General features: G+C 44.9%; 38 protein-coding genes and 1 pseudogene. 13 read left to right on the top strand and 26 right to left on the bottom strand.

The features are described from left to right. Positions 1-40 precede the first annotated feature (40 nt). The 7 genes from sstT to malT form a co-directional block, all read right to left on the bottom strand. Positions 41-1,255: a serine/threonine transporter SstT gene (gene sstT / locus AB4517_RS05765; protein WP_017068938.1), complete on the bottom strand. Its 1,215-nt coding sequence runs from the start codon at positions 1,253-1,255 to the stop codon at positions 41-43. Between the two features lie 391 nt (positions 1,256-1,646). Next, positions 1,647-2,711: a ribosome small subunit-dependent GTPase A gene (gene rsgA, locus AB4517_RS05760; RefSeq protein WP_372148039.1), complete on the bottom strand. Its 1,065-nt coding sequence runs from the start codon at positions 2,709-2,711 to the stop codon at positions 1,647-1,649. A gap of 488 nt (positions 2,712-3,199) precedes the next feature. Continuing rightward, positions 3,200-3,658 carry a copper chaperone PCu(A)C gene (locus AB4517_RS05755; protein WP_372148038.1) on the bottom strand — a complete coding sequence of 153 codons (459 nt, stop codon included), beginning with the start codon at positions 3,656-3,658 and terminating at the stop codon, positions 3,200-3,202. A gap of 85 nt (positions 3,659-3,743) precedes the next feature. After that, entirely contained in the window at positions 3,744-4,340 is a 597-nt protein-coding gene (locus AB4517_RS05750; protein WP_004732104.1) for an SCO family protein, read from the bottom strand. Further along, on the bottom strand, positions 4,337-4,777 hold the full coding sequence (locus AB4517_RS05745; protein WP_372148037.1) for a hypothetical protein: 441 nt from the start codon (positions 4,775-4,777) through the stop codon (positions 4,337-4,339). The genes AB4517_RS05750 and AB4517_RS05745 overlap by 4 nt, the downstream gene beginning before the upstream one ends. A 203-nt stretch (positions 4,778-4,980) precedes the next feature. Next, positions 4,981-5,901, bottom strand: a complete 921-nt coding sequence (locus AB4517_RS05740; RefSeq protein ID WP_017064236.1) for a DUF368 domain-containing protein — start codon at positions 5,899-5,901, stop codon at positions 4,981-4,983. A gap of 581 nt (positions 5,902-6,482) precedes the next feature. Next, complete coding sequence (gene malT, locus AB4517_RS05735) at positions 6,483-9,191, bottom strand: HTH-type transcriptional regulator MalT (RefSeq protein ID WP_017061867.1); 2,709 nt, start codon at positions 9,189-9,191, stop codon at positions 6,483-6,485. Positions 9,192-9,758: 567 nt separating this feature from the next. On the opposite strand from malT, the gene AB4517_RS05730 reads away from it, so the two are divergent. The 3 genes from AB4517_RS05730 (at position 9,759) to glgB (ending at position 16,934) form a co-directional block, all read left to right on the top strand. Beyond that, positions 9,759-12,212, top strand: coding sequence for a glycogen/starch/alpha-glucan phosphorylase (locus tag AB4517_RS05730; protein ID WP_136973658.1), 2,454 nt, complete (start codon positions 9,759-9,761; stop codon positions 12,210-12,212). 185 nt (positions 12,213-12,397) lie between these two features. Next, positions 12,398-14,578, top strand: coding sequence for a 4-alpha-glucanotransferase (gene malQ / locus AB4517_RS05725; protein WP_017067441.1), 2,181 nt, complete (start codon positions 12,398-12,400; stop codon positions 14,576-14,578). 175 nt (positions 14,579-14,753) lie between these two features. After that, a complete protein-coding gene (gene glgB, locus AB4517_RS05720; RefSeq protein WP_372148036.1) occupies positions 14,754-16,934 on the top strand; it encodes a 1,4-alpha-glucan branching protein GlgB in 2,181 nt (726 codons plus the stop codon). An 80-nt stretch (positions 16,935-17,014) separates the two neighbouring features. On the opposite strand, the gene AB4517_RS05715 is transcribed toward glgB, so the two are convergent. The 6 genes from AB4517_RS05715 to AB4517_RS05690 all read right to left on the bottom strand — a co-directional run bounded on the left by AB4517_RS05715 (position 17,015) and on the right by AB4517_RS05690 (position 22,622). After that, positions 17,015-17,485 carry a TetR/AcrR family transcriptional regulator gene (locus AB4517_RS05715; protein WP_017072409.1) on the bottom strand — a complete coding sequence of 157 codons (471 nt, stop codon included), beginning with the start codon at positions 17,483-17,485 and terminating at the stop codon, positions 17,015-17,017. Between the two features lie 223 nt (positions 17,486-17,708). Further along, positions 17,709-18,548, bottom strand: coding sequence for an energy-coupling factor transporter transmembrane protein EcfT (locus AB4517_RS05710; protein WP_372098644.1), 840 nt, complete (start codon positions 18,546-18,548; stop codon positions 17,709-17,711). Beyond that, positions 18,545-20,239: an ABC transporter ATP-binding protein gene (locus AB4517_RS05705; RefSeq protein ID WP_372148035.1), complete on the bottom strand. Its 1,695-nt coding sequence runs from the start codon at positions 20,237-20,239 to the stop codon at positions 18,545-18,547. The genes AB4517_RS05710 and AB4517_RS05705 overlap by 4 nt, the downstream gene beginning before the upstream one ends. A 6-nt stretch (positions 20,240-20,245) precedes the next feature. Continuing rightward, on the bottom strand, positions 20,246-20,794 hold the full coding sequence (locus AB4517_RS05700) for an ECF-type riboflavin transporter substrate-binding protein (RefSeq protein ID WP_017066579.1): 549 nt from the start codon (positions 20,792-20,794) through the stop codon (positions 20,246-20,248). A gap of 302 nt (positions 20,795-21,096) precedes the next feature. Beyond that, positions 21,097-22,227, bottom strand: coding sequence for an HlyD family secretion protein (locus AB4517_RS05695; RefSeq protein ID WP_017061874.1), 1,131 nt, complete (start codon positions 22,225-22,227; stop codon positions 21,097-21,099). Next, positions 22,227-22,622, bottom strand: coding sequence for a DUF3302 domain-containing protein (locus AB4517_RS05690; protein WP_017061875.1), 396 nt, complete (start codon positions 22,620-22,622; stop codon positions 22,227-22,229). The genes AB4517_RS05695 and AB4517_RS05690 overlap by 1 nt, the downstream gene beginning before the upstream one ends. A 250-nt stretch (positions 22,623-22,872) precedes the next feature. On the opposite strand from AB4517_RS05690, the gene AB4517_RS05685 reads away from it, so the two are divergent. Next, complete coding sequence (locus AB4517_RS05685) at positions 22,873-23,775, top strand: DMT family transporter (RefSeq protein WP_372131756.1); 903 nt, start codon at positions 22,873-22,875, stop codon at positions 23,773-23,775. A 32-nt stretch (positions 23,776-23,807) separates the two neighbouring features. Here the strand turns inward: AB4517_RS05685 and AB4517_RS05680 are convergent, their stop codons facing one another. The 4 genes from AB4517_RS05680 to deoD form a co-directional block, all read right to left on the bottom strand. Next, complete coding sequence (locus AB4517_RS05680) at positions 23,808-25,388, bottom strand: diguanylate cyclase domain-containing protein (protein ID WP_372148034.1); 1,581 nt, start codon at positions 25,386-25,388, stop codon at positions 23,808-23,810. Continuing rightward, positions 25,388-26,857, bottom strand: a complete 1,470-nt coding sequence (locus tag AB4517_RS05675; protein ID WP_019821666.1) for a hypothetical protein — start codon at positions 26,855-26,857, stop codon at positions 25,388-25,390. The genes AB4517_RS05680 and AB4517_RS05675 overlap by 1 nt, the downstream gene beginning before the upstream one ends. 186 nt (positions 26,858-27,043) lie before the next feature. After that, complete coding sequence (locus tag AB4517_RS05670; protein ID WP_017061879.1) at positions 27,044-28,513, bottom strand: lactate dehydrogenase; 1,470 nt, start codon at positions 28,511-28,513, stop codon at positions 27,044-27,046. An 82-nt stretch (positions 28,514-28,595) separates the two neighbouring features. After that, on the bottom strand, positions 28,596-29,306 hold the full coding sequence (gene deoD, locus AB4517_RS05665; protein WP_017061880.1) for a purine-nucleoside phosphorylase: 711 nt from the start codon (positions 29,304-29,306) through the stop codon (positions 28,596-28,598). 346 nt (positions 29,307-29,652) lie between these two features. On the opposite strand from deoD, the gene AB4517_RS05660 reads away from it, so the two are divergent. Next, on the top strand, positions 29,653-30,627 hold the full coding sequence (locus AB4517_RS05660; protein ID WP_029235199.1) for a L,D-transpeptidase family protein: 975 nt from the start codon (positions 29,653-29,655) through the stop codon (positions 30,625-30,627). A 157-nt stretch (positions 30,628-30,784) separates the two neighbouring features. Here AB4517_RS05660 and AB4517_RS05655 read toward each other — a convergent pair whose 3' ends face one another. Further along, positions 30,785-31,051, bottom strand: coding sequence for an Lpp/OprI family alanine-zipper lipoprotein (locus AB4517_RS05655; RefSeq protein ID WP_017061882.1), 267 nt, complete (start codon positions 31,049-31,051; stop codon positions 30,785-30,787). 361 nt (positions 31,052-31,412) lie between these two features. On the opposite strand from AB4517_RS05655, the gene AB4517_RS05650 reads away from it, so the two are divergent. After that, positions 31,413-32,744, top strand: a complete 1,332-nt coding sequence (locus tag AB4517_RS05650) for a DEAD/DEAH box helicase (protein WP_017061883.1) — start codon at positions 31,413-31,415, stop codon at positions 32,742-32,744. 115 nt (positions 32,745-32,859) lie between these two features. On the opposite strand, the pseudogene AB4517_RS05645 reads toward AB4517_RS05650, so the two are convergent. Further along, a pseudogene (locus tag AB4517_RS05645) lies at positions 32,860-34,106 on the bottom strand (SGNH/GDSL hydrolase family protein). Between the two features lie 473 nt (positions 34,107-34,579). On the opposite strand from AB4517_RS05645, the gene AB4517_RS05640 reads away from it, so the two are divergent. Next, positions 34,580-35,521 (top strand): triacylglycerol lipase, encoded by a 942-nt coding sequence (locus tag AB4517_RS05640; RefSeq protein WP_050546492.1) that lies wholly within the window; start codon positions 34,580-34,582, stop codon positions 35,519-35,521. Between the two features lie 38 nt (positions 35,522-35,559). Further along, the gene (locus AB4517_RS05635) at positions 35,560-36,447 is read left to right on the top strand and encodes a lipase secretion chaperone (protein WP_372148033.1); all 888 of its coding nucleotides are present in this window, start codon (positions 35,560-35,562) and stop codon (positions 36,445-36,447) included. Between the two features lie 107 nt (positions 36,448-36,554). Here AB4517_RS05635 and AB4517_RS05630 read toward each other — a convergent pair whose 3' ends face one another. Beyond that, a complete protein-coding gene (locus AB4517_RS05630) occupies positions 36,555-38,198 on the bottom strand; it encodes a methyl-accepting chemotaxis protein (protein WP_372074474.1) in 1,644 nt (547 codons plus the stop codon). A gap of 480 nt (positions 38,199-38,678) precedes the next feature. Here AB4517_RS05630 and AB4517_RS05625 point away from each other — a divergent pair, with 480 nt between their 5' ends. The 5 genes from AB4517_RS05625 to AB4517_RS05605 all read left to right on the top strand — a co-directional run bounded on the left by AB4517_RS05625 (position 38,679) and on the right by AB4517_RS05605 (position 44,741). Continuing rightward, positions 38,679-39,500 carry a phosphate ABC transporter substrate-binding protein gene (locus AB4517_RS05625; RefSeq protein ID WP_372148032.1) on the top strand — a complete coding sequence of 274 codons (822 nt, stop codon included), beginning with the start codon at positions 38,679-38,681 and terminating at the stop codon, positions 39,498-39,500. A gap of 111 nt (positions 39,501-39,611) precedes the next feature. After that, positions 39,612-40,541: a phosphate ABC transporter permease subunit PstC gene (gene pstC, locus AB4517_RS05620; protein WP_017064255.1), complete on the top strand. Its 930-nt coding sequence runs from the start codon at positions 39,612-39,614 to the stop codon at positions 40,539-40,541. A gap of 15 nt (positions 40,542-40,556) precedes the next feature. Further along, positions 40,557-41,420 carry a phosphate ABC transporter permease PstA gene (pstA, locus tag AB4517_RS05615; RefSeq protein WP_017064256.1) on the top strand — a complete coding sequence of 288 codons (864 nt, stop codon included), beginning with the start codon at positions 40,557-40,559 and terminating at the stop codon, positions 41,418-41,420. 90 nt (positions 41,421-41,510) lie between these two features. Continuing rightward, positions 41,511-42,260, top strand: coding sequence for a phosphate ABC transporter ATP-binding protein PstB (pstB, locus tag AB4517_RS05610; RefSeq protein ID WP_004737715.1), 750 nt, complete (start codon positions 41,511-41,513; stop codon positions 42,258-42,260). 336 nt (positions 42,261-42,596) lie between these two features. Next, entirely contained in the window at positions 42,597-44,741 is a 2,145-nt protein-coding gene (locus AB4517_RS05605) for a GGDEF domain-containing protein (RefSeq protein ID WP_372148031.1), read from the top strand. A gap of 69 nt (positions 44,742-44,810) precedes the next feature. Here AB4517_RS05605 and AB4517_RS05600 read toward each other — a convergent pair whose 3' ends face one another. The 6 genes from AB4517_RS05600 to AB4517_RS05575 are packed head-to-tail and all read right to left on the bottom strand — an operon-like array spanning position 44,811 to position 51,786. Continuing rightward, positions 44,811-46,490 (bottom strand): BatD family protein, encoded by a 1,680-nt coding sequence (locus AB4517_RS05600; protein WP_372148030.1) that lies wholly within the window; start codon positions 46,488-46,490, stop codon positions 44,811-44,813. A gap of 2 nt (positions 46,491-46,492) precedes the next feature. Then, positions 46,493-48,418, bottom strand: a complete 1,926-nt coding sequence (locus tag AB4517_RS05595) for a VWA domain-containing protein (RefSeq protein WP_372148029.1) — start codon at positions 48,416-48,418, stop codon at positions 46,493-46,495. Beyond that, a complete protein-coding gene (locus AB4517_RS05590) occupies positions 48,411-49,418 on the bottom strand; it encodes a VWA domain-containing protein (protein ID WP_104216238.1) in 1,008 nt (335 codons plus the stop codon). Before AB4517_RS05590 ends, AB4517_RS05595 begins: the two co-directional genes overlap by 8 nt. Continuing rightward, the gene (locus AB4517_RS05585) at positions 49,411-49,896 is read right to left on the bottom strand and encodes a DUF4381 domain-containing protein (protein ID WP_017065687.1); all 486 of its coding nucleotides are present in this window, start codon (positions 49,894-49,896) and stop codon (positions 49,411-49,413) included. Before AB4517_RS05585 ends, AB4517_RS05590 begins: the two co-directional genes overlap by 8 nt. Continuing rightward, positions 49,893-50,819: a DUF58 domain-containing protein gene (locus AB4517_RS05580; protein WP_372148028.1), complete on the bottom strand. Its 927-nt coding sequence runs from the start codon at positions 50,817-50,819 to the stop codon at positions 49,893-49,895. The genes AB4517_RS05585 and AB4517_RS05580 overlap by 4 nt, the downstream gene beginning before the upstream one ends. A gap of 10 nt (positions 50,820-50,829) precedes the next feature. After that, complete coding sequence (locus tag AB4517_RS05575) at positions 50,830-51,786, bottom strand: MoxR family ATPase (protein WP_017072421.1); 957 nt, start codon at positions 51,784-51,786, stop codon at positions 50,830-50,832. Between the last annotated feature and the right edge of the window lie 159 nt (positions 51,787-51,945).

Genomic DNA, 51,945 nt, shown 5'->3' with positions numbered 1-51,945 from the left:
GAGCTTAGAGCTTAGAGCTAAAGCCTAATACCAAGAGCTGTTAAGCTTTGTTTTGCTCAGCTTTACATACAGCCGCAGTGAACACTACGTCAGTTGAGCTGTTAAGCGCTGTTTCAGCAGAATCTTGAATCACACCAATGATGAAACCAACCGCTACAACCTGCATCGCTACATCGTTTGAGATACCGAATAGGCCACAAGCTAGAGGAATCAGTAGCAGTGAACCACCGGCAACGCCTGATGCGCCACATGCTGAAATTGCAGCAACAAGGCTTAGTAGAATCGCAGTGAAGATATCAATCTCAATACCCATTGTGTGCACAGCTGCAAGCGTTAACACAGTAATGGTGATTGCAGCACCTGCCATGTTGATGGTTGCGCCTAGAGGGATTGATACAGAGTAAGTGTCTTCATCTAGCTCTAGCTTCTTACAAAGGTTCATGTTCACTGGGATGTTTGCAGCGCTTGAACGAGTGAAGAATGCCGTTACACCAGACTCACGAATACATTGCAGTACAAGTGGGTATGGGTTCTGTTTTGTCTTTACAAAGACAAGCAGTGGGTTAACGACAAGAGCAATGATAAGCATTGAGCTTAGTAGAACCGCTAGCAGTTGACCGTAGCTTGCTAGTGCATCGAAGCCCGTTGTTGCGAATGTAGCCGAAACAAGACCGAAGATACCGAATGGCGCAAGACGAATAATGAAGCGAACAATGTGTGAAACACTGTGGCTAAGGTCTTCGAAAACCGCTTTGGTTGTTGCAGATGCGTGGTGCAGTGCAAGACCAAGACCGATTGCCCAAGCAAGAATACCGATGTAGTTCGCGTTCATTAGTGCGCTAACTGGGTTATCTACAAGCTTGAATAGAAGCGTATGAAGAACTTCTGCAATACCTTGAGGAGGGTTAGCACCTTCAGCGCCAGCAACCAGTGTCAAAGTGGTTGGGAACATGAAGCTCAGTACTACAGCAGTCAGTGCTGCAGAGAACGTACCAATCAGGTAAAGCACAATGATTGGACGCATATGAGTATGCTGACCTTTCTTTTGGTTTGCGATAGAAGCTGCAACAAGAATGAATACTAAAATTGGGGCAACAGCTTTCAGAGCACCAACAAACAGACTACCTAATAGGCCTGCATCTTGAGCTGCTGAAGGAGAAACCATGGCGAGAACGACACCGAAAACAATACCAGCAAGGATCTGTAGAACGAGATTTCCACGAGCGATGCGGGCGAGCATGTTGTGATTTTGCATAAAATACCTGCAATTGTTAATTTATTATAGTGATGTATTTTTTTATAAAGTTGTACCAAATCCAACTATACACTAGTGGAATGGGCGGTCATATTAGCGGGATCTAAGAGGGTGTCTAGGAATAGTTTACTTTTAGGGTGATTGTTTGCGCTACGTGGTGTTTTTAGAGCTAAATGTTAATCAAATGTGTTTTGATTGAGCTATGAATCTACAAAATGACATTTAATAGACTCAATATACTGTAAATTTGGAAATGTAAACGACTATTGGTAAGAACATTGTGTGCATAAATAGTCACACTAAGACCAAATTGAAACAAAAAGCCCCACGTGTTTAACACTAAGGGGCTAAGCTTGTCTCAAATACAACTTATAGTCGTTAACTTAAAGGTTTAGTCAGAAGCTTTTTTAAGATTTCGACTTTCTGATTGAACGGTTTTGTACATCTTCGAAAGCTGCTTACTGTTAGCGCGTTGCTCTGCAAGAGAAGCGCCGTTTCTTGCTTGCTCTCTCAGTAGCTTTTGATAGTTAGTAAATCGTCTTTCAGACAGTTCACCACTCTCAATGGCAGCTCTTATCTTGCATCCCGGCTCTGATTCATGATGACAATCAGAGAAGCGGCAGTGCATTGCTAACTCTTCGACGTCTGAAAAAGTTTCACTCACGCCTTCAGCGCAGTCTGCAAGTTGTAGCTCTCGCATTCCTGGAGTGTCGAGAAGCAAGCCACCTGATGCGAGCAAGTGGAGTGATCGTGATGTGGTTGTATGACGACCTTTACTGTCGTCTTCACGAATACCACCAGTTGCCTGCGATGCTTCACCTAGCAATGAGTTAACCAAAGTCGACTTACCCACACCAGAAGAGCCCATTAGCGCGACGGTCTTGCCGATTTTACACCAAGGTGAAAGTACTTGGGTTGAGTCTTGGTCTAGGCTGTTGACCGCTTCGATCATCAGAATCGGGTCTAAGCTTTGTACCTGTTGTACTTTGTCTTCGTAGTCGTCACACAAGTCTTTCTTCGTCAGGACGATAACCGCTTCAACTTGTGCTTCATTTGCGAGTGCCAGGTAGCGTTCAATGCGACTCAGATTAAAGTCGTTGTTCAATGAAACCACGATAAACACTGTGTCGATATTGGCTGAAATATATTGTTCAGCCACACGACTGCCCGCAGCTTTTCGGCTAAAGAGCGATTGGCGTTCTAGTAAGCGATCGAATTGCAGTTCAGAGTTCAATATTACCCAGTCGCCAACGGTCATTGCCGGTTGGTTTTGGTGGATGGGTAGAACAATTTCACCTTGCTCTGACGCTAATGTATAGCCATTGCGGTGATGTGCGACGATACGAGCAATGACGGAGTGATCATAGTCTTCGAGTGTCAGTTGTTGTTGGAATACAGGTTGCCATCCAAGTTGTTGAAGTGACATTGGATGAGAAAATGCGTTTTGTGAATTCATGTCTATTTACCCAGACGTGCGAGCTTTCTTTTCTTGTGAGAGCATTAAAGTCTTATGAGAGCATTAACGTCTTGTAAGATCTCAGGTTGTCGATGAGATCGAAAAGCGTTGGTCAGTTCAAAAAGCGTCGAGACGTCAAAAATGTTTGAGCTTGGGTCGAATTCAAAATCGATAGGACCCCGGATTTGAGTCATGCTTTACAGGCATGCAGATATTGATCACTTACGATCAACAGTAAACCGGGTAAAAGTGTGCGGTAGCCAGCTGATGGCTTAATGTTGGTAGTTCGAGATTAAAGTTTGATTAACCAAACAAATTAACGCGTTACTTTTACTGCCAGTTTTAGTGTTTTCATTACAATCATCTTCTATTCTCCTTGGTTTATTAATGTGTTCAGGCTTTGAATAAAAAGCGCGCTCAGTTTAACAAAAAGCCACGATGGCGAGAAGTCATCGTGGCTTAAATTATTTTATCAATTGTGAATACGATTAATGATGGTCGTGATTCATCTTTTTCATGCCGCTCATCACTTTCTTCACTGGTGCGTCGAAGGTCTGTGTTTCACCATTGGCAAAGGTCAGTATCATCTCGATTTGCTCACCTTCTTTTAGGCTACTTTTTAGGTCGAACAACATGATGTGTAGGCTGCCAGGTTTAAGTACCGCTTCACCGTTTGCAGGGATGGTGATTTCTTGAACTTGGCGCATTTTCATAACATCGCCATCCGTGATTACATCATGAAGTTCTACTTTACCTGCTGCAGGTGTTGTTGCAGAAACAATAGCGCGATCTTTATCGCTGTGGTTTATCAGAGTCGTGAACACCGCGCTGTTCACTGCTGAAGGCGGGGTTGCACGAGCGTACGCGTCATGAACCATAATATCGCTACTAGCCTGAGCAAAAGGGGTTAGCAATAAGCCTGCTAGAGCAAGTGCTTTTAACTTCATGTTGTTGTCCTTAATTTTTATGTTTTTGGTCTGGGACCTGACTTTTTGTTCGAACTTTATTAGTTAAGTTCTTTGTTTTTACGTTTTACTGCGTCAGCTTGTTGATAGCCTCAACAATTGGTGCTGGCGTTAACGTATGCGGCACTTTGGTAATCAAGGTACCGTCGGGCTTTAAAAAATAAAAATATGAGCTGTGGTCAAGGGTGTATTCCAACTCTGAACCTTCCAGCTTGGTCTTTCTGAAAATAACACCGTAGTTGTGTGCAAGCGTGGTTGTCACATCCAAAGGACCACTTAATCCTTCCATCATTGGGTGGAAGTATTGTGCGTATTCGTATGAGGCTTCTGCTGCATCACGCTCAGGGTCGAGAGAGACAAACATCGGGCGAATCTTGGCTTTTGCTTCATCAGAGACTTGGTTAAGTGCTCCGGCCAACATAGCCAAAGAAGTGGGGCACACATCTGGGCAGCGTGTGAAACCGAAGTAAACGATACGAATTCTGTCATCGGTTTGGTCAAAGATTTCCGTTGGTTGGTTGTCTTTGCCGAAAAGAGTCGTTGCGGAGAACTCTTGTTTTGCAGCGTGTTGTTCTTGAACTTCGTTTTGCCCATCAAGATAGCTTTTGACACCAAAGCCAAGTACAAAAGCGACAACCAATGCTAACGACCAATTTCTACTCATCTTGCCATCCTTATTGCAGGTTTTACGGTTTCAACACCATCGGTGAGCTCACCAAGCCAAGTCATGTGATCCATGGTACACACGGGTAAAATGACATCACCTTCATAGATGTTGTTACCAGTATTTTTTAATTGGAAACGTGCTGAGCCCATTTCCTTCTCTAAACCGGTCAGCGATAGCATCAAGGTTTCAGAGGCCGCGCCTTCCCACACCACTTTGATTTTTGTTGGGACTAGAGGTTGAGCTGTTTCATGCTCAAGGGTCATAGCAACGCTGTCTTGCTCACACGATGTTGTTGAAAGCATGCAGTAGTCATCTAAGTTGACGTCAGGAGAGTGGCTCTCTACTACCGATTTAAATTGCTCGACTGCCTGTGGTCCATAAAAGCCAGCGACCAGCGCAATACCGAGCGCAGCAACCTTTAATGCTGGGTGCATGTCGTGTTCTCATTTGATTTTATAAGAACGGCGATGGTATCACACCACTCAATACGTGCTTGTATCAAAAAGCAATTTTGTGCGTATGGTAGAACTAAAAAAGCGAAGCCATTGGCTTCGCTTTTGTCTGTTTAATAGATATGTGAGCTTAGTATTTCTAAGTTCTATCCATTCTGAACATGTTCCAGAAATACGTTGAATGATTAGTCAGCGTTACGCTCTGCGAACTTCTCCAGGCCTAAAACCAATGCAATCGCAGCAAACATCATCACAATCGCCATGACCAACTGAGAAGGCTGAGAGGTTACCGCTTCAAAATCAAACGGTGATAGGTTTTCTTGAATCAGAGGAACTTGTTCACCTTTTGAGTTTGTGCGCCAGCTGATGGTCTCTTTCCAAGGCCAGATCTTAGGCAGCGTACCGATCATCAAACCGGTTAAGAATACCAATGTGAAGTCGCGGAATGAACGCAATAGCCAAGACAGTACATGTGAGAAAGTCAGCAGTCCGATCACACAGCCCGCAAGGAATAGCGCAAGTACATCGACTTGAAATGATTTAACGGCGCCAAGCACGGGGCCATACATGCCAATCAGGAGCAGAATAAAGCTGCCTGAAATACCGGGTAAAATCATCGCGCAGATAGCAATCGCACCCGCAATCAATACGTTGATGCTGGTTGGCTCCATTTGCAGCGGCTTAAGCACGGTAATGCTATAAGCGAAAGCAACGCCAAGCAGCAAAAACACGAAGCGAATCATATCGCGTTTCTCTACTTGCTTAAGAATATGGAAAACCGACACCAAGATCAGGCCGAAGAAGAAAGACCACAGTGGAACAGGGTGGGTGACTAATAACCAAGAAATCAATTTTGCGAATGTCGCAATGCTCGTGAATACGCCCGCGAACAGTGAAATTAGGAAGAAACCATTGATGTGATTAAACGCGGCTTTGAAGCCTTCGCGTTTCCATAAGCCAAGTACGCTAGGGTTAATTCTGCGAATGCTTTCTAGCAGCGTATCGTAGATACCAGTGATGAATGCGATGGTTCCGCCCGACACGCCAGGAACAACGTCTGCTGCGCCCATAGCCATGCCTTTGAAAAAAGTACTTAAGTAGTTCATTGCTTCATAGAGTTGAGGATGATTTTGTGCAGTATACAAACTTTAGTGTAAAAAAAGTATGAATATGCTTTTGGGGAAGGGCTTTTATTACTCTATTAATTGTAAGGCAATAAGTTGAAGTGAATATTTGCCTAACATTTAGATAACAACCACTTAGTGATTTGTCATTAAGAGCAGCGATGAAACTGATCTCTTATCGATATTGCATCTTGGTTGCATTATGCAAATGCACTTTGCAATTCTCATGATGAATTCATGGTTTTTATGCGATGCAGGGTTTATAAAACGTCGAATAAAAGTTGGCACGCTAACTGCATTAGATACATTGACCCTTCTTAAGCCGAGGGTCACCTAGCCAACTGACGTTGTTAGTGAACTTATGATTTGTTCACAAATATATAGAGCCAATCGCGATTATTGCGGTTGGCTATTTTTTTGCCTGTCGTTTGGTAAGTTGCTATTTTCCCATGTTCCAAGCAAAAAAAAAGCTAGCCACCATTGGCGACTAGCTTAAACTTTTCTCGAATCTCGAATCTCGAATCTCGAATCTCGAATCTCGAATCTCGAATCTCGAACCCGCTTTAGTATCCCATCAACTGCAGCAAGTTCTCCGCTGTGCTGATTGCTTCTTTACGGTTAGCGATGTTGAGCTTCTGATAAAGATTTCGAATGTGAGTTTTGATCGTGGTGCCTGCTACATCCAGTTCTTGAGCGATTTGCTCGTTACTGAATCCTGAGTAGATCAGACCAAGTACTTGCCATTCACGCTGGGTGAGTGGGCTGGTACGTACAAGCTCAGGAATGTTTGGGTGATTAACCAAGTTTTCAACAAAGTCTTCATCAAAGTGAACTGAGCGGCTGCGTTGGGTCGCGGAAATATCTTTCATGATTTGTTGTGCGCGGTGACGTTCTAAATCACCTAAGCCTGGCTTGTTGCTCAACTTATCCAAGATATGCCCGATCGTCCCACCGTCTACCAAGAAGTTACCGACCATACCGGTTTGGTTAGTCATATGAAGCGCTTCTTCGAGTAGTATTCGTGCGCTGTCTTCATCGTTAATTTGTGTACGTAACACGGCTTCAACGATCAAGTTGCGGTTGGTGTCTGTAATCAAGTGCGAACGCTGGGCTTCACTCTTAAGGAAGGTCAGCGCTTCTTCTGCGTCTTCATACTGCTCAAGGATGATGTGAGCACGAACGATGTTTCGCCACTGAAGTTGGCAGAAGTGATTACTTGCCGATTCAGGTCGAACAGCCACACTCAGCCAATCACGGATAGCTTCTTTATCGCCTTTTACTTGCCAGAACAGAATCAAAGAAAGAGAAGCATTTGCCGTCCAATCTACGTGGTAAGTCGATTGACGCAATAGGTGCTGAATCTGGTCGATAAATTTCGACGCTTTATCAATCTCACCACGGCTCAATGAAATACGAGCCAACATAGAATAGCTGTGCAGGTGTTTACTCGGAGAGTGGTGACCAAGGATATCTAAGCCTTTGTAGCAACACTCTTCCGCTTCATCTAGTCGGTTCCAACACCAGAAGATCTGAGCGCGAACACGCAGCAAAAATTCATGCAGAGGAACGTATTGAAGCTGATGCTCTTCGATCAATTTGAATGCGCTGTCTTGTAGCTCAAATGCCGCTTGAACATAACCTTGAGCAATCAAGATTTCGCTTTGTTGCAGAATCGCCCACAGGGCCTGATGGTAAACCTGATACTGACGTGCCAGTTTTTCTGTTTGTTGCATCATCGGTAGCGCACGGCTTAGGTTACCCATTACGTGATTCACTTCGCCCACAACCGAGGTTGCGACAATGCGGCTACGATAAACGGTGGTGTTCAACTGACTCAACGAAAGCTCAGCCAATTCCAATGCTTTCTCAGGCTCATTGCTGTTGATGGCAACTTGTGCGCGTAAGGCGTTGTATTGGCCTTGCTGCTGAGTATCGAGTTCAATGTTTCGCGCTTGATATTGAGTCTCAGCCTCTTCCAACAAAGTACCCACTTGGTCATAACGGTGCTGACTTTGTGCAAGCCAAGCACGCAACATCGAAAGCTTTGGCTCACTGTAAAGTTGGTCGGTAGTCAGTTGCTTGATCGCCATCTCTAGTGACGACAGCTCACCTTGGTTGAACATCGGCCAACCGTGTTCAGTCAGGATTTGAATGATCAGTTCTGGATCTTCAGCGCGCTGTGCGTGACGTAGTGCTTGGTGCGGTGTGTTTTGCTTGATCCACGCTTTTGCAGCACTTCGATGCAGTTCTGCTTCTTGCTGAGGAATTCGAGCTTGGCGCTCATGTGCGAGGAATTCACCAAATAGATTGTGGAATCGGTACCAGTTTTTCTCGCCTTCAAGCGGGTAGATGAACAAACCAAAACGGTTGAGTGATTCGATCATACCTAACGCATCTTCACGCTGTGTAAGTGCACACACAAGCTCATCGTTGAAGTGATCAAGCACAGAACATTGCATCAAGAACTGTCGGGTTTCTTTGTCTAGCAGGTCGAATACTTCTTCAACCAAGTAGTCCCAAAGATGGGCGTGGTTAAAGTGAGAGAATGACTCTGCGGACTGTGCAAGAGTGCGTTTTTGGTGTTGTGCTTGTAGCGCGATAAGTTGTAGTGCAGAAGGCCAACCTTCTACATAACTACAAATGCTATCTGCCGTGGTGTCATCAATGCCGTCGGCTACGCGTTGGTTGAAAAAGCGTGTGGTTTCTTCGGTATCAAACGCCAACGAGTCATTACCTAATTCGATCATTAAGTCACGAACGCGCAGGTTTGCTGTACCAAGTGGTGGCGTACCACGACTGGTGACAACCAACGTTAGGTTATCGGGCATGTGTTTGAGGAAGAAGCGCATGGCTTCGTGGATGTCGTCATTGTTGACCAAGTGATAGTCATCCAACACCAGAAAGCACTCGTGATGGAATTCCGACATCTCGGCAAATACTTCACTTAATAAAGAATGCAGCGATGAAAACTGTCGCTTTTCTGCCAGTTTTTGGGCATTCGGACAGGCATTTTGAGTCGCTTTATTAAGTGATTGAAGTAGGTAGTTGATAAAGCGGAAGGCATCATTGTCGCTATCATCAATGCTGTACCAACCCACATTAGGTTTATCTACCAACCATTGTGCAGCCATGGTGGTTTTGCCGTAGCCCGCTGGAGAGCGGAACAACACAAGCTTATAGCAATCTGCATTGTGAAGCAGATCGAGAACCCTAGGTCGTAGGATTGCATTATGTAAGCGGCCGGGACGAGTCAGTTTCGAAGGGATCCACATATCGAAGTTTTACACCTATTCCGTGGCTATGTTCTGGAATATCCCAATCTATCGTTGAGTGCACTCCAATGACATGAGCCTAATTACTTAAGTCTTTACTCATATTACGTGAAGCCAAACGTTACCGACTACGATCCTCCTCAGAAACCTTGCACTCCTGCATGTTTTTGGGTGTCTACGCCCTTTATTTGAGACTTTGCTCACGTTGCGGGTTGGTTTGTGAATGTGACTTCGTTCATCCCTACACGGGAATCAATGCAAAAGATGAGAGTTGGAAATTATTTTCGTGATCTGAAACTCAGATTTGGCAATGACTTTAAATGGGTTAAATAAAAGTCACATCAATTGAAGTTAAGTTATCGAACGGGAGCTTGTGATCTTAGTCACTCCAAGTTTTTGTTCGCAGTCAGAACATGAGAGTCAGATCACTAACCCTAAGTCGGTACGCCCCCTACGCCCTCCCATCTACTCCTAGTCAGTTGCATTAGCGGGAGGATGTTTAGTTTATGGTGACCATGCACGATATGTCACAGATGAATTAGAACTATTAAAAGCGAGATTTCTGAAATGAAACCAACTCAGCAAAAAACTTTCGATAAAGTGTCATTCCAAGAGAGTGTTAAGAAACATTTATCTGCAACCTACGCAACAACGATTGAAAACGCAGATAGCCGCGCATGGTACCTAGCAATGGGGCGTGCGCTAGCAGAACTCACAACATTTGATCTGTTAGAAACTGAAAATGACGAAAAAATTAAGAACGCGAAGAGCGTTAACTACCTTTCATTAGAGTTTTTGATTGGTCGTTTAACCGGTAATAACCTGATCAGCATGGGTCTGTATGAACAGATCACTCATGCAATGGAAGAGCTAGGTCAAAACCTAACTGATCTTCTAGAAGAAGAGCGCGACCCATCACTAGGTAATGGTGGTCTTGGTCGTCTAGCCGCTTGTTTTATGGATTCTTGTGCCGCTCAAGAATACCCAACAGTAGGCTACGGTCTTCACTACGAATACGGTCTATTCAAACAGTCTTTCCAAGACGGTCGTCAGCAAGAAGCACCTGACGCATGGCGTGGTGTTGAAGGTTACCCATGGGAAGTAGCTCGTCCAGAACTAGCACAACACATTGGTTTTTACGGTCATGTAGACGTTGAATTCATCGACGGTAAAGAAGTACGTACTTGGGTTCCAGGTATGGAAGTAAAAGCAATGCCTTGGGATCTACCAATCGTAGGTTACGAGTCAAGCACGGTTTACCCGCTGCGTCTTTGGGAATGTCAGGCAATTGCACCATTCTCACTAGCAAGCTTCAACAACGGTGATTACTTCGAAGCGCAACACTCGCTAATCGATGCAGGTAACATCACTAAGGTTCTTTACCCGAACGATAACCACGAGAAAGGTAAGACACTGCGTCTAATGCAGCAGTACTTCCATTCAGCAGCATCGGTTCGCGATATTCTACGTCGTCACGAAGCAGCAGGTTTCTCTCTAGAAGATCTGCCTAAGCAAGAAACGATTCAGCTTAACGATACGCACCCAACGATTGCGATTCCTGAGCTAATGCGCATCTTGATTGACGAGAAAGGTCTATCTTGGGACCAAGCATGGGAAATCAGTGCTCATACGTTCGCATACACGAACCACACACTACTTCCTGAAGCACTAGAGACTTGGTCTGAATCACTGATCAACCGTCTTCTTCCACGTCACATGGAAATCATTTTTGAAATCAACCACCGCTTCATGCAAGAAGTTCGCAAGATGTGGCCTGGTGACGGTGAGAAGCAAGCGAAGCTTTCTATCATCCAAGAAGGTTTCCACCGCATGGTTCGCATGGCAAACCTATGTGTGATTGGTTCTTACAAAGTAAACGGTGTAGCTGCGCTTCACTCACAACTGGTTAAGAAAGACTTGTTCCCTGAGTTCAACGAAATCTTCCCAGGTAAACTGACTAACGTAACGAACGGCATCACGCCACGTCGTTGGTTGAAGTTCTGTAACCCAGGTCTATCTACGCTAATCACGGGTAAGATCGGCACTGAATGGCCAGCAAAACTTGAGCAGCTAGAAGGCATCGCTAAGTTTGCAACAGACGCGAAATTCCAAAAAGAATTCATGGCTGTTAAGAAAGAAAACAAACAGCGCCTAGCTGATTGGGTTCAAGAGAACATGGGTATCGAGCTAGATACTAACGCTATCTTTGACGTTCAAATCAAACGTCTTCACGAATACAAGCGTCAGCACCTAGATTTGCTACACATTCTATCTCTGTACCACCGTATTCTTAACGAACCTGGTTTCGAGTGTGAGCCACGCGTATGTTTCTTCGCAGCGAAAGCAGCACCGGGTTACCACCTAGCGAAAGAGATCATCTTCGCGGTTAACAAGATTGCAGAGAAGATCAACAACGACCCTCGCATCGGTAACAAACTGAAAGTGGTATTCATTCCTGACTACCGTGTAAGCATGGCTGAAATCATCATCCCTGCAGCAGACGTTTCTCAGCAAATCTCACTAGCGGGTAAAGAAGCATCTGGTACGGGCAACATGAAGATGGCTCTAAACGGCGCGCTAACTATCGGTACGATGGATGGTGCAAACGTTGAGATTCGTGAAGAAGTGGGTGATGAAAACATCTACATCTTCGGCCTAGACGTTGATGGTGTTCAAGCTCTGAAAGCTCAAGGCTACAACCCATACGACTACTACAATGCAGACCCACTACTGAAAGCATCTCTAGACCTACTGACTGGCGATGAGTTCACTCCAGGTCAACCAGGCCTTCTACGTGCAACGTTTGATAGCCTGCTAGACGGTGGTGACCCTTACCTATGTCTTGCTGACTTCGCGTCTTACGTGAAAGCGCACGAAGACATGGGCACGCAATACAAAGACCAAGCAGGTTGGGCTAAGAAAGCAATTCTTAACACAGCATTGGTTGGTAAGTTCACATCAGACCGCTCTATCCGCGACTACGTGAACAACATCTGGAAACTTGAAGCGGTTAACCGTTAATACTTCCAAAGTAGCCAAGGCAGTTTCTGCCTTGGCTCAATTAGCTTGTGAGCAAACGAAAGGCTTAAAGGTTTCGTTTATAAACAAGCTGCTTACAAACCGATTGTCACAAGCTAATTGATTAGTAAAAATTAAATTAACAACCCTACAAAATAGAAAGCGTCAGAACGTTTTCGGAGAGAGCGATGAAAGAACAGACCGTATTAAAACAAGTCGCAGAAATGGCAAACATTGCCGACAGTTACGTTAGTGCGTGGGGCGATGAAGCACAAGTATCAGACGAGACGATCACGTCTCTATTGGCTTCGTTGGGCTACGATACAAGCAGCGATGATGCACTGCTTAAGTCAGCAGAAAGAAAACACAAAAAAGATGTACTAGACCCAGTTCTTGTCTTGCGTGACGGTGAGCCAGTAGAAGTGGCGCTTAATCTAGGTGTAAGTGCTCGTGAAAGTGAGTTCAGCTGGCGCTTAGAAACCGAGCAAGGAGAGGTACTTGAAGGCTATCTTCAATCTCAAGTCATTCGTGATGAGCGTGCCGAGGGTGGCCCTTTAGTGTTTGCATTGCCAAGTGATTTGGCATGGGGTTATCACAAGCTCATTGTGAGCCGTAAGCGCCGTAAGAAGCCTTACGAGATGACACTGATTATTACGCCAAAAGCGTGTTTCAAGCAGTCACCAATCGAGCAAGGCAAAAAGCTTTGGGGACCCAGTGTTCAACTTTATACCCTAAGAACTCAGCATAACTGGGGTATTGGTGATTTCGGTGACCTAAAACAGCTTGTTGCGGATATCGCTTCTCGTGGTGGTGACTTCGTTGGTCTAAACCCCATTCACTCATTGTTCCCTGCGAACCCTGAAGGTGCGAGCCCATATAGCCCATCTTCTCGTCGCTGGTTGAACATCTTATACATTGATGTGAGTTCAGTTCCTGAATTCGCATTAAGTGCTGAAGCACAACAAACAGTCGGCAGCGCAGAGTTCCAACAGCGTCTACAAAAAGCGCGTGAAGCACACTGGGTAAACTACACCGAAGTGTCTGAGCTTAAGATGAGCATCTTGCCTCTGCTATTCGCAGAATTTAAGACTCGTCATCTAGACAAAAACAGCGACCGTGCACAAGCGTTCTTAGCCTTCGTAGAAGAGGGTGGCGATAGCCTGATGCATCAAGCGGCGTTTGATGCTCTACATGGTGAACTGCATGCAGAAGATTCTGGCATGTGGGGATGGCCGGTATTCCCTGAGAAGTACCGTACATTCGACAGCCCAGCGACACAGAAATACATCAAAGAGAACTTAGAAAACGTTCATCTGTACATGTACCTGCAATGGCTAGCAGATTGCCAGATCAACGATGCACAGTCTCTTGCAGAAGAGAAGGGCATGGCTGTTGGCCTGTACCGTGACTTAGCGGTAGGTGTTGCAGATTCAGGCAGCGAGACTTGGGCTGACGAAGGCAACCTAGTGATGGATGCGAGCATTGGTGCTCCACCTGATATTCTTGGTCCTTTGGGTCAGAACTGGGGTCTACCTCCGTTAAACCCAGAAGTGCTTCAAGAAACAAGCTACGACGCTTACATCAAGCTACTTCGTGCGAACATGAAGCACTGTGGTGCACTGCGTATCGACCACGTTTTAGGTCTACTGCGCTTGTGGTGGATTCCAAAGGGTGAGAACGCAACTAAGGGCGCGTACATCTACTACCCAGTACAAGATATGCTGTCTATTCTGGCGCTTGAGTCTCACCGTTACCAATGTAGCGTTATCGGTGAAGATTTAGGTACGGTACCGGATGAGATTGTCGACATCCTTGCAGATGCTGGTGTGCATTCTTACAAAGTGTTCTTCTTCGAAACATCAGAAGACGACGGTGGTTTCATCTCACCAAAACACTACGCATCACAATCGATGGCGGCGCTGTGTACTCACGATATGCCAACGCTTCGCGGCTTTTGGCACTGTGATGACCTAAAAATGGGCCAAGAGATTGGCTTATACCCAGATGCAGAACAATTAGAAACCTTGTTCGATGACCGCCTAGAGTGCAAGCAAGGTATCTTAGATTCAGTAGCATGGCATGGTTTCCTACCAGAAGGTGTGGGCCGCGATGCGAGCCAAGTACCGATGGACTCTTACCTTGCTGAGGCACTTCAACTGCACGTAGCGGCTGGTGGTTCAACACTACTGAGCGTTCAGCTAGAAGATTGGCTAGAGATGGACAAGCCAGTAAACATTCCTGGCACGGTTGATGAATACCCTAACTGGCGTCGTAAACTATCAATGAACTTGGACGAAATATTTGCTCACGAAGGCGTTAATCGTATCGCTTCTAAGCTGACTGACGTTCGAGAAAAAGCAGGTAAGTAATGATATTGAGTGACTTGAAATTAGGTGGTTTTTTGCTTACGCCGTACGAAACTACAACCTCGGTCACTCAATAATGAATGCTCATCTGGTAGAATAAACCGTCGTTATATTGCCCGCACTAATAGCGGGCATTTTTGTATTATGTTTTTTGGATGTTTGGTTAGGGAGAAACGTTTTGGAACTAAGTTCGATTTCAAAGCAAAAACAAATATATACCCAACTATCACAGGCTTGTTTCACAGACCCATTCGCGTTTTTAGGGCCATACCTACCTTCTGAGCAAGGTGCATTACGTGTGTGGATTCCTGGGGCAGATAAAGTCGAGTTGATTGTTGGAAAGGAACCTCGTATTGAGTTAGCGCGAGAGGGTGAAAGTGGTTTCATTCTTAAGCAAGAGAGAGACTTACGTTTCACTCACTATAAGCTTGCGGTTGATTGGGCTGGCGTAGAACAGATCATTGATGATCCGTATCAGTACCACGATCTATATGCGAGTTATGAAGATCTTCATACACCGAAAGATATGTATCATCACATGGGGGCTCAGTTTATTTCGCTAGAGCGTGATGGACAGACGATTTCAGGTACGCGTTTCTTGGTGTACGCACCGCATGCAACTGCGGCAAGCTTGGTGGGTAACTTCAACGCTTGGGATGGTCGCCGCCACCCAATGCAACGCCTAGATTACGGTATGTGGGGCTTATTCATTCCTGAACTGGAAGAAGGCGCTCAATACAAGTTTGAATTAAAAGGACCAAATGGCGAAGGCTTACCACACAAAGCTGACCCATGGGGTTTCTACTCTGAGCAATACCCATCGTTCTCATCTGTAACTTACGATCACGCTCGTTACCAGTGGCAAGATACTCAATGGCAAAATCGCCCGGTAACGCAAAAGCGCAAAGAAGCGCTTTCGTTCTATGAATTGCATGCAGGTTCTTGGAAGCGTAACGCTGAAGGTGAATTCTTAAATTATCGCGAGCTTGCGGCAGAGCTGATCCCATACCTAACGGATCTTGGCTACACGCACGTTGAACTAATGCCAGTTTCAGAACATCCATTCTACGGTTCTTGGGGCTATCAGCCTGTTGGTCTTTTTGCACCGACTAGCCGTTTTGGCTCTCCAGATGATTTCAAATACTTCGTCGATCAATGTCACCAAGCGGGTCTTGGCGTTGTTCTGGACTGGGTTCCTGCTCACTTCCCAAGTGATGATCACGGCCTAGCAAACTTCGATGGTACGCCATTGTTCCATGATCCAGATCCACGTCGTGGTTGGCATCAAGACTGGAACTCGTACATTTACGATTTAGGCAAAGAGCATGTTCGTCGTTTCTTGGTAGCAAACGCTCTTTACTGGTTCGAACAATTCCATATCGATGGCATCCGTGTTGATGCGGTTGCTTCGATGTTGTACCTCGACTATTCGCGTAGCCATGACCAATGGATCCCGAATGCGGATGGCGGCAACGAAAACTACGACGCTATCGCAACCCTTAAGTGGATGAACGAAGAAGTGTATAAACACTTCCCGAATGCGATGACGATTGCTGAAGAATCAACGGCTTTCCCTGGTGTTTCAGCACCGACTTTTATGGGCGGCTTAGGCTTTGGCTTTAAGTGGAACATGGGTTGGATGCACGACAGCTTGTCTTACATTCAAGAAGACCCAATCAACCGTAAATATCACCACGATACGATTACCTTCCCACTGGTTTACGCACACAGTGAGAATTATGTATTGTCTCTGTCTCACGATGAGGTGGTTTACGGTAAAGGTTCTATCCACAACAAGATGCCTGGTGATGAATGGCAGCAAACGGCAAACCTACGTGCTTATATGGGTTACATGTATGCGCAACCAGGTAAGAAGCTGAACTTCATGGGTGCAGAATTTGGTCAGACGGCTGAATGGAACCATGACGACCAGCTGCAATGGTTTTTGCTGGATTACGAGCGTCATCAAGGTGTTCAGCGTTTAACGAAAGACCTGAACAATCTGTACCGCTCTGAAGCTGCAATGCACGATCTTGATTTTGATCCGAAAGGCTTTGAATGGCGTCTACAGGACTCTGCTGAAGCGAGCATTCTTGCGCACGAGCGCATCAGTGAATCTGGTGAGCGAGTATTGATAGTGTCTAACTTTACGCCAGTGCCTCACGAGCATTTCCGCTTAGGTGTTCCTGCAAAAGGTGAATACGCATTGTTGTTGAATACAGACTCTGTCGACTATGCAGGCAGCGGTTTTGAAGTGAAGCAGACTGCTGAGATTGAATCTGTAGAAAGCGAAGGGCTAGACACATCGATTGAGCTGCGTTTGCCGCCGTTATCGACCGTTTTTTACAAGCTAAATTAGGTCTATTAGTTGAAGTAAGCGATAACTAAAAAGAAAATGGGAGCCGAAAGGCTCCCATTTTTGTATTTATAACGTTTGGTCTAATGCTGCTTGAAGTTCGTGAGATAGAACATTGAACGTCCTACGACAGTCTCAAGGATTCGAACGGAATCAAGCCCAAAGCTATTAAACATTATCTCGCGGAATTGACCATCTGAACTGATGTTAAACTGTTCAGGGCTCTTGACCTGGGAGGCATGGAAAAACATCAATTTGATCACGAATCGAAATTGATCATTATCTAGAGCGTTTTGCCAAGATTGAATGAATACTTCTTCCGATGAGAACTCTAGATTCTCTATAACAATTGATAGCATGTGTTGGTGTAACGCTGATCGGATAGCGCGGGTCGATGGATAATAGCCCTGAAGCGTCGTCAAACTAATGCCAATTTCTTGAGCAATCCTTGCATAAGTTAGTGCTTCATGTCCTTCAGCCAGAAAAAGGTTTAGTACGATCTCATCGTAGTGCTTTTGATTTTCTAGTTTCTGTACTTGAGTAATTCGAGCCATTACAAATCTCTATTGATTGTAACATTCTGTAAAAGAGTATATTAAGAGCTTATGAATTAAATCTCAAACTCCAAGGGTAAATAACTGGTCAATTTATCGTTAAATATAGTCAGTATTGTGTCATTGGTTCAATTATCAATCAGATTTTGGCATAAACAAAAACACCGCCCTATTGAGCGGTGTGTTATTTAAAGTCTTTGTTTATCTATGCTAATTCAGATGACTAGAACGGATACCAAAATAACTGCGGCTCTAGAATGCGTTTCGCAATGGCTAACACCACGATAAAAGCGATGACACCTAAACAAACAAAGTCGATACGTTTCAAAGGTGCATAGCTATACCAAGTGCGAGCTTTGTGTCGGCCAAAACCTCGTAACGTCATTGCGTTAGAGATCTCGTCTGCTCGGTCCAAGCTAGAGAAAATGAGCGGGCCTAGAACCTTAGCCACATTTTTGATTCGAGTAATTAGAGGCGCTTTCTTTGAGAGCTCTACACCACGAGCCTGTTGAGCATGCATGATATTGATGAAGTCTTTCTTAACTTCTGGCAAGTAACGCAGTGTTAAGCTGACCGCATAGGCGATCTTGTAAGGAACACCGATACGGTTGAGGCTAGCTGCAAACTCAGTCGGATGCGTTGTGAAGACAAAAATCAACGCTATCGGGAACATGCTCATGTATTTGAGCGTCACAGTAACCAAGTAAAACAGAGTCTCTTGGCTCAACGAGTAGTTACCCGGCAATGTCAGCAATAAGGTTTTGCTGCCGATGAGCTCAGTACCTTGCTGTGGAGCCAGCAGATACATGAACAAAGCATTTAGGCTCAATACACTCGCCGTACCCAATAACAGAGGCTTATATACGCGTACAGGCACATTGGTGAGCTTTAGCAGGTATAAACCAGTCACAATAAGCAGCGTAATCAATCTTAGGTCGAACGTAGTCAATACCACGGTTACCCAAGCTAAGAAGAGCGCAAATTTGGTGATGCCGTTAAGTGCATGAAGCGGTGATTTTGTATCAATGTAATTGATGCCGAATTTTACTTTTGATGCGTTCATTGAGCGCTTCTCTCGTAGTCGATGAAGTACTGCATAAACGCATTGGTGTCGTCGATTTTCATCATAGTCGCGAGTTCATAAATGCTGGTGGTACAAAGATTTGCACGTTCTAGAAGTGATGGTTGGCTAAATACTTCCGTCATCGCGGCATTGGCAATCAACTTGCTGTCTGCGATTACGATTGAACGTGTGGTGTACTCGAGAACGAGGTGCATGTCGTGTGAGATGATCACAACGGTAATACCCAAATCGCGGTTAAGCTTTTGGATAAACGCCAGCATTGAGGTGTAGTTGCGGTAATCTTGACCCGCTGTTGGTTCATCCAAGATCAGAAGCTCTGGCTCCAATACTAAGATAGAAGCGATCGTTACGCGTTTTTTCTGACCGTAGCTTAGCGCTTCGATTGGCCAGTGGCGGAACTTGCTCAAGCCACACAGCTCAAGAACGTTTTCCACCTTCTCTTTGATTTCCTGCTCTGCAACCCCACGATTACGCAGACCGAATGCAACTTCATCAAAAATCATATGATGAGAGATCATATGATTTGGGTTCTGCATCACGACACCGACTTTCTGGCTTCTTTCAAAGATAGAAAGCTCAGATAGGTCTTCACCATTTAGATAGGAAGAGCCTGAATCGGCATCGATCACACCCATGATGAGTTTAGTGATGGTAGATTTGCCTGAACCGTTTTTGCCTAAGATTGAAACGAACTCACCCTTACCAATTTTAAAGCTGATATCTTCGAGAGCGTTCTTTTCACCATCGTAAGAGTAAGTCAGGCCGTGGACCTCAAGCAAAGGTTGGTACTGCTTCTCGGCAACTGGAGTCGGGCGCTCTGCAAACCAAGCCTGAACCGCAGGGCGGAATCTTTTGTAATCGAGAGCTTTGAGGTTTGATAGCTTATCTTCACTGGTCAAAGGTGCTTTCGCTGCCTTCAGAGCAGATAAATAAAGTGGTTCACGAATACCGTGTGTTTCAAGCAGTTCAGAAGCTAAGATTTCATCGGGTGTCATGTCCGCGACAATTTCACCGCGCTCCATCAAGATCACTCGATCGATATCGCGATGTAGTACATCTTCAAGGCGATGCTCGATGATGACTATAGTCTTGTTGGTTTCTTTATGAAGTTGGTCGATGATTTCGATAGTCGCTTTACCCGTTTTCGGGTCAAGGCTAGCCAAAGGTTCATCAAACAACAGGATGTCAACGTCATCAACTAAGATGCCCGCTAATGACACGCGTTGTTTCTGGCCGCCGGATAAATCATGTGGCGAGCGATCAAGCATATCTGCTAAGTCGACCATTTTTGCTGTCGACTTAACCAGAGGGTACATATCAATGTTCGACACTAACTGATTTTCCAGTGCGAATGCGATGTCTTCGCCAATACTCAAACCGACAAATTGGCTATCAGTATCTTGTAATACTGTGCCAACCTGCTCGGTATAGTCGTGCATAGAAAAATCAGAAATGTTCTTACCGTTGATCTCTAGAGAGCCAGTCACCTCACCTTTGATAGCATGAGGAATCAGACCGTTAAGGCATTGACCTAGGGTAGATTTACCACTACCGCTTGGTCCAATAATGACGATTTTCTCTCCTTTCTCTATCCTTAGATTGATATTTTTTAGCGTCGGTTTATCCTGCGACTCATATCTAAAAGAGAAGTTCGAAAATGCTATAGTCATTATCGCTTATGCCTCAGTCAGGTTACGGCTTTGTTTGTTGCGTTTAGCGACTGATTTTAGGATCAGTAAGCCAACAACAGCGATCAGAACGGTGTTACCCGCAGCAATGATAGAGAGTTGAGTGAAGACTTTAGTAAACGGTTCTGCATAAAGGATGGTATCTAGGAATGCAGAGCAGCCGTAACCAACCACATTACCGGCAAGGGCAAGTACCACAAACAGCGCGAAGTCCTTCATAGGCAACTCACCTTGCTGAAGGCGGTTCTTGGTCAACATCGGGAATAAGCCGATAACCATGCCTACGATACCTGAGCCTAAAACCCAAGTTAACCACACACCCCAGCCTGCGAACAGATCCGTTACCCAGTGACCGATAAAGCCAACTAAGAAGCCAACAATAGGGCCGAACAAAACAGAAAACAGTGCTAGAACTGCCATTGCTGGTTTCAATGTCGTGTTAGCAAACACTGGGACACCAAACATAGGTAAACCACCAATGCCGTACAGTGCCGCGCCAATGGCGATAACGACCACTGTTTTAGCTGAAAAGTTCATAGATAACCTCGAATTCTGAAAAATAAAGCAAAATAAAGAATAAATATTCGCCATTATTAATATGCGTCTCAATGAGAACGTTTTTTGGGCAAATATAAAAAATAAGGCGCGCATTATACAGTAGAACCCTTCCATAAGGGAAGGTAAGTGTCTAGATGTCTAAAATTCCATCTGAACACCTAAATATCGTGTAAAAAGCGTAATTTTACGGTTAATCCAGCAACAAAAAAGCCAGAGCGAGTCTGACTTTTTCATTCGTCTTAACAATGTGTTAAGCGGGTTCGTCACGTACCTTTGACCGTTTAGTGGTCTAGGTATAGATAGTTTTGCCAACTCTTCATGCGAATAAGGACCTTGCGCATGATTGAAACGTGGGTGAAGCTGTCAGAATAAACGGCAACTTCAACCGCGGTACCCATAGGTAAATGGTAGTCAGACAGGTCATCAGTGATGGTCATTTTAGCAAATACGCGTCCATTAGTACGAAGTGCATTGGTACCAATAAGTGTCCCGCGCGCTTGAATTTGACTCTCACCAATAGCTGGGATTATTTCATCAATGCGTCCTTTGAAAATCTTGCCTGGTAGTGCTCTGAATAAAAATTCAGCTTCGAAACCAGGATGCAGTCGTTGCAATGAGTTTTGTCTGAATGCTGCGATGTAGTATTTTTCTTCCGTATGGACAAATGTCATGACAGGAGCAAGAGGTAGCGGTACAGCCATTACGCCTGGACGCAGTGCTAGTTGTGTAACATATCCATCCGTTGGTGCTCTCACGACCGTTTGGTCAAGGTTGAATTGAGCCTTACGTAAGTCTGCAAGTAATCCTGCCACTGCGGTGTTCTCGCCACCAATTTCAGAATTTAGAGCGATCTGAGCTTGTTGTTGACTTGCTTCTGCTACTTTTACTGCTGCTTCCGATGCCTTATAAGCTTGTCTACGAGTATCCAATTGTTGTTCGGTAAACGCACCACTTTCAAAGCCACGCTTATAACGAGAAAATTCGCGTTGCGCTTTGTCTCTTTCTGCAATCGCTTTGATTTTAGCTGCTTCAGCTTCAGCAACTTGAGATTCAAGCCCAAGTGCTCCTTGGCTTGCTTCTTTTACTTTCGCTTCGAGCTTAGCGACTTCTGCTTCAAAAGGGATAGGGTCAATTTTAAAGAGGATGTCTCCTTTCTTTAAAGGAGAATTCGCCTCAACAGGAACCTCAATGACTTTACCTCTAACGCCTGAAACAATTGGAGTCGTTGAGTAAACTTGGTTGCCAAGTTGTGTGAAAGGATGGTTGTAGTTCATTAATAGGATCAATGTTCCTACGATGACCACACCACCGAGCACTGCGGTAGGCACTGTCCATTTGTTTAGTGGGATATTAAATACTTTGAAAATAGTGATACAAAGTGCCGCGTAGGTCATTATCAGTAGTAAATCCATTACTTAGCCTCCTGATCTTGAACGTTGTTTGACTCTTTTTTTGTGCTGCTTTGTTTAGTATTTGCTTGTTTGAGCTGTGCGATCTCTTCTTGAAGGGTGCTAACTTGATCGATTAAAACATCCACTCGGTGATGAATATCGTGCTGCTCTTCTTCGAGTTTTTCGAAGCCCCAGCCTCGGTCTTTCCGCCATAATGTTGCCCAAATCCATAGAAAGGGCCAAATTGTGTGCAAAGTGAATAGGCTAACCCAGCCTGAGACGTGAATTGCGTCTTGGTGAGGATGATTACGTTCTTTGGCTATTTCATAAGGGATATCGTGAATAACGATGATGCCGTAAAAGATGACTAGAGCAACGAAAATGAGTAAGCCGAGTGCAAAGTAGTCTAAAAACATAACAGATCCTTGTAATGTTAGATGTTAGTTATAAATATAGTACGTTATCATCCAAGTAATTGTTATAAAAATGATTTACTGAGTTATAAATAATGAGTGTTCGCTTCTAATGTGAGCAAAACTATTGACGAATCTTATAAAATCTCATCGCGTTTGAAGAGGCTATTTCGGCTTTCTGGTTGGTATTTTAGCTGAAATGATGACAGCTACGATTCTAAATGACGTGCACAACCACAAAGGATAAACACGGATGTATATAGGTGAATTGGCGGCTATTGGTGCTGCGATTGTGTGGGCGTGTGCGACATGGATTTATGGACAGTTTGGTCATCGCTTCTCTGCGATGCAATTGAACATTGTTAAGGGTATAGTGGCGTCAGGGATGATGTTGCTGGTGATGCCTCTTATTCCGATGCCGGAGTTTGAACTGAGTACCAACCATTTTCTGATATTGGCAATTTCAGGTGTGATTGGCATTGCGATTGGAGATAGCGCCTATTTTGCGGCGTTGAAAAGAATCGGTGCCAATAAGACGCTGTTACTGGAATCTTTAGCCCCGCCTCTTTCTGGTGTGCTGGCATTAATGTTCCTGGGCGCTGTATTGACAGTGCAAAGTTGGCTCGGTGTCGTGATTACAACACTAGCGGTGACCTTCGTTGTCTTCCAGCCATCAAAATCGGCGAGCGGTGAATCGAATAACAAAGCGCAGTGGGGTGGCATTGGTTATGGGCTTGTGGCGAGTGTCTGTCAGGCATCTGGTGTGGTTATTTCTCATTACGCGTTAGTGGCGGGTGATATCCCACCATTGTTAGGTGCTTTGATTCGCCTGACGATTGGCGTGTTTGCTGTGATGCTGATTATCCCTTTCGTTGAAAAGAAGCCGTATTCATCGATAAAAAGAGATTTATGGGAAATGACCAAGCTCGATAAACTGTGGTTACTAGGAGCAATCTTTGTCGGGACGTTTCTCGCTCTATGGCTTCAACAAGTGGCGTTGAAGAATGCTAACCCTGCGATTGCACAAACGTTGATAGCGACCAGCCCGGTCTTTATTTTGGTGATTTATGCGCTGAAAGGGGAGAAGGTGTCAAAGCAAAGTATCATAGGCACACTTGCCGCCCTTGCTGGTATTTCTCTGTTCTTTTATCAATAAGCAGTTGGCCTAAGCTACAGAGCTATATGCCACTACTCTGTACACACTTGATTACGGCCGTTGGCTTTAGCTCGGTATAGCGCTTTATCCGCACGGTAGAAGGTGCGTTGAGTATTCTCTCCGTCACGATGCAAAGTGATACCAATACTCACGGTTAAACCACGCTCCCCAAGTATTTCATGCCATCCAAATTGGAAGATGCGCTCTCGATAATTTTCAGAGTGCATTTCTGCCTTCGGAAGATCAGTGTTCTCTAGAATGACGAGGAACTCTTCTCCACCAAATCTGACACATGACGCGCCTCTAAACTTAAAGTATGAACGTAGCTCTTGAGACACACTAACAATCGCTTTATCGCCCACTAAGTGACTCAGTTCATCATTGATAGACTTGAAGTGGTCAATATCAATAACCATCAGTGCGAAAGAGGTATCGTGCAACAGCATGTCTTTCAATTTCACATCTAACCAGCGACGGTTGTGTAACCCTGTCAATGGATCGGTGAATACGTCTTGTTGAAGCTGAGCAACCGCATTCTTGTGTTGTTCCGTTGTCTCTTTCAGCTCTTTGTTTTCTTGTTCAGAGAGAATGAGTTTGAGTTGTAATTCAAAACGGGACAGGCGGCGTAGTTGGCTTGCACCGAGTTCACTGATCGGGATCTGCTTCATCAGATCGGTTTCAATTCGGTAGCCTTTTTTCTCATAGCTTAGCGCTTCTCGAAAACGCCCTTGATTCATACACACATCACTCAGCGAATCGTAGAATCGTTTTGCAAGTACTGGCGACGAGTAGGCTTTCACGCGTTTGTCTGTGCTCGACAAAATCATGCTCGCGTAGTCTTGCTTGCCGGTTGCACTTAGGCAATGTGAGAGCTCTAGACGAGTCATGGTTGCAAGCCAGCTTGCTTGAGTGCTGTTGGCTGGGTATTGAACCTTAGACAGACAGCGTAGCGCTTCATGGTGTTTTTTCTTAGCGCGCAGCACCTTTGCTTGGTAAAGCAGTATTTGAGCTGTGAGCAACTTGTCACTGACCAAAATACTCAGTTCTTCGCACTCATTCAGTAAATCGCTGGCTGCTGTAATGCGATTGAGTAGAAGTAGGCTTGCTACCATATGCAGCTTGAATTTGAGGCGAAGTGAGCGACTGCTTATCGCATGGTCTATGCTGCTGATTTTTTGGTAGTAACGAAGTGCTCTGTTGTGATCGCCATAGGAATCACACAGGTTGCCCATGCCTAAAATAGCTAATACATACTCATCGATATGACCGTGTTCAACCGCGATAGTCGATGAACTGACGAATTCATTGAGTGCTGAGGTGTAATCACCAGTTTCAACTAAGCGGTCACTTAAACTGGTTTTGACTGTCAGAATATCTTCGATATCGGCAGGAAGGTGGAGCAGATCGAGTGCTCGTCTCAACTCTTCGATACTGGTTTGATTTTGTTGTAACTCGGCACGGTATTCAGAGCTAATGATATAGCAGTGCGCTTGCTCTGTTTGCGTTGTCGAAACGTGCTGACGAATGTGGTTCCAGAAGATGATCGCTTCTTCACCTGATACTGATGAAGGGTCTAAACCGGCGTCTGTGATCTTGCTTAATAGAGTTTCCATTATTCTATTACCTCAGCATCGTCTTCTTCGAGTTGTTCAAGCGTGAACGGGAACGTCAAAATATCATTGAGGCTGACGCTTGGTTTCGAACCCTTTAGTCCTTTTCTATGCCATGGATAGATATCAAGCATGGTGCTGAGAGTTTGGAAGGTTTGCTCTGCGGCTTCGCCTTTTTCGGAAAGCATAAGGGCCACACGTTCAGAACTTAGCCTTGCGATGAAGTCATTCTGGTTACATAAAGCATGAGCAATCTCGGTACAGACATCTAAGTAATCAGTATCGACATGATGGAACATAATAATGCTGTGGTTTGAACGTTTAAGCTCTGTCTTGAACAGCACCAACTTTTCCCACCAAAAGGTTTCAGAGACAACGTAAGAGAGGTGCTTTTCAGGATCGTACTCGTGCTGACCGCGAATACGATTAATCAGTTTTCGTGCTCTCTGTTCAAGTTGGCGTTTTGAACTGCGTGCTTTGTCCAAACCGACACGTGTCGTTTGCTCTTTGAGCATGCCGATAGAATATTGACGGTACTTTTTAAAGGCGACGAGCGCGGCTTGGAAGTCTTGGTTTTCTTCCGCCACCAAGGATTGTTGGTAACAGATTTGGCTCAGCAACTCGCCATTATCGAACTCGTTTGCGGATTGTTCTGCGAGCCTCAGTAATTCCGCCGCTTGTTCTGGTCTTTTTCTCAGGAGCTCCAATCTAGCTCGGCTGATGTATGAGTGCGCCTTCATCCAAACTAGGTTGTGTTCAACTGCCAGATTGTGCGCTTTGGCCGTGGCGCGCTCCGCGTCATCTAAGCGTTCAAGACCAAGTAGGGCAAGGCCTCGAAAGTCCCATACCTCTGCATGCCAAGTGTTATCTTTATGGTCTTTTAATGCTTCTTCTGCACCGTCCAATACCGACAGCATTTCAACATAGTTGTTGAGCAGGTAGTAATCCCACGCAAGCAGTATTCTGGCTTTACCCTCTAACCAACCAATGCGGCTGTTGTTAGCAACTTTAACGGCAAGCTGGTGGGTAGAACGTGCAAGTTTATATTCGTGGGTCATCCGCCAAATATTGCCAAGGCCAATGAGGCATTCAATTTGAATTTCGACTTCATCAACCAACGCGGACTGCTCTAAAGCATTGATCCAGAACTGTTGGGCGGAATAGTACTTGGCTTGTCCCCAGAACTGGAGCGCGTGTAAATGGAGGATTTCAGGGAGAAAAAGGTCGGTATCTAATCGGCTTTGGCGCTTGTAGGCTTCCTTGATGTATTTTAAACCTTTTTGGTAATCCATCAGGTTCCAGCTACATCTTGCCATTAACATTAATGACTGGATGGCACCCTCTTCAAACAGAACTTGCTCTGATCGGACTAGGCACTGTTGGGCAATCTCTAGGATCACCGATGGCTCAGAGTCGACACGAGTTTTGAGTTTTTCTAATTCTGTTTCAAGAAGGTACTGATTTTTGTCCAAGACTTACATCCATGATTATCGAACATATTGATAACACAATCATTATAAGAGTGTAATTTGAGATAAGCACCAATTATCTTTCGTAGAGCGTCAAAGGAACATCGATCTTTTCTAATTATGGGTGTTACCTCATGTTGTCGCTTTAAAATCAATGAGTTCCCGAATAATTACCTAGAGGCTTTGTTGCTATGAAAGTAGTTGCTTTAGAGTTAATGGCAGCTCCCCTACGCCTAAGCGTTGTGCTGCCGTGAGCCCTTGCTTATCTTGGTAGCACAGATTGTGCCAAGCTCTAAATATGTCGAGCAATGGAAGAATGCCCCCAGGACGAAGCTTACGTCTGGGCTCATTAATAAAGCTATCAAATAACAACTGAAAGCGCTGTTGATAGAACTTAGTTTGTTGAATTGAGGCTGTGTTAAACCACTGTTTTGGTTCTGGATTGTTACCGGTTAGGTAGCAGATACCTTTCTGGTTATCACCCTGATTGGCAATAGCCCAGCGATCTCGCCACCAACTCATGTGAACGATGTCGATCTTTTCAAAACTTTGGTCGTCTTGCCAGCCTGAATCTTCTTCGACATACATGAGGTCAATATTTTGACTCTGAATGCGCGGCAAACATACACTTAAAGCGGCAGATCTTAGTAATGGATCTTGTGGCATATAGATGGCGACATGCTTGTCTTCGTTACACATATCCAACACATGTAAGAAGTGAGCATAAGAGGTATAAGGCGGTCGAATGAGAGCGCCTTTTGAAGGGTAACTAAATGTGGTGAGGTTACCCATAGGGTCCTCAACGTTACCTCTCGCAAGAATCACTTGGTACTGCTGTTCAATGCGCTCTTTTAGTTTGTCAGAGGGCTGAGGCAGTTCGAGATTTGCTTCTGAAGAGTGCTCTTTGGATACAAATCGTGCCACATCATCATAAGGGTTATGGTCGACGTTTCCTGATGGTTCTTCATTTTGAGAGTAGTTAACGTGTTGGCAAAGTATATAGCCAGAATGCGCCTCGCCCGTCGCTATCCACACCACACCGTTGTTACTTTGTGGTTGCAGACGCTGGTAGTGAGATGCGAACTCGTAATCTTTCGCATGGTTAACCCATCGTGCATCGATCATCGCTAATTTACGACGACAACGGCTCGCGATATGGTCAACATGATCATAGAAAGTCTTTGGGTTGATCTCTAATTTTCGGCAGATTTCACGTACGGAATAGCCCATGAACAGTAAGCCCATGAGGTTCTCTTGAAATTGGAGTTTTTTATTGGATCCAGACCATTTATCAACGAAGGTTGTTTGGCAGTCTTTGCATCGATAACGCTGCCTGTCGCCACTGTAGCCGAAGGCATGATAAAGATGTTTATGGGTATGAACCGATAAGCCGAAGTTATCGCAATCATCATTACGACAAGCAGGGAGCCCGTCGCTGTGAAGTTGTCTTAGGCGATGAAGTTCGCTTAACACTTCACGATTGTTAAGTAAGGGGGGGAAAGCTCCACATTCACGACAAACCATCGCTGGACGCTTAGGGTTCGCGTGTTGCAAAACATACCGTTTTGCATCGCTCAAGCCAAAGTTGTCACACGCCAATGTTTTACAAAAGTTGAGTTGCAAACCATCCGCATCTTTTGGCAGCTTGTCGTTAGACACGATCTCCCCCTCGGGATTATTTGAGCAGCCAAGCGAGCCTGGCTGCGGGGTAACGCTTTTCAATGTATCTTTTATCAAATCGTTAGATGTTGATTGCTGTCTCTAGAGCAACTTTCATCATGTCGTTGAAAGACTTTTGACGCTCTTCAGAACTTAGTTTTTCACCACGGATGATGTGGTCAGATACTGTTAGGATAGTTAGTGCTTTAGCACCAAGGTCTGCAGCAACGCCGTAGATACCAGCCGCTTCCATATCAACACCTAGGATGCCTAGCTTTTCCATTTTTTCGAAAAGGTCAGCTTCTGGAGTGTAGAAAAGGTCTGCAGAGAATACGTTACCAACTTTAACTGGAACTTCTTGTGCACGAGCTTGGTTTACTGCTTCTTCTAGAAGACCGAAATCAGCGATAGCAGCGAAGTCGTGGTTGTTGAAACGAATGCGGTTTACTTTTGAGTCAGTAGATGCACCCATGCCGATAACAACGTCCATTAGTTTAACGTCGTCACGTACCGCGCCACAGCTACCTACACGAATAACGTTTTTCACGCCGAACTCAGCGATTAGCTCGTGTACGTAGATGCAGCATGATGGGATACCCATACCGTGGCCCATTACAGAAACTTTCTTACCTTTGTAAGTGCCTGTGTAGCCAAACATGTTGCGAACGTCACAAACTTGCTTCACGTCATCAAGGAATGTTTCTGCAATGTATTTTGCGCGAAGCGGGTCGCCCGGCATAAGTACTGTTTCTGCGAAATCACCAGCTTGAGCATTAATATGAGGTGTAGCCATGGTCGTTCTCCAAAGTTTAAACGGTAATTATAGGAACAGGATTTAATCAATTACCGATTCTGTTGAATTGAATTCGTTTTGTTGAGGCAATATTAGCGAGTTAGAACGTGGCTCCATGAGACTTTAGTCACAAAATAGGTCTGCCATTATAGTTTTATTAATATTGATAACCAAATATGTTGAAAGCGTAAAGGCAATCGATTTTGTATGGGTAAATTGCAAGTGAATGAGAAGAAAAGGCTTACATATAAACTTGTTGCCTATTAGTTTCGAGACAACAATACGTTGTAGAGACGTTTGATCAGAGATAATCTAAACTTTGATAAAAGACAAACCAAGGATTTGTATGTCGTATTGCGTTAACTCGACGCCTTTGCAGTCAATGAAAACACGACTCCACAGGGCGGCGTCGCTTGTTGTAAGAACTACTTTGCTTGCCAGCGGGATAGCTTCATCGTGGGTGTCTGCTGCAACCTTTGAATTGCCACCAACGGAAAGCCGCATTGTGGGCAGAATCCAGCAGCATGAAGTGGCGGCGGGCGAAACCTTGGCCATCATTGCCAAGCAATACGATATTGGTTTTCTCTCTTTAATGGCAGCCAACAAAGGGGTGGATCCTTTTCTTCCCGCGGAAGGCTATGTGTTAAGCATTCCAAGCCGCTTGATTTTGCCTGACACCCCAAGAAAGGGGATTGTCATCAATCTTGCTGAGTTAAGGTTGTATTACTTTGAGCCTGAGAAAAATCAGGTGCATGTTTTCCCTGTCGGCATCGGTCGAGTGGGGCGTGATACTCCCGAGATGATCACCAAGATAAGCCAAAAAAGACCTAATCCAACATGGACGCCACCAAATTCAATCCGCAACGAGTATCTTGAAAAGGGCATTGAATTACCGAGAGTGGTTCCTGCCGGGCCGGAAAATCCATTGGGAGAGTACGCTTTGAGGCTTGCTTATGGCGCTGGCGACTATTTGATCCATGGTACAAACAAGGATTTCGGGATAGGTTTACGAGTTAGCTCTGGTTGTATCCGAATGGAACCTAAAGACATTGAGTGGCTGTTTGAGCAAGTGAACCGTGGTGAACAGGTCACCATTATCAATGAGCCGATTAAGGTGTCATTAGAGCCTGATAGAAGTGTGTTTGTAGAAGCGCACGAGCCATTAACTCGAAGTGATGGTTCAAAGAAATCATTACAGATCCCTGTGGAACTAAAATGGTGGCTTGAAGACGCAGAACTGCCAAATTCAAAGGCGAAAGCGGTTATCTTTGCTCAAAACGGCGTACCTGTAGAGATAGCACCACCTGTGATTGAGTTTTAATTCGATTGCCTCTTCTGCAACAAGGGGCGGTTTTATCTTGTTTACTCGCATTAGTGTCACCCAAAAAAAGCACCACATCCGATAAGAAGTGGTGCTGTCTATATACTGCTTTTTGCGACTTATTTAATCTACAGCTTAATCGCGATTAGATCTCAAACTACTTAGTGTAAGACTCAGCGATGTTGTCGATGCGTTCGTTAGCACGATCCGCTTCTTCTTTCGCTGCCATAGCGGCTGCTTCTGCTTCTTGAGCCTTCATTTCTGCGGCTGCTTTGTCACTCTTAAGTGCTTCAACTTCGCTTGTAAGTTGAGCCACTTGGTTAGTTAGTTGATCCATTTCTGACACTGCAGCTTCTTCTGGTTCTGAAGAACAACCGGCTAAAATGAAAACTGATGCTGCAGCTGCGATTAACGTCTTATTCATAAGAACTCCTTGCTTATTTATCATCAAAAGATGCGCTATACATTCTTTATCATATAGTCGCTTCATTAATGATTGTAGCGACTAATTTTTTAACTGCAAAAACAATAACTAAAGAAATTGCTAAATTTTTGAGGTAATTAGCTAAGTATCACGTTGTGTCTCATTTATGAGATGAAGGATTTAGAGACGACTTGAAGGTGTTTTTGGAGAGCTATCCCTTTGCTAGCAATGCATACGTTGTTCTAGCTAAAGATAGATAAAGGGATAAATTTACTGTGATCTCTATCCTTATAAAGTACTTTCGCGGTATCATGCCACGTTAAATTAATTTTATTCAATACCATCATGACTGGAGAGTCCTTTGCACTTTAAAGATTTAGGCTTAGATAACCGCTTACTGAAGAACTTAAAACATTACGACTTCAAGAAGGCGACAGAGATCCAATCAAAAGCGATCCCTGTTGCTATTGCTGGTAAGGATCTATTGGCTTCATCAAAAACGGGATCAGGAAAAACATTGGCGTTTGTGTTGCCAATGATACATAAAGCATTAAAAACAAAAGCGTTTTCTGCTAAAGATCCTCGTGGTGTAATTTTGGCTCCTACTCGTGAGCTAGCGAAGCAAGTTTACGGCGAACTGCGTAGCATGCTTGGTGGTCTGTCTTATGAAGCGGCGCTTATCTTAGGTGGTGAGAACTTTAACGACCAAGTTAAAGCACTGCGTAAGTACCCTCGTTTTATCGTTGCGACTCCAGGCCGTCTTGCTGACCACCTAGAACATCGTTCATTGTTCCTAGATGGTGTTGAAACGCTAATCCTTGATGAAGCGGACCGTATGCTTGATCTGGGTTTCGCTCCAGAACTTCGTCGCATTGCCAATGCAGCTAAACACCGTCGTCGTCAAACGTTGATGTTCTCTGCAACGTTAGATCACGCTGAAGTAAATGGCATTGCAAATGAAATGCTAGACGCACCTAAGCGTATCTCTGTTGGTGTTTCTAACGAGCAACACTTAGATATCACACAGAAATTCTACTTATGTGATCACCTAGATCACAAAGAAGCGATTTTAGACCGTGTACTGGAAGAAGCTGAATACCGTCAGGTAATGATCTTCACAGCAACACGCGCTGATACTGACCGTTTAACAGATAAGTTGAACGAGAAGAAGCTTAAAGCGGTAGCACTGAGTGGTAACCTAAACCAAACGCAACGTAATGCTATTATGAGCCAGTTCGAGCGTGCGGTTTACAAGATCTTGGTAACTACCGATGTTGCTTCACGTGGTATTGATATTCCAAACGTGAGCCACGTTATCAACTTTGATATGCCTAAGCATACGGAAGAGTACGTGCACCGTGTAGGTCGTACTGGCCGTGCGGGTAACAAAGGCGATGCGATTTCTTTGGTTGGTCCAAAAGACTGGGACAGCTTCAAGCGTGTTGAACTTTACCTTCAACAAGATTTGACCTTCTCTGTACTTGAAGGCCTAAAAGGTAAATTCAAAGGCATTAAGCCACGTAAGCCTGCGTTTGCTAAAGGCGGTCCTGCTAAGAAGAAGACCAACACTCAAGCGAAGAAAACGCCGAAGAAACCAGTTAAGCGCGATAAGAGCTTCCACCAAAATGTGGCCGTGGGTGATACCGTGTTTATCCCTAAGAAGAAAGTCGCACCAAAAGTGGACGACGAGTAATCACCAGCCAGTTTTAAAGCGTTTGCTAGTAAAACTGACATAAATAAAAACCGCCAATATTAGGCGGTTTTTTTGTATCTCGACCTTGGCTCAGCCATTACTTTTCGATATTTAGTTAGAAATTGAACGTCGAGAACGAATACGCCAAGATGTGGTCGGCAATGTATTTATGAGTAGCTGTAGTTGGGTGTGTCACGCCCCAAAATACATAACTGTCTGAACCATAGGTGGCACAGTCATTGGTTAAGCTGTGGCTTCGCAAGTAGTCCGCGGCTGAGCTTCGATTGATATTAAGACAAGCATCACTCGCGTTTCGAAAGCCATGTTGTTCTGGGTTATCGGTAATGCTGGCGAACAACGCACTTGCATCGAACAACACCACGTTTTTCCCTATACCTTGGTAATACTCGGCTTGAGCTTTGATGAACTGGTTGAATTCTAAGATCTTGCCACGAACTTTTATTATCTCTTGTTCGGTAGAGTATTTGAATTGAGGGGCTTTGGTTGCATCGGGTAAGGTGAACAGCAGGATATTGTTCGCACCAGATTCTGTTAAGCGGATCAGCGCGCTGCTAAAGTCAGCCTTTACATCGGCGACTTCTCGGTTGTAATTCATGAAGTCATTGAGGCCAAACTCTAAAGTAAACAGTGAGTTTTCCGGACGATAGTTTTTGGCGACTTTCATGTAGGTCAGATAAGAGGTGACTTGATCATAAACACCAGTCAATGCCACGTATTGGTTGGTACCTGCGGCGCCACCCACAGCCCAGTTATACAGAGGGACATCTTTCGCTTTTGCTAAATACTCCGTCCAGACTAAACCATTCGAAAAGTGCCCTAAAAACCACGAATCTGCGTTCGGAAAAAACCATTGTGAGCCATTAAATAGATTACCAGTGTCGGACAGGCTATCACCAAAGGTGACAATACGATTGATGCTATTGGCCTGGAACGCGTTATCGTTGGTCCAGATGGAGTGGTTGTAAGAGAAGCGATTATCTGCGGCAAAGTAGGTGATGTCAGCGGCGTCATGTTGGATGTCGAGCGTCTGTTCGCAACGCTGTTTGATTTCAGATTGAGGCGCATCACTGTAGAACATGTTTTTGAAAGAAACAGAAGACCACCAATATCCGTTGATCGTGTAGTAATCACCACTCTCTTTCTTTGCCCACTTCCAGTCGGTGGCTGGGAATCATGAGAGGCATCGGTTCGATACCAACATCTAACATATGAATAGGTCTCTGAGCCTTGTGCACTGAGTACTTGTGCAGATGTAATCGATTCAGGTGTTGGTATTGAGTCTTCAGCGGCATAAGCGCCAAAAGGCAGGGCTAACGTGAGTATTAAAGCCGTATTTTTCATCACTGTATTCTCTTTTATATTTAGATGAGCCAAACAGAAACGCTGTTGCTTGTTGCTTGTTTCTTGATAAGTGGATAACTGGTACGACCTATATCTAAAATCAATAATTAGCGTCAATATATTCAGGGTTGTGGTGTGTCGTTAATGGAATAAGCCTCAAGTTATCAACGAGTTTTTGGTTGAAAAATACCTGTTTCCAAACGGTTATTTGTCGAATAATTTTGGTTTATTGAGAATGTTGAATTGATATTTGAGTCGGGATATTGAAAGAACAATCTCATCAACCTTAGTTAAATGTTAATTTAATCAATTGCTTATGTTTTGTTCTCCTGATTCTGTTTGCCTGATGTTCATCGCACCTGTTTAATTCAAGTTCGCCATCACAAATATGAAGTCGTTACTTTCTGTTTTATAAAATCATCATCTACGGTTCTTTTACTCATCAGAGGTCTAATCTGTTTAAGGAAAGAGCATTGAAAAAGATATTAATTTGGACGATAGCCTGCCTATCCAGTTTTGGCGTATATGCCGGAACGAGCGCATCAGCATTAGAAGCCAGGGGATACACTGAAACGAAATACCCCATTATGTTGGTACATGGTCTGTTTGGTTTCGATACATTAGCGGGCGTTGACTATTTCTATGGCGTACCTGAATCCCTAACCAAAGATGGCGCGAACGTATATGTCGCTCAGGTCTCTGCAACCAACAGTTCAGAGGTCCGTGGTGAACAGTTACTCAGCCAAGTTGAAACGCTGTTAGCTGCAACAGGAGCAAGTAAGGTGAATCTGGTTGGTCATAGCCACGGTGGGCCTACGGCTCGTTATGTTGCGTCAGTTCGACCTGATCTTGTTGCTTCAGTGACCAGTATTGGCGGTGTGCATAAAGGTTCTAAGGTCGCTGATCTCGTTCGAGGGAACGTATCTGAAGGCTCTGTCACAGAAGGTATCGCGGTTAAATTAGCAGGTGGATTAACGACACTGATTAACCTTTTATCTGGTGGAACGGATCTCGACCAAGACGGCCTCGCTTCTCTTGAAGCATTGACCACAGAAGGCTCGCTAGCCTTCAACCAGTTTTACCCTGAGGGCGTTCCGACGTCTGAGTGTGGCGATGGTGAGTGGCAAGCAAGTAACGGCGTTTATTACTATTCATGGACAGGGTCTTCCACTTTTACCAACCTTCTTGATCCTACCGACGGAGCGATGACAATCCTAGGCTTAGCCTTCAACGAACCTAATGATGGCTTAGTAGGAGCATGCAGCGCGCATTTGGGCAAAGTGATTGGTGATGATTACAAAATGAACCACCTAGATGAGATTAATGGGTTATTGGGAATTCACCACTTGTTTGAGACAGATCCTGTAACTCTATATCGTCAGCATGCCAATCGATTGAAGTTGGCTGGCTTGTAGTCTGCAAAGCCGTTTAATAAGAAAACAAGGGAAGTATGATGAAAAAGACCGCCATTTTGTCGATAACCACGATAGCCCTGATGAGCACAGCGGCGGTCTTTTTATATCTAAATAATCAAGATACACATACTGACGACGAACAACGCGTCTCCTCATTGAAAGTCACCTCTCAGCAAGATACCGACATCGATAACGCATCAGCAAAAGACATGATGGAATATTTCGTGTCAGGTAATACAGAATTAACCCTTGAAGATATTCGAGACAACGTGGCGAAACACCACGAACAATCATCAACAACCGTGGTTGATGAAGCACTGTTTGCCAAATATCTTGAGTATAAGTCGGCACTGACATCGTTGGACGTGCAGTTCGGTACCACATCCATTTCCGCTGATGATCTACGTGCACTCAATCAAGCGCTCCTTGACCTCCAAGCTCAGTTTTTCAGTGAGAGCGAGATAAGTATTCTGTTTACGCACGACAACAGAATGAGAGAAATCGCCTTAGAAAAGTTACTTCTGAAACAGGAGGGATTAGAGGATGAAGAATACCAACAAAGACACGAATCCTATCTATCTGAGCAACCTGATTATGTTCAGTCGAGTCACCAGAATCAGGTGTTACTCCAACAGCTCTCTAGCTCTGAAGGTCTCGATGAACAGGGTAAATACTTAAAGAGAAGCGAACTTGTCGGTGAAGAAGCAACCCAGAGACTTGAAGCACTTGATAAACAAAGAGCGGCCTTTGAAGACTCGTTAGAGGTCTACTTCGCAGAACGAAATGATGTCTTGAAAGATTCATTCCTATCAAAAACCGAACAACAAGAGAAGATTGCGCAACTTAGGACTGAACATTTCCTACCAGAACAGCTTAGAAGGGTAGAAGCGATTGAAAGAATTCGAGCGGCTGAATCTCGCCAGTAGTGTCTAAAAGCGAAAAACCAGCCATGATGGCTGGCTTTTTGTTTATCGGCGAGTTCTAAAGAGCATACAGCCTGAATCTGTTTGCCTTGAACTTCGTACCTTGAAGCCTATACCTTAAAGTAATCCAACTGCTGCTTCTGTTGTTCTGCTAGGTTAGAAAGCTCGTGGCTTGCTGCAGCGGCTTGAGTAATGCCGGTAACGTTTTGGCTTACTAGGCTGTAGATGTTTGAGATGTTACGGTTGATGTCTGAGGTTACTTGGCTTTGCTCTTCGGCGGCAGAGGCAACCTGAGTGTTAATCTCAGTCATGTCCGTTACCGAGTTAGCAATGCCTGAAAGCGCCGCGCTTACTTCACCTGCAAGAGTTTGGTTGTGTTCCAGCATAGATAATGAGCTGCTCATGCTTTCATTCGCGTTACCGGATTGAACCTGCAAACCTTCTATGATGGTTTGGATCTCTTTGGTTGAATCTTGTGTACGTGCCGCTAGCATTCGAACTTCATCAGCAACCACTGCGAAACCACGACCGCTTTCACCTGCACGAGCGGCTTCGATTGCTGCGTTAAGCGCAAGCAGGTTAGTTTGTTCAGAGATACTTTGAATCACCTCAATCACTTTACCAATCTGTTCAGAGTGCTCTTTTAGCGTGCCCACAACATTTGCAGCTTCGCTTAGCTGAATCGCCATCTGTTCGTTAGCTTTGTTGCTTTCATTAAACAAGCTCATGCTGTGTGTCGCCATTTCGTCAGCTTGCTTAGACGCTGAGTCGGCTTGTACTGCGTTCTCATTAACGTGTGCTGCTGTGCTTTCTAATTGGTTTACAGCAGAAGCAACTTGTTCTACTTCTTGCTTTTCTTGGTCTGAATTAACGCTCGATTGTGTCATTACTGCTGCTAGCTCTGTCGACGCAGAAGCCACTTCGATACTGATTCGAGACAGCGAGCTTACCGTGTCACGCAGCTGTTCAACAGACTGGTTTACGTCTTGCGCTAGGCGTGAGATTTCGTTGTCGCCATACTCTTCTGCTTTAACTAACAAGTTACCTTTTGCCACTTCGCGCATGGTTGCTTGAATATTGCTGATCGGCTTAACAATGATGCCAGCCAGCGTCCAACTGATAATTAGAGCTACAGATAGGATCACTAGAAGCGCAATGGTTGCGGTATCGAGTGTGCTGGTGTGTTGCTGACCATTGATGTCGACTTCTTGAGTCGCAAGCAGATTCAACTTTTTAGAAAGCGTGTTGATCGCTTGCACCATGTCATTACCCGCGTGTCGGTATTGGTCGATTGCGATCTGGTAGCGGTTTTCAAAATCTGAAGAGAGTGATGTATCGCCGTGTTTCGCTCTTAATAGAGGAAGCATGGTGGTGCGAGAAAAGTCGACATAGTGATTCATCGCTTTGTTCATCGCGGCCACTTCATCTTGCATGCCTGGCACTGTGTCTAATGAATTCAGTAGGCGAGTATTTTGGTCGCGTTTTTGGTTTAGTGTTTCAACCAGTGTTTTTACGTCATCAGCATTGAATAGACTGTAAATCGCTTTGATACGCATGCCATAGCTGTTGTCGACGATTTCGCTGAGTTCTTCTTTATGTAAGATTAATTGGTCGGTTGCTACTGACACATCTTTGAATGCACTTTCTAGCTTTTCACCACCGATAATGACACCGGCTAAAAGTAAAACGACGGAAAATAGTACGGGTATAAGAATTTGTATTTTGATTGATAAGCCACTGAGAAGTTGGCGCATGTAATGTCCTTTTTTGAATAAAATAAATAGATGAGAATTATTATTATTAGAATTAATTGGCGATTCTAACTAATGAGACTGACAATTCAATCAATAAAGGCTTTGATTTCGTTATATGCGATAGGTATTTGATATGGATGGTTGTTTATTGTTCGAAATGGCGATAAAGGTGCATCTTTTTATCCATCGTCTTAGGGCCACTTGATTGATAAATAGAGAAATATATTGGTTAGTATTCGATATAAATAGGGAAGGAAATCTAGCTTTTTGGTGCTCAAACGATGGTGAGACCTGCATTCACTAACTGCATCTGATGGGGGCGCGACTATCAATTCATCGAGTAGGAGAGAAATTAGCCATTAATTTGTAGTTGTCATATAGGCTTCAATTAAGTGAAACACAACTGTCACATTCGGATTCTAAAGTAGGCCTCGTTCAAGCAAAACATTACGGCAATAACGCCACTAAAGGAAATTTGTGATGAAAAAGACAGTTATCGGTGCAATCGCACTACTAGGCGCTCTAACAGTGAATACAGCTTCAGCTAAAGAAACTATCTCTGTAGTTGGCTCTAACAGTGCTTCTCCACTGGTTGAAGTTTTTGCAGAAACCTACATGAATAAAGGCGAACCAGTGTTCATCGAAATTCAAGCACCAGGTTCTTCTGCAGGCATCAAAGCAGCAAAAAATGGAAGTGCTGACCTTGGTATCTCTTCTCGTGACCTAAAAGAAGAAGAGAAAACAGCTGACCTGAAAGAGCTAGTTATCGCTCGTGACGGTATCGCAGTTGTTGTTAACCCGAACAACGAAGTATCTGCTCTTACTGCTGAGCAAATCACTTCAATCTACAAAGGCGACATCACTAACTGGAAAGATGTTGGCGGTGCTGACAAGCCAATCGTAGCAATCACTCGTGATACTGCATCAGGTACACGTGGTGCATTCGAAGACATCATGAAGCTTAAGAAGAAGATTGGCGATAAGAAAGTATCGGCTATCTCTCAACGTGCACAAGTTGCAAACGGTAACGGCGCACTTAAAGTTTCTGTAGCAAGCAACCCATACGCTATCGGCTTTATCTCTCTAGGTACAGTTGACGAATCTGTTCAAGCTCTAACTATCGACGGCGCTGCTGCGACTGTAGACAACGTTAAGAACGGTTCTTACAAAGTTGCTCGTCCATTCCTAGTTCTTTACAAATCAGGCGCTCCAACAGCTGAAACTCAACAATTCCTAGATTGGATGGTTGCAGATGAAGCTCAAGCTATCGCTGGTAAGAAAGGCTACATCACAGTTAACTAATCTTAACTGACTCAATCTTAATTATTGCTCAGCCTGCTTTAGGCTGAGCCTTTTCTTTCAACTTTGTTTATTTCGAGCTCTTATTGAGCCACAAAGTTTGAGATTTTATATATGACCATCGCAAATAGTGAAAAGCTTATGAATACTGAAGCGACTCAAATCAACAAGCCAAGTCTACGTGCTAAGAAGCGCATCGACTGGAGAGAAAGAATCTTCCACGGCTTGTTCTTATCGAGTGCTGTAATCGGCATCGTATCACTAGCCGTTATCGCTTACTTTATCGTTGCAGAGAGTATCCCTGCATTCCAAGAGGCCGGTGTTTCTGGCATCGTTCTGGGTGTTGACTGGTTACCTCCAGCTCTATTCGGTGTTGCAACTATGATTGTTGCATCGATTGTTTCGACACTTGGAGCTGTAGTTGTTGGTGTACCAGTTGGTGTATTAACCGCTATTTTTATTGCTGAGATTGCTCCAAAGCGTCTTGCAGATATTATTCGACCAGCAGTTGAGCTTCTAGCGGGTATCCCGTCGGTAGTTTACGGCTTCTTCGGTCTAGTAATTATCGTTCCAATGATTCAGAACGTTTTCCAAGTACCAGCGGGTAACACTATCCTGGCGGGTATCATTGTTCTGGGTATCATGATTCTTCCTACCGTTATCACGGTTTCTGAAACTTCGATTCGTGCTGTACCTCGCACATACAAAGAAGGTTCACTTGCACTGGGTGCTTCGAAAATCTACACGATTTTTAAGCTACTCGTTCCTGCTGCACGTTCAGGCATTATGACTGGTGTGATTTTGGGTATCGGCCGCGCACTTGGCGAAACGATGGCAATCATCATGGTTATGGGTAACGCGCCAGCGATGCCAGAAGGCATTTTGGACTCTGCTCGTACGCTAACAGCAAACATTGCAATTGAAATGTCTTACGCAAGTGGCGTTCACGCTAACGCACTGTACGCAACAGGTGTTGTACTTCTAGTGTTCATCATGATGTTAAATGGTGCTCTACTTTATCTTAACCGTGAAAAAGCGAAGTAGGCGAGGATAAGTAATATGGATCGCGTAAAACTAAAACAAGCACGTCAAACCAAAGATAACATCCTAAAAGGTTTTATCTGGGCAGCTGCAGCTGTAACCGTTGGTTTCTTATTCTGGATTATTTGGTACATCCTATCGAACGGTCTGCAATACGTAGATTGGAACTTCATCACTGACGATTACACTCGTACTGGTGAAGAACGTGGTATTTTCCCAATGATCATTGCCACGATCTACATGGTAATCGCATCGATTGCGGTAGCCGCGCCACTGGGCATCATGACGGCGATATACTTAACTGAATATGCGAAAGTAGGTAGCCGATTGGTGAAAGTGATTCGATTCTGTACTGAGTCGTTAGCTGGTATCCCATCGATCATCTTTGGTCTGTTCGGTATGACCTTCTTTGTTTCGATTCTTGGTCTTGGCTTCTCGATTCTGTCGGGTGCACTAACGCTAAGTATCCTGATTCTTCCTGTAATCATTCGTACTACAGAAGAAGCATTGATGGCAGTGCCACAAACTTACCGCGAAGGCTCATACGGCCTTGGCGCTTCAAAAATCTACACTATCTGGCGTTTGATCTTACCAAGCGCAATGCCAGGTATCTTAACTTCGGTCATTCTTAGTATTGGTCGTGTAATTGGCGAATCAGCACCTGTATTTTTAACAGCAGGTATGGTGGCACGTGTTCCTGAGTCGGTATTCGATTCTGGCCGTACACTAACGGTTCACCTATATAAGCTGACAACAGAGCTATTTACTATCGATGAGTGGAACCAAGCCTACGGCACGGCGACAGTCCTAATCGTACTGGTTCTCTTGATCAACATGGTTACAAAACTGATTGCGAGACGCTTCAACACGGCAACTTACTAAGCTCATTAGCTGGCTCATAAATAAAGCGAGCCCCCGTGATAAAGAAAGCATCAAGTTAGACACGAATTTAAGAATTTAGAGATTACGAACATGAATAAATTTGATATTGAGAACCTAGATCTGTTTTACGGCGACAACCAAGCGCTTAAATCTATCAACCTGCCAATTCCAACTCGCCAGGTTACTGCTCTGATTGGCCCGTCTGGCTGTGGTAAATCAACACTATTGCGTTGTTTGAACCGCATGAATGACCTAATTGAAGGCGTTACGATTAAGGGTAAGCTGGATATGGATGGCACTGACATCTACGGTAATATCGATGTCGCTGACCTACGTATCCGCGTAGGCATGGTATTCCAAAAGCCAAACCCGTTCCCAATGAGCATCTACGAGAACGTGGCATACGGCCTACGTGCTCAAGGTATCAAAGACAAAAAACACATCGATGAAGTGGTTGAGCGCTCGCTACGCAGTGCTGCACTGTGGGATGAAGTAAAAGACCGTCTTAAAGCGCATGCATTTGGTCTGTCTGGTGGTCAACAACAGCGTCTATGTATCGCACGTACCATTGCAATGGAACCAGATGTAATCCTGATGGATGAACCAACATCGGCTCTAGACCCAATCGCGACACACAAGATTGAAGAATTGATGGAAGATCTGAAGAAAGACTTCACTATCGTTATCGTAACGCACTCAATGCAGCAAGCGCGTCGTATCTCAGACCGCACGGCTTTCTTCCTAATGGGAGAGCTTGTAGAGCATAACGAAACCAGCGTTATCTTCAGTGAACCAAAAGATGATCGTACTAAAGGTTACGTAAACGGTGACTTCGGTTAATCGACGATTTACGTGTGGTATTTAAGCGATTAGATACCTTTACACACTAACTGAAACGCAGGTTAGATAATCGAATAGAACAACAGAATTATCACTATAACTATAAGCGATGGAAGTTTTGCCCCACTATAGGTGGGGCTTTTTTATGTGTCTAAAAAATCCCCAATGTCGATGTGATTTTGGGCAGAGAATCCCATTTTTGTCGTCCTTCTCATGCTTGTGATAATGTTAAAGGTGAAACTGCGACCCGCTTAACATCTCATTTTCACTTACATTGATTGCATATCAAGCCTTCTGTATTTTTGCTTTATTCTTAATCGCCAATGGAAGGAAGCTGTGCCTGTTAAAGCCTTTGCAAAACAAATATCTGCGACACGCGACCATCGTCTGTTGGCTGAGTCTCTTTTTGACTATCTGGTTAAGGTACTTACTCCAAAAGGGATAGGAATATTTGCTGAACCGACGCCGGAGAGCGACGCATTACCGCTTTTTTCTTATGGCGACCTAACCTCATTGGCGAGCTACCCCTCTACATTTTGGCCGTGGGTCTCACAGTTTGATACCGCAGACGGGGTTTTGCCAATGGCTATCAACACCTGCAAGTGGGAACACATGAAAGTGCTTGGTGGGGAGTCGTTTATCATGATGCTCGACAACGCACCTGCCTCCAGAACTTATTTAATTGTTCAAAATTGCAATGCTGAGAAGGTTAATCAAACCTTTGACCAAGATCTTGATGTGTTACAGCTCGCGGCTGCCCGTTGGCAATGTATTCGTGCCGAAAAGAACGCGGCGCTAGAAATCAAACACAGAGACACACGTGAAGCTCAATACTTAGATGAGATAAAGTTACGTGAGCTGTTTGTAGAGAACATGAAGCTGGTTCATCAGGTCGCGCTTGAGCTTTCTAACCCTGAGTCACTCGATGCTTTGTATAAAGCATCGGTTGAGGCTGTGCGAGACAGGTTAGGGTTTGATCGTGCGATCTTCATGTTGCTTGATATGAAAAAGCGTTGTTTCAGCGGAACTTATGGCACTGACGAAGCGGGTAAAACCAACAGTGAACACCACACTCAATACGATTTGCACCAACTTGAAGCGGAATACATTGAAGCGCTGTCTGACAACCACACCAACTTAGTCATTATTGAACAAGCGCCACTCTACACCGAAGGCAAGGTGGTGGGGCAGGGCTGGAATGGGATGCTTATCTTGCGTGAAGGGGATAAACCGGTCGGCTGGATTGCGATGGATAACTACATCCACCGTTCACCCATTACCAATTATCAAAAGCAGATGCTTGAGTCCTTCGGCTCGCTGCTCTCTCAGATATACATTCGTAAACGCCAAGAGCAGAACATACGCATGCTGCACTCGAGCATGGTGGAGTTGTCTCGCTGCGACAGTGTTAGTGAGGTGTGTAAGTCTGCGGTTAGCTTTGCTATTCAACACCTAGGCATCGACCGATTGGCAGTTTTCCTGACGGATAAGAATTGCAGCTACATGCAAGGTACTTGGGGCACTGACATCAAAGGCGATATTGTCGATGAGTCCTATTATCGCTCTGAGCTGGTGGAACGTGACATTGTAGCCGCAGCTCGTGCTTGCCCTAATCAAGTTGCCTTTGAAGAATCAGTTCCTATCTATCACGATTTCAATATTGTGGGAGTCGGTTGGACGGCAATGACCATGCTCACCACCAATACGGGTGAACCGATTGCGTTTATCGCTGCTGATAACCTATTAACTCGCAGTCCTTTAACCTCACAGCTTCGTGAGGTAATACGTATCTTTGCTTCGAGCCTTGCTGAGGTGCTGCAAAGAACCATGGCTCAAGAAGAACTGAAAAAGCTCAATGAAACATTGGAGCAAGAAGTCAGTAAGCGCACTCAAGAGCTTGAAAGAGCCAATGAACAGTTAGACATCATTTCTAAGCTAGACCCACTGACGCGCCTTGGAAACCGCCGTATGTTGTCGCAGGTTCTAGAAGACTTGAACGGTGACGATCAAGGTGCCTTTGCCTTACAGAACGAAATTACATTTGGCTTGATTCTTGTCGACCTCGACCACTTTGGTTTGTACAACAGTGTCTATGGTCATACTGAAGGGGATGCGGCTCTGAGGACGGTAGGTGAGATACTGAATGCCCATGTTCACAATGATAAAGAAACCTTCTGCCGGATTGGCGGAGAGGAGTTTATGTTGTTGATGATCGGCACCCATCACTCTGAGACCAAGCGGCGAGCAGAGTCGATCAGAAAATGCATTGAAGAGGCGAAGATCCTCCATTGTGAAAGCAGCACTAGTCAGTATTTAACTGCGTCTGTCGGGTATGCATCGATAACTTCTGATCAGCACCAGTTTGACTTCGACCTACTGTATGGCAAGGCAGATAAAGCCTTGTATCAAGCCAAAGACTCTGGGAGAAATCGAATCGTTTCTGCCTTAAAACGTAAAAAAGTCACAGCCTCTCTTTCTTAAAATAAAGGCCGTTGATCTCAAGATGATCAACGGCCTTTGTGTTTTACTGTTCTTGATGAACAGCGTCGACTAAAGATTTTCTAGCGAACTATTATGCTTTTTACTCGCAACTCTCTTGGGCTTCTTCACCGTTTTGATTGCCAGCTCAGGGCTCCATGTTTGGGCTGGTGAACCGGCTTCACCATAAAGGCTTTGGTTTAGCTTGGTGAGTTCGGCTTCAACGGTTTGTAACGTCTCATCACTTAGATCTGTATTTTCAGATTTCCATTGCTCAAATAAGGTTCTGGTCATCACGCCATCTTTCGTTCTTAGAGCTTCAATAAGCGCTTCTGCGGTATCTGATTGACGTTCAACAGTGTGTGTTGGTTTTGTCGTTACACCGCGGCGTGACCAGAAGTAGAATGCCAATGCTGAGCTGATTAGCCACAAAGCTGCAAATAGGGCGGTGAGATAAGGCCAGATCCCTGGGCTATCCACAGTAACAACCGTCGGGCTTACTTGTTGGGCGGGCGTAGCAGTAACTGGTGGAGTGCTTGACGCTGCGCGATCACTTGCTTTTACCGCTAACTCTAGCCCCTGCGCTTTGCTGGTTTGTTCTGATTGCAAATCGGTGTTAAACCAAGCTTGAGACACATCAGGAAGCGAGATATTTCCAGCCTCTTTCGGAATCAAGACTTGCTTGTAAACAACGACAGCATCACCTGACTGAGTTGTGCCAAATCGCGGCTTCTCTTCATAAACACGTACCGAATTAGGGTAGGTGATATTCAGTTTTGGCAGTTGGTGTTGCGTTAAGTTGCTAGCCGTCATGGTGATGGTACGAGTTAACGAGTCACCCGCTTCCATTTCAATGGTTGGGTTGTCGCCTTCTAAACCATTACTATTTCCCAGTTGATTGCCTTGGCTATCGGACCATTGTTGAATCAGTTTGAAGTTTGATGTTGGTAACCACTCACCTTGGTAGCCTTTTGGTACGTCCTTCACAGTTACATCTAAGATTTCAACGGGCGTGTCGAGCTGGAAAAGGCGCGTTTTGCTTGAGTTGTTGGTTGAGTAAACAACGGCTCCAGTCAGCTTCGGTCCGTTAAGCTTAAATTGACCTGCTTTTTGTGACGAGATACGGAATGACTGTTGAACTACCGTCACCTCCTTTCCATTGAGAACGTCTTGAAATTGCTTCGATTCCCCAATAGGTTCCACATCTAAGCCTGAAGAGCTCGGTGGCGCTATTTTAGGATCTTGCAGCCTTCTTGGGTCAGCTTTGATGATGAGTTTTACATCAAGCTCAGCCACTTCTTCTGGGTACAGCGAGTTCTTGCTGAGATTAAGCTGGAACTCTGCCATATCATGTTGAGTTGGAGCGGCTTTGTTAATTGCAACATTGATGGTGATAGGCTTGGTTTTTGCCCCTTCAATATCAAAACTCGGGATTTGCAACTTACCCAAACGCAGTGGAGCAAGGCTAATGTTCCATTCACTTGATACCGAACGGCTGCCATTGACGATTCGCATCGACGACCCAAAGTTTGGTGTGCCAACATAGAAATCCTGCTGGAGCGCTGTTAGATCTAGAGCATCAGAGGAGACCTTTTCATCGGTTGCAACTCTAAGAAGGAACACTTCATCTTTGGTGACACTGTTATGTGAAACGCTCGCCACGGCGTTTGCAGCCAATACTGAGAAGGACGAGAAAGCTCCCAACAACAATGTTAGGAGTACGGATAAAAATGGCTTGTTTAAAAATCGCATGGTTACCACTTTTTGTTCTGGTTGTTAGGAGCACTTTTTTGTCGTGCTTGTAAAATCATTTGCGCTTTAAGCAGTTGGCTCGGGTCACGGGCGCTTTCTACTTGCTCAAGTTTTCGCATGTCAGGGTCGCTCGACAGAGGTTGATCTGAGGTTTGTGCTACAGCTTGCTGACTACTTTGCTCACCATCTTCTTTTGAAGCTTGTTGTGCGCTAGCACTTTGAGGTGTAGCGCCTTCTTGGTCACTCTGTTTCGGCTGATCACTGTTACTTTGTTGCGTGGCTTGCTTGTCGTCTTGTTTAGACTTTTCAGAGTCAGAGTGATTTTCAGGTTGGCCTTGAGATGAGTTTTGGTCTTGGCTACCGCGTTGATCTTGGTTACTGCTTTGATCTTGCGACTTGCCACTGGAGCTTTGTTGTTGATCCTGAGAGCTTTGCGAAGAATCATTTTGCTGACCTTGCTGACCTTGCTGACCTTGCTGACCTTGCTGACCTTGCTGACCTTGCTGACCTTGCTGATTTTGGTCATTCTGGTCTTTGGAGTCAGAATCGCCTTGCTGTTGCTGTTGCTGTTGCTGTTGCTGTTGCTGTTGCTGTTGCTTCTGAGCCTGTTCGACAATCTCTAGGTTCTTCTTCGCATAAGCATGTTCAGGGTTGCTTTCAAGAATACGTTGATACTCTTGGATCGCTTGGTCGTACTTACCTTGTTGGGCTTGAGCGTTAGCAAGGTTGTAGCGAGCATCTTCACTAGAAAGCTCTTGCAGCGTCTGCTCTGCGGCTTCGAAATCACCGGCTTTGTATTGAGCAATGCCTTTCCACTCTTGTTGGGTGAACTGTTCAGCAGCTTGTTGGAAGTCCTCGTCCTGATACAGCTGATAGCCTACTTGATCATTGGTTTTCCACGGGTTCGCAAACGCAGTATTTGGTTGGCTAAAAGAGATAACTCCAGCTAAGGCACACCAAATAACCCCTTTCCTGAATAATCCAAGTGCCGGAAGTAATAGCAAAGGCAGTAACCAGAAACCGTTGTTCACTCTGGTGTTGAGTGAGTTCTTGGTCTTGGTTACTTCCGATGTTGTTGCAACGCGGTCGAGGTAGCTCGCGATGTGTTCAACATCTGAGTTATCAAATTGAACTTCAGTGAACGTGCCACCATAGCTGCGTGTAAGCTCGCGCATGTTCTTCAAGTTGGTTCTTGCCACCACGGTTTGTCCTGAGTCGCTTTGCAGCATCGACCCCGTAGGTAACGAGATTGGCGCACCGTTTTCACTCCCTACAGCTAGAATCGACAATGTCCAATCGTTGCCAGAGAGTAGGGAGTCGATCTGCTTCTTCTCTTGGTCATCGATGTCATCAGCAATCAATACCAAATCACCTTGGTAGATCTTCGCGCGAGTCATAATATCAATCGCAAGCTTAACGGCTGATGCGGCATCACCACCTTGATAAGGCATGATATCTGGCGATAGGTTAGGCACTAGGTTTTTGATGGTGTTGATGTCTGACGTTAGCGGGCTAATGGTGTAAGCATCCCCAGCATACGCCACCATGCCTGTTAGCCCTTCCTTCCATAATGAAAGCAGATCAAGAGCCTTGTATCGCGCTTGAGTTAAGCGATTCGGCTTAATATCGGTGGCATACATTGACATCGACATGTCCATGATCACAACTCGTGCCTGCGTTTTTTCAAAGCTTGGTTGTTCGTTTTTCTCGAAGCTTGGCCCAGCTAACGCAATAACGCCGACCAGCCACCAAATACCGAAGTAAGTACTGCGATTTTTCGATGGCTTGCTTGATTCTGGCGCCAAGTAACGGGCGATGTGTGACGCGAGTAATCCTTGTTTGGACTGTGTCTTGCTCAGCCACCAAATAGCGGGCAGCACGGCAAGCGCCAAGAACCAATATGGGTAGATAAAAGTAAAGTTAGACATTGTTTCTCCTAATGGCTAACAGCATAAATGCGAAGAACATTGCCGCCGACAGTGGCCATACAAACCACTCTTGTTGCGGTCGCCAGATCTTAGTGGCGTTCGTCACGGGCTCTAACTGGTTAATGGTGTCGTAAATCGTCGCTAACTCTTTGCTGTCACGCGCTCGGAAGTACTGACCGCCGGTGCGTTTGGCAATTTCTATTAGTGTACGTTCATCCAAGTCTTGAGCAGTATTGACTTTGCGCGTCATGAAGAACTCTTTGACCATCATCTCGCCTGCACCGACACCCACGGTGTAAATCGTTGCGTCGTATTTCTTTGCAATATCCGCCGCTTCTAATGGGTCTAATACCCCGGCGGTATTACTGCCGTCGCTGAGTAGAATCATTACACGTTGGGGTGCATCGCTATCGACAAAGGTTTTGGTGGCAAGACCAATACCATCACCAATCGCTGTTTGAGTACCAATCAGCTTTAACACCGCTTGATTGAGCTGTTGTGAAAGCGTATCTCTATCTAGCGTAAGCGGGGTCTGCAAGTAGGCGTGATCAGCAAATAACACCAGTCCAACTCGGTCGCCTTTTCGTCGCTCAATAAAGTCACTCAATACGCGTTTCACCGCCGATAAGCGGTCGATGTACTCGCCATTGAATTGCATGTCCTCTTGGCTCATGGAGTAGGAGAGGTCGACAACCAACATCAAATCACGGTGCTTCGGTTGAAACTCAACGGGTTCGCCATACCATACAGGGCGTGCGCTCGCCGTAACCAGCAGAAGCCAGATAATCACGGACAACGCCTTTGGTAAGCGACTGCTCGGTGTTTTGGTATTACTGTCTTCTGGCAGAAATGGAAGTCTTAGGGCATTGCTTGATTCTGACTTTGGTGAGAACAAGTAAACGAGCAACGGCAGTGGCGCGATGAAGAACATCCACCACCAAACGAACTCGATGTTTAGCAAGTCCCCGCTTAGAAACATAGGGCTTAGAAAATCACTCATAACGACCTCGCTTAGGAGGAAGGGCTTTACGAAGCCAAGTTTCGCAATCATTAACTAATTGTTGTTGAGCCTTTTTCTGTTCGTCATTCATAAGGGCTACATCTTGATAGAGCGCTTGTTGCCACTGGGATTGTTTTGCTACAAATAACGGCTTCGCCAATTGCGCATCTAAGAACTTCAACCAATCATCACCAGACAAACCTGCAATTTTTTCACGAGGGAAATAGCTCAGTGCTGCTTGACGAACGATGTCTTGAGCTTTGCTCGGAGACAAGCCATCTTGGGACTGACTATTACTAAAGTAAGACAGCGCTTCTTGTTTCGCCTGTTGATTGTTTTTTCTACGTTTTAGAATGAAAAACACCAAGGCAATCAGGAAAATGGCTGTGATAATGACTGCCCACCAACCCCACGCCAAAGGCCACCAAGTCGGGGCGTCTGGCGCAATCACCGGACTTAAATCTAAGGGCTGTTTCATGACTGAGCTCCTGATATCTGGCTCATGAGTGACTGCGCACTCGACAGCGAGCTATAAGGTATCGCGAGAGATAACCCCATCTGTTGCAGCTGCTGTTTCTTAAGCGAAAAAGCATGGTTAAGCTTTTGCTTTTCTTTATTAGAAGAGAAATTAAACCATTGAGTTTTGCTGCCATCGGTGACCTGTTTAGAGCCTTTATAGGTGGTTTCACCTTGCTCTAGCGGGTCGTAGAAATGCACAAGACGTACTCTGTTGTGTCGGCGAATTTGACTGATAAGTGAGTAGTCACTTTCTTGGTAACGCACAAAGTCACTGAGCATAATAATATCGCTTCCTTTAGGGCAAAGCTGGTGCAGAGATTTCAGCCCATGCTCTAAGGTTGTGTCATTATGATTGTCGTGATGAGTCAGCGCTGCATTATTGATTTCTATGACTTTTTGCAAAATACGCAGTGGAGCATGGTTGCTTGCACTTGGCTTAATCTCAATGACCTCTTTGCCAGTATCGATCACCGCGCCAATTCGATCTTTTTGAGCCACAGTAAGCCAGCACAGTTGGCTAGCAAAGTGTGCAAGTTGAACCGATTTCAGCAACAAGGTTGAGCCGAAAATCATACTGCTTGATAGATCCAAGAATAAAATGACAGGCTGTTCTCGTTCTTCAGAGAAAAGTTTGGTATGCGCTTTGCCCGTTCTGGCTGTTACACGCCAATCAATGCTGCGAATGTCATCTCCCGCTTGATATTGACGAACTTCAGAGAAATTCATCCCGCGACCTTTACGGTTGCTCTCGTGTTGGCCGTTAAGCTGTGACCAAAGGCTCTTGGCGGGAGACAACCAGCGAACAGACTGCGCTTTGTATTGCAGCAGCTCATCCAGATTTAACGTGACGCCGTCACTATGGTTGGGTAGTTGATTATTCATGCGCGTATCCCTATGCGCTGCCAACCAATGAAATAAGGTGTGCGATCACTTGGTTTGCGGTGACACCTTCAGCTTGTGCGTGGTAGCTGCGCAGTAGACGGTGGCGTAACACAGGGAATGCCATCGCTTGAACGTCTTGTGGCGTGACGTAATCTCGTCCTGCAAGCCAAGCGTGAGCGCGGGCACAACGGTCTAACGCAATGGTTGCACGCGGGCTGACACCCATGTCTAACCATTGATCAAGTTGGTCACTGTATTGCTTAGGTTGGCGAGTCGCCATAACCAGTCTGATGATGTACTGCTCAATGGTGTCTGCCATGTGAATGTTGAGCACTTCTTGGCGCGCTTCAAAGATCGTTTGCTGAGATATCTGTTGTGGCTGAGCTGATTCGTTACCTTGAGCCTCACCACGGTTGAGTCGTAAGATCTCAAGCTCGCTTTCCATATCTGGGTATTCAACCTCTAGGTGAAGCAAGAATCGGTCTAACTGAGCTTCCGGTAGCGGGTAAGTCCCTTCTTGTTCAATTGGGTTCTGTGTTGCCATTACCAAGAACAACTCAGGCAGCGCATAGGTTTTTCGACCGGCAGTTACTTGTTTCTCTGCCATTGCTTCCAGCATTGCCGCTTGAACTTTCGCCGGAGCACGGTTGATCTCATCCGCTAGAATCAATGAGTTGAAAATCGGGCCTGATTGGAAAGTGAACTCCCCAGTCTCAGGACGGAAGATGTCGGTACCCGTCAAATCAGCTGGCAACAGATCGGGAGTGAATTGAATACGGTGGAAGTCACCCTCAACACAGTCAGCCAATGATTTTACTGCACGAGTTTTTGCTAAGCCGGGAGGTCCTTCAACGAGGATATGACCATCTGCTAAAAGGGCGATCATCAGTTGCTTAACGAGCTCTTTTTGACCAATGATTTGAGACTCTAGATAGTTTTGAAGGACTTCGAAATTTGTTTTGTGCATTTTGGACTCTCTGGGTATCCATTTGATTTTTATTTTGAGTATTGGTCACTGATTTCGAGGAAAAAGTTCCAGTACATTTGCGTAATTTATTTTTTCAAAATTGGAAATATTTACAAGTGGTTAGCTAAAAAAATCGTTAGGTTGTGATTATTACTATAT

It is taken from the genome of Vibrio sp. 10N.222.52.C3 (assembly GCF_041474195.1).
Taxonomy (GTDB): domain Bacteria; phylum Pseudomonadota; class Gammaproteobacteria; order Enterobacterales; family Vibrionaceae; genus Vibrio; species Vibrio crassostreae_C.
Note: the sequence above shows the minus strand (reverse complement) of the source record. Positions and strands in the feature narration are given on the sequence as shown.

Bases quoted from the DNA above. Each gene is read 5' to 3' on its own strand.
- sstT (WP_017068938.1), bottom strand. From the start codon at position 1,255: ATGCAAAATCACAACATGCTCGCCCGCATCGCTCGTGGAAATCTCGTT.
- rsgA (WP_372148039.1), bottom strand. From the start codon at position 2,711: ATGAATTCACAAAACGCATTTTCTCATCCAATGTCACTTCAACAACTT.
- AB4517_RS05755 (WP_372148038.1), bottom strand. From the start codon at position 3,658: ATGAAGTTAAAAGCACTTGCTCTAGCAGGCTTATTGCTAACCCCTTTT.
- AB4517_RS05750 (WP_004732104.1), bottom strand. From the start codon at position 4,340: ATGAGTAGAAATTGGTCGTTAGCATTGGTTGTCGCTTTTGTACTTGGC.
- AB4517_RS05745 (WP_372148037.1), bottom strand. From the start codon at position 4,777: ATGCACCCAGCATTAAAGGTTGCTGCGCTCGGTATTGCGCTGGTCGCT.
- AB4517_RS05740 (WP_017064236.1), bottom strand. From the start codon at position 5,901: ATGAACTACTTAAGTACTTTTTTCAAAGGCATGGCTATGGGCGCAGCA.
- malT (WP_017061867.1), bottom strand. From the start codon at position 9,191: ATGTGGATCCCTTCGAAACTGACTCGTCCCGGCCGCTTACATAATGCA.
- AB4517_RS05730 (WP_136973658.1), top strand. From the start codon at position 9,759: ATGAAACCAACTCAGCAAAAAACTTTCGATAAAGTGTCATTCCAAGAG.
- malQ (WP_017067441.1), top strand. From the start codon at position 12,398: ATGAAAGAACAGACCGTATTAAAACAAGTCGCAGAAATGGCAAACATT.
- AB4517_RS05715 (WP_017072409.1), bottom strand. From the start codon at position 17,485: ATGGCTCGAATTACTCAAGTACAGAAACTAGAAAATCAAAAGCACTAC.
- AB4517_RS05710 (WP_372098644.1), bottom strand. From the start codon at position 18,548: ATGAACGCATCAAAAGTAAAATTCGGCATCAATTACATTGATACAAAA.
- AB4517_RS05705 (WP_372148035.1), bottom strand. From the start codon at position 20,239: ATGACTATAGCATTTTCGAACTTCTCTTTTAGATATGAGTCGCAGGAT.
- AB4517_RS05700 (WP_017066579.1), bottom strand. From the start codon at position 20,794: ATGAACTTTTCAGCTAAAACAGTGGTCGTTATCGCCATTGGCGCGGCA.
- AB4517_RS05695 (WP_017061874.1), bottom strand. From the start codon at position 22,227: ATGGATTTACTACTGATAATGACCTACGCGGCACTTTGTATCACTATT.
- AB4517_RS05690 (WP_017061875.1), bottom strand. From the start codon at position 22,622: ATGTTTTTAGACTACTTTGCACTCGGCTTACTCATTTTCGTTGCTCTA.
- AB4517_RS05685 (WP_372131756.1), top strand. From the start codon at position 22,873: ATGTATATAGGTGAATTGGCGGCTATTGGTGCTGCGATTGTGTGGGCG.
- AB4517_RS05680 (WP_372148034.1), bottom strand. From the start codon at position 25,388: ATGGAAACTCTATTAAGCAAGATCACAGACGCCGGTTTAGACCCTTCA.
- deoD (WP_017061880.1), bottom strand. From the start codon at position 29,306: ATGGCTACACCTCATATTAATGCTCAAGCTGGTGATTTCGCAGAAACA.
- AB4517_RS05660 (WP_029235199.1), top strand. From the start codon at position 29,653: ATGTCGTATTGCGTTAACTCGACGCCTTTGCAGTCAATGAAAACACGA.
- AB4517_RS05655 (WP_017061882.1), bottom strand. From the start codon at position 31,051: ATGAATAAGACGTTAATCGCAGCTGCAGCATCAGTTTTCATTTTAGCC.
- AB4517_RS05635 (WP_372148033.1), top strand. From the start codon at position 35,560: ATGAAAAAGACCGCCATTTTGTCGATAACCACGATAGCCCTGATGAGC.
- AB4517_RS05630 (WP_372074474.1), bottom strand. From the start codon at position 38,198: ATGCGCCAACTTCTCAGTGGCTTATCAATCAAAATACAAATTCTTATA.
- AB4517_RS05625 (WP_372148032.1), top strand. From the start codon at position 38,679: ATGAAAAAGACAGTTATCGGTGCAATCGCACTACTAGGCGCTCTAACA.
- pstC (WP_017064255.1), top strand. From the start codon at position 39,612: ATGACCATCGCAAATAGTGAAAAGCTTATGAATACTGAAGCGACTCAA.
- pstA (WP_017064256.1), top strand. From the start codon at position 40,557: ATGGATCGCGTAAAACTAAAACAAGCACGTCAAACCAAAGATAACATC.
- pstB (WP_004737715.1), top strand. From the start codon at position 41,511: ATGAATAAATTTGATATTGAGAACCTAGATCTGTTTTACGGCGACAAC.
- AB4517_RS05600 (WP_372148030.1), bottom strand. From the start codon at position 46,490: ATGCGATTTTTAAACAAGCCATTTTTATCCGTACTCCTAACATTGTTG.
- AB4517_RS05595 (WP_372148029.1), bottom strand. From the start codon at position 48,418: ATGTCTAACTTTACTTTTATCTACCCATATTGGTTCTTGGCGCTTGCC.
- AB4517_RS05590 (WP_104216238.1), bottom strand. From the start codon at position 49,418: ATGAGTGATTTTCTAAGCCCTATGTTTCTAAGCGGGGACTTGCTAAAC.
- AB4517_RS05585 (WP_017065687.1), bottom strand. From the start codon at position 49,896: ATGAAACAGCCCTTAGATTTAAGTCCGGTGATTGCGCCAGACGCCCCG.
- AB4517_RS05580 (WP_372148028.1), bottom strand. From the start codon at position 50,819: ATGAATAATCAACTACCCAACCATAGTGACGGCGTCACGTTAAATCTG.
- AB4517_RS05575 (WP_017072421.1), bottom strand. From the start codon at position 51,786: ATGCACAAAACAAATTTCGAAGTCCTTCAAAACTATCTAGAGTCTCAA.